General features: G+C 68.8%; 55 protein-coding genes (2 of these 55 running past the window's edge). 30 read left to right on the top strand and 25 right to left on the bottom strand.

The genetic code is table 11. The annotated features are described in order from the left end of the window. Nucleotides 1-961: the 5' portion of an alpha/beta-hydrolase family protein gene (locus AB0I43_RS34315; protein WP_356977811.1), read on the bottom strand. It extends 506 nt beyond the left edge of the window; the window shows 961 of its 1467 coding nt (coding positions 1-961); the start codon lies at nt 959-961; its stop codon lies off the left edge, out of view. Nucleotides 962-1037: 76 nt separating this feature from the next. Then, on the bottom strand, nt 1038-1784 hold the full coding sequence (locus AB0I43_RS34310; RefSeq protein ID WP_356977809.1) for a hypothetical protein: 747 nt from the start codon (nt 1782-1784) through the stop codon (nt 1038-1040). Between the two features lie 168 nt (nt 1785-1952). Here AB0I43_RS34310 and AB0I43_RS34305 point away from each other — a divergent pair, with 168 nt between their 5' ends. After that, on the top strand, nt 1953-3164 hold the full coding sequence (locus AB0I43_RS34305; protein ID WP_356977807.1) for a sensor histidine kinase: 1212 nt from the start codon (nt 1953-1955) through the stop codon (nt 3162-3164). Nucleotides 3165-3226: 62 nt separating this feature from the next. After that, a complete protein-coding gene (locus tag AB0I43_RS34300) occupies nt 3227-3892 on the top strand; it encodes a response regulator transcription factor (RefSeq protein ID WP_356977805.1) in 666 nt (221 codons plus the stop codon). Nucleotides 3893-3895: 3 nt separating this feature from the next. On the opposite strand, the gene AB0I43_RS34295 is transcribed toward AB0I43_RS34300, so the two are convergent. Further along, nucleotides 3896-4795: a hypothetical protein gene (locus AB0I43_RS34295; protein WP_356977803.1), complete on the bottom strand. Its 900-nt coding sequence runs from the start codon at nt 4793-4795 to the stop codon at nt 3896-3898. A 222-nt stretch (nt 4796-5017) separates the two neighbouring features. Here AB0I43_RS34295 and AB0I43_RS34290 point away from each other — a divergent pair, with 222 nt between their 5' ends. After that, the gene (locus AB0I43_RS34290; RefSeq protein ID WP_356977801.1) at nt 5018-6103 is read left to right on the top strand and encodes a serine/threonine-protein kinase; all 1086 of its coding nucleotides are present in this window, start codon (nt 5018-5020) and stop codon (nt 6101-6103) included. 16 nt (nt 6104-6119) lie between these two features. Here the strand turns inward: AB0I43_RS34290 and AB0I43_RS34285 are convergent, their stop codons facing one another. Both AB0I43_RS34285 and AB0I43_RS34280 read right to left on the bottom strand, forming a co-directional pair. Next, on the bottom strand, nt 6120-8609 hold the full coding sequence (locus AB0I43_RS34285; RefSeq protein WP_356977799.1) for an FtsX-like permease family protein: 2490 nt from the start codon (nt 8607-8609) through the stop codon (nt 6120-6122). Beyond that, nucleotides 8609-9334 carry an ABC transporter ATP-binding protein gene (locus tag AB0I43_RS34280; RefSeq protein ID WP_356977797.1) on the bottom strand — a complete coding sequence of 242 codons (726 nt, stop codon included), beginning with the start codon at nt 9332-9334 and terminating at the stop codon, nt 8609-8611. Before AB0I43_RS34280 ends, AB0I43_RS34285 begins: the two co-directional genes overlap by 1 nt. Nucleotides 9335-9563: 229 nt before the next feature. Between AB0I43_RS34280 and AB0I43_RS34275 the strand changes: the two genes are divergently transcribed. The 4 genes from AB0I43_RS34275 (at nt 9564) to AB0I43_RS34260 (ending at nt 15181) form a co-directional block, all read left to right on the top strand. Next, nucleotides 9564-10907 carry a histidine kinase gene (locus AB0I43_RS34275; protein ID WP_356977795.1) on the top strand — a complete coding sequence of 448 codons (1344 nt, stop codon included), beginning with the start codon at nt 9564-9566 and terminating at the stop codon, nt 10905-10907. Nucleotides 10908-10909: 2 nt separating this feature from the next. After that, on the top strand, nt 10910-11611 hold the full coding sequence (locus tag AB0I43_RS34270; protein WP_356977793.1) for a response regulator transcription factor: 702 nt from the start codon (nt 10910-10912) through the stop codon (nt 11609-11611). A gap of 66 nt (nt 11612-11677) precedes the next feature. After that, nucleotides 11678-14692: a protein kinase gene (locus tag AB0I43_RS34265; protein WP_356977791.1), complete on the top strand. Its 3015-nt coding sequence runs from the start codon at nt 11678-11680 to the stop codon at nt 14690-14692. A gap of 63 nt (nt 14693-14755) precedes the next feature. Continuing rightward, a complete protein-coding gene (locus AB0I43_RS34260) occupies nt 14756-15181 on the top strand; it encodes a hypothetical protein (RefSeq protein WP_356977789.1) in 426 nt (141 codons plus the stop codon). A 24-nt stretch (nt 15182-15205) separates the two neighbouring features. Here the strand turns inward: AB0I43_RS34260 and aspT are convergent, their stop codons facing one another. Together aspT and AB0I43_RS34250 are read right to left on the bottom strand one after the other, a co-directional pair. Then, the gene (gene aspT, locus AB0I43_RS34255) at nt 15206-16888 is read right to left on the bottom strand and encodes an aspartate-alanine antiporter (RefSeq protein ID WP_356977787.1); all 1683 of its coding nucleotides are present in this window, start codon (nt 16886-16888) and stop codon (nt 15206-15208) included. A 24-nt stretch (nt 16889-16912) separates the two neighbouring features. After that, entirely contained in the window at nt 16913-18544 is a 1632-nt protein-coding gene (locus AB0I43_RS34250) for a bifunctional aspartate transaminase/aspartate 4-decarboxylase (RefSeq protein ID WP_356977785.1), read from the bottom strand. A 184-nt stretch (nt 18545-18728) separates the two neighbouring features. Here AB0I43_RS34250 and AB0I43_RS34245 point away from each other — a divergent pair, with 184 nt between their 5' ends. Together AB0I43_RS34245 and AB0I43_RS34240 are read left to right on the top strand one after the other, a co-directional pair. Then, complete coding sequence (locus tag AB0I43_RS34245; RefSeq protein WP_356977783.1) at nt 18729-19847, top strand: asparaginase; 1119 nt, start codon at nt 18729-18731, stop codon at nt 19845-19847. Between the two features lie 44 nt (nt 19848-19891). Further along, the gene (locus tag AB0I43_RS34240; protein WP_356977781.1) at nt 19892-20080 is read left to right on the top strand and encodes a hypothetical protein; all 189 of its coding nucleotides are present in this window, start codon (nt 19892-19894) and stop codon (nt 20078-20080) included. Between the two features lie 62 nt (nt 20081-20142). On the opposite strand, the gene AB0I43_RS34235 is transcribed toward AB0I43_RS34240, so the two are convergent. Beyond that, complete coding sequence (locus AB0I43_RS34235) at nt 20143-20565, bottom strand: ATP-binding protein (protein WP_356977779.1); 423 nt, start codon at nt 20563-20565, stop codon at nt 20143-20145. Nucleotides 20566-20745: 180 nt separating this feature from the next. On the opposite strand from AB0I43_RS34235, the gene AB0I43_RS34230 reads away from it, so the two are divergent. After that, entirely contained in the window at nt 20746-21114 is a 369-nt protein-coding gene (locus tag AB0I43_RS34230; protein ID WP_356977778.1) for an STAS domain-containing protein, read from the top strand. A 9-nt stretch (nt 21115-21123) separates the two neighbouring features. On the opposite strand, the gene AB0I43_RS34225 is transcribed toward AB0I43_RS34230, so the two are convergent. Continuing rightward, nucleotides 21124-21807, bottom strand: a complete 684-nt coding sequence (locus AB0I43_RS34225; RefSeq protein WP_356977776.1) for a PAS and ANTAR domain-containing protein — start codon at nt 21805-21807, stop codon at nt 21124-21126. Between the two features lie 195 nt (nt 21808-22002). Between AB0I43_RS34225 and AB0I43_RS34220 the strand changes: the two genes are divergently transcribed. The 7 genes from AB0I43_RS34220 (at nt 22003) to gatB (ending at nt 30149) form a co-directional block, all read left to right on the top strand. Then, a complete protein-coding gene (locus tag AB0I43_RS34220) occupies nt 22003-23211 on the top strand; it encodes a SpoIIE family protein phosphatase (protein WP_356977960.1) in 1209 nt (402 codons plus the stop codon). Beyond that, a complete protein-coding gene (locus AB0I43_RS34215) occupies nt 23208-24218 on the top strand; it encodes a YdcF family protein (protein ID WP_356977774.1) in 1011 nt (336 codons plus the stop codon). The genes AB0I43_RS34220 and AB0I43_RS34215 overlap by 4 nt, the downstream gene beginning before the upstream one ends. 228 nt (nt 24219-24446) lie before the next feature. Beyond that, nucleotides 24447-25325 (top strand): hypothetical protein, encoded by an 879-nt coding sequence (locus AB0I43_RS34210; protein WP_356977772.1) that lies wholly within the window; start codon nt 24447-24449, stop codon nt 25323-25325. Nucleotides 25326-25384: 59 nt separating this feature from the next. Further along, nucleotides 25385-26419, top strand: a complete 1035-nt coding sequence (locus tag AB0I43_RS34205; protein WP_356977770.1) for an ATP-dependent 6-phosphofructokinase — start codon at nt 25385-25387, stop codon at nt 26417-26419. Nucleotides 26420-26537: 118 nt separating this feature from the next. Then, nucleotides 26538-27152, top strand: a complete 615-nt coding sequence (locus tag AB0I43_RS34200; RefSeq protein ID WP_356977768.1) for a Uma2 family endonuclease — start codon at nt 26538-26540, stop codon at nt 27150-27152. A 22-nt stretch (nt 27153-27174) separates the two neighbouring features. Beyond that, nucleotides 27175-28551 carry an alpha/beta fold hydrolase gene (locus AB0I43_RS34195; RefSeq protein WP_356977766.1) on the top strand — a complete coding sequence of 459 codons (1377 nt, stop codon included), beginning with the start codon at nt 27175-27177 and terminating at the stop codon, nt 28549-28551. An 86-nt stretch (nt 28552-28637) separates the two neighbouring features. Continuing rightward, the gene (gatB, locus tag AB0I43_RS34190; RefSeq protein WP_356977764.1) at nt 28638-30149 is read left to right on the top strand and encodes an Asp-tRNA(Asn)/Glu-tRNA(Gln) amidotransferase subunit GatB; all 1512 of its coding nucleotides are present in this window, start codon (nt 28638-28640) and stop codon (nt 30147-30149) included. Between the two features lie 53 nt (nt 30150-30202). On the opposite strand, the gene AB0I43_RS34185 is transcribed toward gatB, so the two are convergent. After that, entirely contained in the window at nt 30203-31288 is a 1086-nt protein-coding gene (locus AB0I43_RS34185; RefSeq protein ID WP_356977762.1) for a PQQ-dependent sugar dehydrogenase, read from the bottom strand. 190 nt (nt 31289-31478) lie between these two features. Here AB0I43_RS34185 and AB0I43_RS34180 point away from each other — a divergent pair, with 190 nt between their 5' ends. After that, a complete protein-coding gene (locus AB0I43_RS34180; RefSeq protein WP_356977760.1) occupies nt 31479-32306 on the top strand; it encodes a DoxX family protein in 828 nt (275 codons plus the stop codon). Nucleotides 32307-32370: 64 nt separating this feature from the next. Here AB0I43_RS34180 and ilvD read toward each other — a convergent pair whose 3' ends face one another. Beyond that, entirely contained in the window at nt 32371-34212 is a 1842-nt protein-coding gene (ilvD, locus tag AB0I43_RS34175) for a dihydroxy-acid dehydratase (RefSeq protein WP_356977758.1), read from the bottom strand. A 308-nt stretch (nt 34213-34520) separates the two neighbouring features. Continuing rightward, a complete protein-coding gene (locus AB0I43_RS34170) occupies nt 34521-34931 on the bottom strand; it encodes a PH domain-containing protein (protein ID WP_356977756.1) in 411 nt (136 codons plus the stop codon). Between the two features lie 460 nt (nt 34932-35391). Here AB0I43_RS34170 and AB0I43_RS34165 point away from each other — a divergent pair, with 460 nt between their 5' ends. From AB0I43_RS34165 to AB0I43_RS34150, 4 genes are all read left to right on the top strand, one after another. Next, nucleotides 35392-37314 carry an acetolactate synthase large subunit gene (locus AB0I43_RS34165; RefSeq protein ID WP_356977754.1) on the top strand — a complete coding sequence of 641 codons (1923 nt, stop codon included), beginning with the start codon at nt 35392-35394 and terminating at the stop codon, nt 37312-37314. Next, nucleotides 37311-37814 (top strand): acetolactate synthase small subunit, encoded by a 504-nt coding sequence (gene ilvN, locus AB0I43_RS34160; RefSeq protein ID WP_040693551.1) that lies wholly within the window; start codon nt 37311-37313, stop codon nt 37812-37814. Before AB0I43_RS34165 ends, ilvN begins: the two co-directional genes overlap by 4 nt. Before the next feature lie 82 nt (nt 37815-37896). Next, nucleotides 37897-38898 (top strand): ketol-acid reductoisomerase, encoded by a 1002-nt coding sequence (gene ilvC / locus AB0I43_RS34155; RefSeq protein ID WP_356977958.1) that lies wholly within the window; start codon nt 37897-37899, stop codon nt 38896-38898. 177 nt (nt 38899-39075) lie between these two features. Beyond that, complete coding sequence (locus AB0I43_RS34150; protein WP_356977753.1) at nt 39076-39969, top strand: alpha/beta fold hydrolase; 894 nt, start codon at nt 39076-39078, stop codon at nt 39967-39969. 48 nt (nt 39970-40017) lie between these two features. Here AB0I43_RS34150 and AB0I43_RS34145 read toward each other — a convergent pair whose 3' ends face one another. The 3 genes from AB0I43_RS34145 to AB0I43_RS34135 form a co-directional block, all read right to left on the bottom strand. Beyond that, the gene (locus AB0I43_RS34145; protein ID WP_356977751.1) at nt 40018-40434 is read right to left on the bottom strand and encodes a VOC family protein; all 417 of its coding nucleotides are present in this window, start codon (nt 40432-40434) and stop codon (nt 40018-40020) included. Nucleotides 40435-40546: 112 nt separating this feature from the next. Continuing rightward, nucleotides 40547-40999: a hypothetical protein gene (locus AB0I43_RS34140; RefSeq protein WP_356977749.1), complete on the bottom strand. Its 453-nt coding sequence runs from the start codon at nt 40997-40999 to the stop codon at nt 40547-40549. Between the two features lie 132 nt (nt 41000-41131). Continuing rightward, complete coding sequence (locus AB0I43_RS34135) at nt 41132-42031, bottom strand: HNH endonuclease (RefSeq protein ID WP_356977747.1); 900 nt, start codon at nt 42029-42031, stop codon at nt 41132-41134. Nucleotides 42032-42253: 222 nt separating this feature from the next. Between AB0I43_RS34135 and AB0I43_RS34130 the strand changes: the two genes are divergently transcribed. Both AB0I43_RS34130 and AB0I43_RS34125 read left to right on the top strand, forming a co-directional pair. Continuing rightward, on the top strand, nt 42254-43432 hold the full coding sequence (locus AB0I43_RS34130) for an AAA family ATPase (protein WP_356977745.1): 1179 nt from the start codon (nt 42254-42256) through the stop codon (nt 43430-43432). Between the two features lie 3 nt (nt 43433-43435). Next, entirely contained in the window at nt 43436-44614 is a 1179-nt protein-coding gene (locus AB0I43_RS34125) for a restriction endonuclease (protein WP_356977743.1), read from the top strand. A 12-nt stretch (nt 44615-44626) separates the two neighbouring features. On the opposite strand, the gene AB0I43_RS34120 is transcribed toward AB0I43_RS34125, so the two are convergent. Then, nucleotides 44627-44926, bottom strand: a complete 300-nt coding sequence (locus AB0I43_RS34120) for a hypothetical protein (protein WP_356977741.1) — start codon at nt 44924-44926, stop codon at nt 44627-44629. Further along, nucleotides 44923-45141 carry a hypothetical protein gene (locus AB0I43_RS34115; RefSeq protein ID WP_357433352.1) on the bottom strand — a complete coding sequence of 73 codons (219 nt, stop codon included), beginning with the start codon at nt 45139-45141 and terminating at the stop codon, nt 44923-44925. Before AB0I43_RS34115 ends, AB0I43_RS34120 begins: the two co-directional genes overlap by 4 nt. Before the next feature lie 168 nt (nt 45142-45309). Here AB0I43_RS34115 and AB0I43_RS34110 point away from each other — a divergent pair, with 168 nt between their 5' ends. After that, nucleotides 45310-46191, top strand: a complete 882-nt coding sequence (locus AB0I43_RS34110; protein ID WP_356977738.1) for a helix-turn-helix transcriptional regulator — start codon at nt 45310-45312, stop codon at nt 46189-46191. Further along, a complete protein-coding gene (locus AB0I43_RS34105) occupies nt 46188-46397 on the top strand; it encodes a DUF397 domain-containing protein (protein WP_356977737.1) in 210 nt (69 codons plus the stop codon). The genes AB0I43_RS34110 and AB0I43_RS34105 overlap by 4 nt, the downstream gene beginning before the upstream one ends. Before the next feature lie 516 nt (nt 46398-46913). Here the strand turns inward: AB0I43_RS34105 and AB0I43_RS34100 are convergent. Further along, entirely contained in the window at nt 46914-47225 is a 312-nt protein-coding gene (locus AB0I43_RS34100; RefSeq protein ID WP_356977736.1) for a hypothetical protein, read from the bottom strand. Between the two features lie 199 nt (nt 47226-47424). Beyond that, nucleotides 47425-47733 (bottom strand): hypothetical protein, encoded by a 309-nt coding sequence (locus tag AB0I43_RS34095; RefSeq protein ID WP_356977735.1) that lies wholly within the window; start codon nt 47731-47733, stop codon nt 47425-47427. 246 nt (nt 47734-47979) lie between these two features. On the opposite strand from AB0I43_RS34095, the gene AB0I43_RS34090 reads away from it, so the two are divergent. The 3 genes from AB0I43_RS34090 to AB0I43_RS34080 are packed head-to-tail and all read left to right on the top strand — an operon-like array spanning nt 47980 to nt 51627. Beyond that, the gene (locus AB0I43_RS34090) at nt 47980-49341 is read left to right on the top strand and encodes a DUF2252 domain-containing protein (protein ID WP_356977733.1); all 1362 of its coding nucleotides are present in this window, start codon (nt 47980-47982) and stop codon (nt 49339-49341) included. Nucleotides 49342-49363: 22 nt separating this feature from the next. After that, nucleotides 49364-50242 carry a MoxR family ATPase gene (locus AB0I43_RS34085; protein WP_356977732.1) on the top strand — a complete coding sequence of 293 codons (879 nt, stop codon included), beginning with the start codon at nt 49364-49366 and terminating at the stop codon, nt 50240-50242. Then, nucleotides 50239-51627 carry a VWA domain-containing protein gene (locus tag AB0I43_RS34080; RefSeq protein WP_356977730.1) on the top strand — a complete coding sequence of 463 codons (1389 nt, stop codon included), beginning with the start codon at nt 50239-50241 and terminating at the stop codon, nt 51625-51627. The genes AB0I43_RS34085 and AB0I43_RS34080 overlap by 4 nt, the downstream gene beginning before the upstream one ends. On the opposite strand, the gene AB0I43_RS34075 is transcribed toward AB0I43_RS34080, so the two are convergent. From AB0I43_RS34075 to AB0I43_RS34050, 6 genes are all read right to left on the bottom strand, one after another. Beyond that, nucleotides 51622-52062: a GNAT family N-acetyltransferase gene (locus AB0I43_RS34075; protein WP_356977728.1), complete on the bottom strand. Its 441-nt coding sequence runs from the start codon at nt 52060-52062 to the stop codon at nt 51622-51624. The two genes, AB0I43_RS34080 and AB0I43_RS34075, sit on opposite strands and share 6 nt — an antisense overlap. After that, nucleotides 52059-52373, bottom strand: coding sequence for a hypothetical protein (locus AB0I43_RS34070; protein WP_356977726.1), 315 nt, complete (start codon nt 52371-52373; stop codon nt 52059-52061). The genes AB0I43_RS34075 and AB0I43_RS34070 overlap by 4 nt, the downstream gene beginning before the upstream one ends. A 48-nt stretch (nt 52374-52421) precedes the next feature. Beyond that, complete coding sequence (locus AB0I43_RS34065; protein ID WP_356977724.1) at nt 52422-52712, bottom strand: hypothetical protein; 291 nt, start codon at nt 52710-52712, stop codon at nt 52422-52424. 115 nt (nt 52713-52827) lie between these two features. Continuing rightward, entirely contained in the window at nt 52828-53529 is a 702-nt protein-coding gene (locus tag AB0I43_RS34060; protein ID WP_356977722.1) for an endonuclease/exonuclease/phosphatase family protein, read from the bottom strand. A 10-nt stretch (nt 53530-53539) separates the two neighbouring features. After that, complete coding sequence (locus tag AB0I43_RS34055; RefSeq protein WP_356977720.1) at nt 53540-54556, bottom strand: Gfo/Idh/MocA family oxidoreductase; 1017 nt, start codon at nt 54554-54556, stop codon at nt 53540-53542. Between the two features lie 26 nt (nt 54557-54582). Then, entirely contained in the window at nt 54583-55584 is a 1002-nt protein-coding gene (locus tag AB0I43_RS34050; RefSeq protein ID WP_356977718.1) for a LacI family DNA-binding transcriptional regulator, read from the bottom strand. Between the two features lie 264 nt (nt 55585-55848). Between AB0I43_RS34050 and AB0I43_RS34045 the strand changes: the two genes are divergently transcribed. Further along, nucleotides 55849-56246, top strand: the 5' end (the start) of a protein-coding gene (locus tag AB0I43_RS34045) for a TIM barrel protein (RefSeq protein ID WP_356977716.1). The gene runs 511 nt beyond the window's last position; 398 of the gene's 909 nt are visible here — the first part of the coding sequence; the start codon lies at nt 55849-55851; the stop codon falls past the right edge of the window.

Genomic DNA, 56246 nt, shown 5'->3' with positions numbered 1-56246 from the left:
CGCCGAAGCGCTGGGCGAAGCCGGTCATGGCGTTGGCATCGATCCAGCCCGACCCGGTCGGCACCGCGATCACGATATTGGACCGGCCGAAGCCGCCGGCGCGCTCCAGCTCCCGAATGGCCAGCGCCACCCGGGAATCGAGATCCGGCGCGGACTCCACGCCGACATAGACGCGCGCCGGGCCCGCGGCGTCGCCGGAGACGAACTTGCGGCCCTCGGCGCCGAGGGAATTCCAGCTGACCGCCGACTCGCCGCTGCCCGACCAGGTCAGCGAAACCGGCTGTACCAGAGCCGGATCGAGGGTGTGGTTGGCCGCCGCGTAGGTGCTCTGCCGCCACCCGACGAAACTCGGCACCAGCACCAGGTATCCGGCGATCGCGGCGACCACGGTCAGCGCCGCACCGCGAATCAGGCCCAATCGCCGGAGCGCCCAGCGGAATCCGCGTGCGATCCCCGTGCACACGAGCACCAGCAGACCCGCGCCGACCGCGCATCGCAACCAGTAGTCCGCCCCGATCGGCGGCGTCCCCATCGCGGCGCGCAGCGAGTTCTGCCAGTGCCCGGCCTGCGCGGCCGCCGCGGCCACGAACACCGCGCCCAGCGCGAACAGCGGGCGGCGCACACCGGCGAAGCGCACGTTCGGATCAATTCCACAGCGGCGCAGCCCCATTCGGGTCAGGCCCGCCACCCCGAGCGCCAGCCCGATCAGCAGCGCCGTCAAGATCGCCTGTGCTCCGGCGGTTCTCGGCAAGAGTCCCGGTGCCAGCGACACGAGGGCCGCACCGCTGATCGCCAGCGTGGTGCCGATCCGCGGCGAGGCCGAGAGCATCCGTCGCGCCGCCGAACGCACCCGCCCGCCCTGGCCCGGCGCGACTGTTACGGACTCGGACGCACCCTCCGGCCTCCGTTCCCGCCCGTCGTCCGCCCCGGCCGCGCGTGGTCGTTCGAGTGTTGTGGTCATCGCGAAACCTCCAGCGTGTAGTCGTTATCGGGCGTCGCGCCGAGCTCTCCCATCGAGCCGATCCACTGGCCCCCGCTCATGCGAGGGCCGGTTCCGCGAGGCGGATACGGGGCGCGGCGGCGCGGGTGCCGAAAAGGCTGCGGGCCAGGGTGAGCAGCGCGGTCAGTCCGAGGCCCGCGAGGGCGAGGACGCCCAGATGCCAGCTGTTGACGCCGGTTTCGACGACGGGCGAGCCGTAGTCCTGGCGGCGCGAATTCAGGTCGACGAAGATGTCGGCGACATCGGCCATCGTGAAGCACTCCGCGCGGGCCAGGGCGGTGCCGCGGCCGGCGCAGGCCTCCTGCATGCGGCGATCCAGCATGGTGTCGACGGCCTGGCGGGCCCACGGACCCAGCGGCGCACCGCCGCGATCGGCGTAGCGCAGCAGGTCGTAGCCGAGATCGTGGGCCTTGCAGGCGAGTTCGAACTCCGCGGGCAGCGGGACGGGGGAGGAGCAGTCGCCACTCGGATTCACCAGCAGCCCGCGCTCGGTGCCCGGCTGGTAGCCCAGGACCGCCGCGAAATCCGCGGGCAGCAGCGCGGCCGAGCCGGGCCCGCCCGCCGTGAGATCCACGACCGCCGCGGCCGCCGCGGCGTTCTCGGTCCGGTCCGGGCCGACGGCGGCCGCGTGGCCGACGGGGGCGAAGGCCACGGTGGCCGACAGGGTGGTCAGTGCGACGGCGATCGCCGCCGCGCAGCGCCGCAGGGCGGTGGCCGAAGCCGGGGTGATCTCATCGGCCGCTGTCGCGGTGCCGGCCTGCCGTGCGGTGGTCGGGAAGCTCATGGTCAGGAACGGTAGAAATCGGCACTGCCCGCCCACGTCACGCCGAAGTGCGGTTTCGGGTGCCGTGCTCGCGAGGGAGCGGGCGGGCGGTCTCCCACCGGGGTACGGGGTCGCGGTTCACCCGCCGGTATGACGCAGTCCGGGCCGCGAGTTCCTAGTGTCTTGGGTATGAAGCAGCAAAGCCGTGTCCGGAAGGCACTCAAGAGCCCGCGCCTGCTGGTCGATGTCGGCAGCGTGTTCGTGGCCCTGACCTTCTTCACCATCGCGTGGCCGACCCTGCACCTCACCCACGTCGTCCCGGTGGCGGTGCAGCCCGGCGTCGCCGCGCTGGCCGCGTTCCCGGTGCTGCTGGTCCGGGTGAACCCGGCGCTGGGCTGGGCGATCTCCGCGGGCTCGGCACTGCTGATCGCGCTGGCGATCCCGCACCAGCCCGGCAACGACATGCCGTTCCAGGTGATCCACGTGCTCTCGCTGCTGATCCTGCTGTTCGCGGTCGGGCTGCGGGCCCCGGTGCAGGTGGTCGCGGTGAGCTGGGCGGGCACCGCCCTGCTCTTCGCCACCACCATGCCGGGATCCGGTTCGGGCGCGGCCTGGGGCTGGCCGATCGGCCTGGCGGCCGTGGTGCTGGTCGCCATGCTGGTCCGCTGGCTGGTCGCCTCGCGCGTGCAGTTGGTGCAGCAGGAGGAGGCGAACGAGCTGGAGCGGGCCCGGCGCGCGATCCTGGAGGAGAAGGCGCGCATCGCCCGGGACCTGCACGACGTGGTGGCGCACCACATGTCGCTGGTGGTGGTGCAAGCGCAGACCGCGCCGTACCGGGTCGAGGGCGTGACCCCGGCCGCCCGGGCGGAATTCGACTCCATCGGTGCGACCGCGCGCGAGGCGCTGAACGAGATCCGCGGCATGCTCGGGGTCCTGCGCAGTGACGGCCAGCTGCCCGAGACCACGCCGCAGCCCAAGGCCGGCGATCTGCTCGGCCTGTTCGAAGGCGCGCGCCGGGCCGGCGTCGAGATCGACTGGACGGTGACGGGCGAGCTGTCGGCGATCCCGGAGACCACGGGTCTGGCGCTGTACCGGATCGCGCAGGAGTCGCTGTCGAACGCCTCCCGGCACGCGCCGGGCGCATCGGTGCGGGTCGAGGTCATCAGCGCCCCGGAGGTGGTGCTGCGGGTGGTCAACGGCCCGGGCACCAGCGCGGCGCGGCCGTCGAGCAACGGCGGGCACGGGATCGCGGGTATGCAGGCCCGGGCGCTGGCGGCCGGCGGCGAGCTGATCGCGGGCCCGTGTCCGGACGGCGGCTACCAGGTCGAGGCCCGGCTGCCGCTCGCCCCGATCGGGCTGGGCACGCCCGATCTCGCCGTCGGCGCACCGCCGGTCGGCTAGCCCGTCGCCGCCCCCGAATCCGCAGGCGGCGACCGGGGCGTCCGCGCCGCTAAGGTGATCGGGTGGCTATAACGGTTTTGATCGCCGACGACCAGGCGATGGTGCGCCAGGGCTTCGGCGCACTGCTCGCCGCGCAACCCGATATCAGCGTGATCGGCGACGCGCCGGACGGGAAGGCGGCGGTCGCGGAGGCCAAGCGCCTGCGCCCGGACGTGGTGCTGATGGATGTGCGCATGCCCGAGATGAACGGCCTGGACGCCGCGCGCGCGATCCTGGCCGCCGGGTTCGATCCGCCGGTGCGGGTGCTGATGCTCACCACCTTCGACATCGACGACTACGTCTACGAGGCGCTGAGCCTGGGGGCCAGCGGGTTCCTGCTCAAGGACGCGCCCGCCGAGGAGCTGGTGCGCGCGGTGCGGGTGGTCGCCGAGGGGCAGGCGCTGCTGGCGCCCACCGTCACCCGCCGCCTGATCGCCGATGTCACCAGCCGCCGCAATCACGCGCGCGCCAAACCCGCTCCGGCGCTGGCGTCCTTGACGCCCCGGGAGCGCGAGGTGCTGGAGCTGATCGCCAAGGGCATGTCCAACACCGAGATCGCCGAGGCCCTGTTCGTCGCCGAGCAGACCGTGAAAACCCATGTCTCCAAGGTGTTCTCGAAGCTGGATCTGCGCGACCGGGCGCAGGCGGTGGTGCTGGCCTACGAGTCGGGGCTGGTCACGCCGGGCTGAGGCTCAGCGCGCGCACTTGCCGCCGCGCAGCTCGTTCAGGTGCCGGTCCACCAGATCGGCGAGGTCGTCCAGCAGCGCGGTCGAATCCTCGTAGGTGCCCGAGTCGGCCTGCGCGGCCAGGGCGATCGCCACCCGGCCGGACTTGGTGGGCACCAGGCCGAACTGGCGCACGGTGTAGATGCCGGTCTCGTCGTCCGGGCCCCAGCCGCCCTTGAACTCCGCGTCGTCGAGTTTGCCCAGCCCCCAACCCTGTTCGGGGCTGATCTCGCCCATCAGTTCGGTGACGGTGTCGGACTGGTCCAGGCAGGGCAGCTTCGAGGCGAACTTGACCTGATCGGTCAGCGTCCACTCGGTGGCGCCGAAGGCGAACAGGTCCAGCTGCGGATGCGGTGCGGCCACGTCGGTGTCGTCCGCACCGGCCTCGTCGAGCACCTCCTGGACGGCGGCGGCCGCTTGCGCGCCCGCGCCCAGCGAAGCCCAGAGCGCGTCCGCCGCACCGTTGTCCGACCAGGTGATGGCGGCTTCGACATCGCTGAGCACACCCTCGGGATCGTGCCGCAGCGCCGCGATGGCGAGCGGGACCTTGATGGTGGACCAGGCGATGCCGGTGGTCCAATCGCCCAGCACCGTCATCTTGCCGCCGCCGACCGGCATGATCGCCAAGCCGACGCGACCCGCCAAACTCGTTTGCAGCAGCGCGAATTCGGCGGTGAGCGACTCCGAGCGGGCGGCCGACCAGGCCGAACGCCACATGCCGTCGGTGGGAAGCACGATTTTCGGCGCCGCGGCGTCCATCCGGTGTTCGGGGACGAGCCCGCAGGAGGTGAGCGCCAGTGCCGCGACGGCGACGGCCACACCACGCCGCGCCACCCGACTCGCGGGAATCGTTAGAGCAGACTTCACTACCGCGTCCTCCCCATCACCACGGCATGATCAATTACCTGGTGATGCAACCTACTCCGCACACCGGCCGGTTGCCACCGGCCGAGGAGAACATCATGACTCCCCTGACGGAGTGGTGATGTCCCTCTCTCAGTTTCCCTGATGTTCGGGCGGAATTCGAAATCCGGAGCTGGGCGGTCGCCTTGTAGGCTGACCTCCTGTCTTCACCGGAAGGGGGTCGCGTTGCTGAACAGCGGTGACGTGTTCGCCGGCTACACCGTGGAACGGCTGCTCGGACAGGGTGGCATGGGTTCGGTGTACCTGGCCATGCATCCGCGCCTGACCCGGCAGACCGCGTTGAAGTTGCTGAACCGAGATCTGTTCACCGACGCCGAGGTTCGGGCCCGTTTCGAACGTGAGGCCGATTTGGCGGCCCACCTGGATCATCCGAACATCGTGGCGGTCTACGACCGCGGCTCCGAGAACGAGCAACTGTGGATCGCCATGCAGTACGTCGACGGGGTGGACGCGGCCACCGTGAATCCGATGACGCTGCCGCCCGAGCGCGCCGTGCAGATCATCGAAGGTGTCGCGGGCGCACTGGATTACGCGCACGGCCGGGGCGTGCTGCACCGCGACGTGAAACCGGCCAACATCATGCTGGCCAAGGCGGGCGGCGGCCACGGTGAACGGGTCTTCCTCACCGACTTCGGAATCGCGCGGCTGCGTGAGGATTCCACGCACCTGACCCAGGCGGGCATGTTCACCGCCACCCTCGCCTACGCCTCGCCCGAGCAGATGACGGGCCGTCCGCTGGACCACCGTTCCGACCAGTATTCCCTTGGCTGCGCGCTGTATTGGCTGCTCACGGGCATCGGCCCGTTCGACGCCGACAACCCGGCCGACATCATTCGCGGCCATCTGCAACTCGCGCCGGTCCCGGTGTGCGTGCGTCGGCCCGGCCTGAATCCGGCGCTGGACCAGGTGCTGGCCGTGGCGATGGCGAAGCTGCCCGACCAGCGGTTCGGGTCCTGCGCCGAGTTCGCGGCCGCGGCGAAGAAGGCGCTCACCGTGCCCGTGCCGGCGAATTCGCCCTACCCCGCGCCGTTTCCGGCTTACCAGAGCGCGCCGCCGTCGGCGCCGATGCCCGCGATCGCGCCGCCGGTCGCCGCCCCGCGCCCGGTGTATCCGGTGCCGCCGCCGATGGCGCGACCCGTCCGGCGTGGTGGCACCGCGATCGGCTGGGTCGCGCTGGCGATCACGGTGCTGCTGATTCTGCTGATCCTGGTTCTCGCGGTCGCCTCCTACGGCCCCCTCGGCGGTCCCTGACCGCCGAGGGGCCGAGTCAGTCGACGGCCAGCGCCTCCACGATCGGCAGCCGCGCCGCGCGCAACGCCGGCGGGATCGAACCCAGCAGCGCCAGGCCCAGCGCCGCCACGCCGTAGACCACGATCAGCACACTCGGTTCGTAGACCGCGTCGATGGTCAGGGCGTGTCCGATGGCGGTGATCGCCAGGTACTGGATGGCGGCGCCCACGACGAGACCGATAGTCGCGCCGATACCGCCGATGCCCGCCGCCTCGGCCAGCACCGAACGCAGCAGGAACTTGCGGTTGGTGCCCATGGCGCGCAACACCCCGAGTTCGCGCCGGCGCTCCAGCACGGAGAGCATCAGCGTATTCAGCAGCGCCACGGTGGCGACCAGGACCACGATCCAGAGGATGGCCGAACTCATGGCCGTGCCCTGGCGCAGGCTCGCCGAGGCGCCGTCGACCTGCTCCTGCCCGGTGGCCACGCGCAGATCGGCGGGCAGCGCCGCGCGCACCGCGGCCCGCACGGCTTCGCGGTCCGCGCCGTCGGCGACATCGACCGCGAGGATCGTCTCGCCGGGTCGTTCGTACCAGGCGCGCAGGTGCTCGATGTCCATGATCACCACGCCGGCCACGGCGCTGAAGTACGGAATCACCTGGAGCACTCGCACACTGTGATCGCCGGTCGGCGTCGGCAGCGTCACCTGGGAACCGACCGCGACATCGAGTTCCCGGGCGACATCGCGCGAGATGATGACCCCTTCGCCGGAGGTGATCCGCGGCAGCAGCGTCCGGTCCACGGCCGCGATATTGATGTCGCCGCCCCCGGTTTCGAAGCCCTGCAACATGACTCGCCCGCTGCCCAGCGTGGCGAACGCCATCTGCGTCGAACTCACCTCCGCGACACCGGGAATCCGCGCGATCGTGTCCTTGACGCCGGCGGGCAGCAGCGGCCCGGTCGGGAACTGCCCGGCGTCGGTGGAACTCACGTTCAGATCGATCCGGCCCAGCTCCTGGAAGGTCGCGCCCGCCGAGTCGACCATGTTGCGGGAGGCCCCGCCCATCGCGACGGTGGCGGCGACGCCGATCATCACCGTCATCGCCGTGGCCCACACCCGGCGCGGCGCGCGTTCGAGCGTGGTGGCGCCGAGCGCGCCCGCGGGGCCGAAGCGCCGGGCGATCGCGGCGGCGCCGCGCACGATCGGCCCCGTCGCGACGAAGCAGAGCACCACCGCCGCGACATAGGACAGCGAGATCGCGACCAGCGAGAGCCGCCCGAGGTCCGCCTTCGCGAGGACGATCGCGACCACGGCCAGGCCGAGCCCCAGCACCGCGGCGACCACGCGCAGCGTGGGACCGGTCCGGTCGGTGTGCGCCACCCCGACCGGCACCAGCGCCTCGATCGGTTCCACCTTGTAGACCTGGCGTGCCGCGATCGCCGCGGCGACCACGGAGGCCGCCACGCATGCCGCCACCGCCGCCGGAATCGCGTACCCGGGCACCAGGTATTCGGTGCGCGCCTCCACCGACTGCACGATCCCGACCGGGATCCGGTCGATGCTGATGCGGCCCATCAGGATGCCGATGCCCGCGCCGATCGCGCCGCCGATCAACCCGAGCAGCGCGGCCTCGGCGAGCAGGTCGCGTACCATCGGCCGGCGTTTGCCGCCGATCGCGCGCAGCAGCGAGAGCATCGGACGCCGTTGCGCCACCGCCATGCTCATCGCGTTGTAGATCAGGAACGCGGACACGATCAGCGCCGCGAACGCGGACATGAGCGTGGAATACCGCACGATCTGGATGGCGCCGCCGGCCTGGGCGGTGCGCAGACTCGGGTCGGCGACCACCGCGCGTCCGCCCACGGCCGCGGTCAGATCCGCCCGCAGCTTGCCGAGGTCGGCCCCCGGCGTCGCGATGATCTGCACGGAATCCAGCCGCCCGGGGCGGCCGGTCAGCTGCTGCGCCAGCCGCAGCTGGGTGGCGACGAGGTGACCACCGTTGAGCTGCTTGGACGATTCGTGGTCCAGCACCCCGGCGACCGTGACGGTTTCGGTGCCGAGGCGGAAGGTGTCGCCCTCCTTGTGGCCGAGCGCCGCCCCCACCAGCACGCCGTTGCGGGTCGTGGCGAGTTTGAGGCCCTGGCCCATCATCGGCCCGGTCAGCTGACTGCCCAGCGCCGCGATGGACTGATCGGCGCCGATCAGCATCAGGCGCTGCTCGTCCGCGCCGAGCTGGGCGCGCAGCATCGGCACCGCAGTCTTGACACCGGCGGTGGACGAAATCGGGCCCAGCAGTTGCTGATCGAAGCCCGCGTCGGTGATGCCGCTGACCTCCAGCACCGCGGCGCCGCCGAGCGCGCGGGTCAGCTTGTCCACCGATCCGGTCACCGAGCCGGAAATGCTCAGCACCGCGACCAGCAGCGACGCCGAGATGCTCATCACCGCCACGGACATGACGGTCCGGCCGCGATGCGCCAGCAGCTCCCCGATGTTGAACAGCCGCAGCCGATCCCAGAAGGCCGCCATCAGGCGCGCACCGCGCCGGTGCCGCGGATCTTGCGGTCGACCGCGTCGTTGGACCCGATGACGCCGTCGCGCAGCGTGATCACGCGGTCGCAGTACTCCACCGCGCCCATGTCGTGGGTCACCATGACCACCGAATTGCCTTCGCCCGCGATGTCGCCCAGCAGTCGCAGAATGGCGGCGCCGGTCTTGGAGTCGAGGTTGCCGGTGGGTTCGTCGGCCAGGATCAACGGCGGATCCATGATCAGCGCCCGGGCCACCGCGACCCGCTGCATCTGCCCGCCGGACAGCTCCGAGGGGCGGTGCCCGGCCCGGTCGCCCAGGCCGACCCGGTCCAGCAACTCCAGCGCCCGCGGCTTGGCCTTGCGTAACCCGGTGCCGTCCAGCAGCTTCGGGATGGCGACGTTCTCCCACGCGGTCAGCGTCGGCAGCAGATTGAAGAACTGGAAGATGAAACCCACCTGATGCCTGCGGAACTCGGACTGGCGCTCGTCGTCCAGCGCGCCGATCTCCTCGCCCCGGAACTGGATCGACCCCGCGGTGGGGCTGTCCAGCGCACCGAGCAGGTGCAGCAGTGTGCTCTTACCGGAACCGGACGGGCCGATGATCGAGGTGAATTCCCCCGGTTCGATGCGCAGGCTGATCTCGTCCAGCGCGCGCACCGTCTGGCCGCCGATCCGGTACTCCTTGATGATGTCCTGCAGTTCCAGCATGGCCGGCTCCGGCATCTGCCGTCCCCCGTTTCTCTTGTCGTCGTTGTGGTCGGCTCAGCCCGCGCGTGTGCCGATCTTCCCAGGACCGAGACGTCGGCCTTCCGTGATTCGATGAATTCACGGTATTGCCTCCACTACATCGTGTCGTCGTGCCGGAGCAGCGGATTCGGCTCCTACCGGGGTAGGAGAGAACAACCTTTCCCGGCATGATGTGGCGGCGGCCGTGGGCCGTTAGCCTGGCGAGATGGAGGTGACGCGTGCCATCGGGTCGCCGGCGTCCGCCCTGCCGGCGATCGTGCTCCCGCACGACGGCGGAATCCGGGAGCGGTTCGACGCGCTGCGCCGCCACCCGATCGCGGTGCTGCGCGCGAATCTGGAGGAGTTGTCCTTCGACTATCCGCCGACGGTGATGATGTGGGCCGAGGCGGTGTGCTTCCTGCTCTGCGCCGCCGCGACGGTGCAGCGCTGCCTGACCGTCGAGGTGACACTGCCCTGGGTGGCGCTGTGGACCGCGGCCGCGCTGTGGTCGTTGCTCACCCTGCCCGCGCTGTACCTGATCGGGCGGGAACCGAGCCCGCTGCTGCTCGCGCCCACCGCGATGATCGCCGTGGCGATATTCCTGGTCAAGCCGGTCTCGGCCGATTTCGCGCCGTTCATCCTGGTGCTGGCGGTCGGCGAATTCGCGGCCATCATGCCGAAACGATGGAGCACGCTGTACGCCGTGGTGGCCGTCGCGGAACTGGTCGCCTTCGACCTGGCCGGGCACATCGCCTGGAGCGGGTCCGGGGAGCGGCTCGAGGGTCTGCAGATGTACAGCCTCGGCATCGGCCTCGGGCTGATGTGCGGAATGATGCTGCAATACCAGCGCAAATTCCTCTACCAGGAGCGCGAGAGCCAGCAGATCCGCACGATCCAGGCCGCCGACGAGGAACGCCGCCGGATCGCGCGCGAGGTGCACGATGTCATCGCGCACTCGCTGAGCGTCACGCTGCTGCATCTCACCGCGGCGCGGCACGCCCTGCAGACCGATCGCGACGTGGACGAGGCGGTCGATTCGCTGGTCGACGCCGAGCGGCTCGGCCGGCAGGCCATGGCCGATATCCGCCGGACCATCGGGTTGCTGGACCGGTCGCCGGTGAAGCCCGCGCCGGAGCCGGGGGTCGGCGATATCGCGGGCCTGGTCGGGGATTTCGCCGGGGCGGGCCTGGACGTGCACGCGACGAGCACCGGAGATCTGGACGCGGTGACCGCGGCGGTGGGTCTCGCGCTCTACCGGATCGGGCAGGAATCGCTGGCCAACGTGTGCAAACACGCGCCGACCGCGACGGTGACCGTGCGGCTCGAGGTCGACGCCACCGCCGCCCGGCTGTCGATCGGCAACACGCTACCGGCGGGCCTGCCGCTGAAACGCGGCGCGGGCATGGGGCTCTCCGGCATGCGGCAGCGCGCCGAATTGCTCGGCGGTCAGTTGGCCGCGGGCCCCTATGATGACGGCTGGATGGTCCGCGCGGAATTCCCCCTCGGCGTACCGCGGCACTGTCCGGTGGTGTGGACGGGCGCGAAATCCGTTCCGCGGGAGGGGATGTGAGCATGGTGGTGCCGAACGGCGCGGGGCCGACGCCGGACGAGGTGATCGCGGTGCTGGTGGCCGACGATCAGGAGCTGGTGCGCGGCGGTCTGCGCCGGATCCTGCGCCGCCGCGACGGGTTCGTGGTCAGCGAATGCGCCGACGGCGACGAGGTGCTCGCCGCCGTGAACGCGGAGCGACCCGACGTGGTCCTGATGGACCTGCGGATGAAACGCGTCGGCGGAATCGACGCCACCCGGTTGCTGCGCGCCAAGGAGGGCGCGCCGCCGGTGCTGGTGCTCACCACCTTCGACGACGACCAACTGCTGTCGGGCGCGTTGCGCGCCGGCGCGGCGGGCTTCCTGCTGAAGGACTCGCCCGCCGAGGACCTGATCCGCGCCGTGCGCACCGTCGCGAACGGTGGTGCCTGGCTGGATCCGTCGGTCACCGGCCGCGTGCTCGCCGCCTACCGGACCGTGCGGCCGGTGGTCACCGCCGCGCGCAGCCGGCTCTCGGAACTGACCGCGCGCGAGTACGAAGTGCTCGAACTGATCGCCCGCGGGCGGGTGAACGGAGAAATTGCCAGGGACCTAGGCATCTCCGAGGTGACGGTGAAAAGCCATGTCGGACACATATTCGGGAAACTGGACCTGCGAGATCGGGCCGCCGCGATCGTCTTTGCGTTTGACCACGGGGTGGTCACCCCAGGAGAATCGTCTCTTTGACGGAACGTCCCGCTTGGCAGGGATCGCAATCTCGCGCGGGCGTCCGGGATGTGGAGGTTGTACGGCGTGGACGGACCTGGCTGGAGGGTCGGCAGTCGATTCGGGCCGTACGAGCTGCGTGCGCTGCTGGGCAAGGGCGGCATGGGCGAGGTCTACGAGGCCTACGACACCGTGAAAGAGCGGGTGGTGGCGGTCAAGCTGCTGCCCGAGGAACTCGCCAAGGATCCGGTCTACCAGGTGCGGTTCCGGCGTGAATCGCAGGCCGCGGCGCGCCTGGCCGAGCCGCACATCATCCCGATCCACGATTGGGGCGTCATCGACGGCGTCCTGTTCATCGACATGCGCCTGGTGCCCGGCGCCGATCTGCGCACCCTGCTGCGCGGGCAGGGGCCGCTGCAGCCCGAGCGCGCGATCGCCATCATCGAGCAGATCGCTGCGGCGCTCGACGCCGCGCACGCCGACGGGCTCGTGCACCGCGACGTCAAACCGGCGAACATCCTGGTCACCGAGGCGGATTTCGCGTACCTGGCCGATTTCGGCATCGCGCACACCGAGGGCGACGCGGCGGTCACCCAGGTGGGCATGGCCGTCGGATCCTATGTGTACATGGCGCCGGAGCGGTTCGACGCCGGGCAGGTCACCGGCCGCGCCGATATCTACTCGCTGGCCTGTGTGCTGCACGAGTCGCTCACCGGCGCGACGCCGTTCCCGCAGGCCAGCATGAGCGTGCTGATCCGGTCGCACCTGACCGAGACGCCGCCGCGGCCCAGCGTCGCCCGGCCCGGCGTGCCGCCCGCCCTGGACGAGGTCATCGCCCGCGGCATGGCCAAGGATCCGGCCGACCGGTATCCGACCGCCGCCGCGTTCGCGCAGGCCGCGCGCGCGGCCGTGGGCGCGCCCGCCGCACCCGCGCCGCGTTTCGTCGTGCACGCCCCCGACCCGTCCCGCTTCGCCAAGGGCGAGGCCGCCCGCAATGTGGTGGTTCCGCCGGAGGCGACGGGCGAATTCTCCGTGGTGCAGCCGCAAGCGGCCACCGAGGTGAGCCTGGTCGACTTCCAGTTCACCCCCTTCCTGCCCGCACAGCCGGTAGAACCGGAAGCCGCCACCGGCGTCCCGGTCCGCCCCTTCCCGGACGCGCACCTCTACGGCGAGACCGAGCAGTACCCCAGCGGCCAGTTCGCCGCCGTCCCCGCCGCCGACCCGATCACCCAGAAGTACACGGCCCCCTACGGCTCCGAGCCCCAGCCCTACACCCCGCCGGACGGCTACACCGAGCCGCACACCCCCCGCTTCGCGGACCCGTCCGAGGGATTCCCGGACGCGGAGAACGACGCCCAGCCCAGTGCTTTCGGCGAATCCCAGCGCTACCCGGAGCCCTCCCGCGGCTTCACCCCGCCGGATTCCCCGGCATTCCACGGCCCGCCGTCCCGCGGCTTCGACGACCCCGAAGATCCGGAGTCTGCCGACACGCCCGATTTCGACGAGCCCGCGCCGCACACCGGGTCGCAGTACTTCGCACAGCCGCGCGGCTTCGAGGGCCATCGCTCGTCTCCGGATTCGGAAGACCGATTCCAAGGCGCGACGCCGGGCCGTCCCCGGGGATTCGGCGACCTGCCGGGTGCCGACGAGCCGCAGAGCTCGCCGCAGTCGCGAGGTTTCGACGCCCCACACACCGCCGCCGACGCACAAGCCTCTTCGAAACCGCGTGGTTTCGAGGGTCGGCCGGGCTACGACGAATCGCTCGAGTACGGCCGATCCGCTGCTGGCGCAGCTGGGCGGGGCTTCGAAGCGGCGCAGACGTATTCGGCGTCGGCCGGGTATGAGCAGCCGGAGACCGGCGGGCGACCCCGGGACGTCGGTGAGCGGCCGGGCTACGGGGAGCCGCGGGGTTATGACGAGCCGCGGTCGTACTCGCCGGGCATGGGCCGCGAAGAGCGGGACCTCCCGGGCGATCCGGTGGACTACTCGCAGACGCGTGGTTTCGGTGACCCGCCGGGATACGACAAATTCCAGCCCGGTGAGCATCCGGCTCCTGGCTTCGAAGCGACGCAGGCTTACTCGGCCTCGAAGGGCTACGCGGAGCCGCGAGGTTTCGGCGAGCCGCAGGAGTCGCGGGACTTCGGGGGACGGCCGCGCGACGACGCGGCGTACTCGCAGCCTCGTGGATTCGGTGACCGCGAGTATTCGGAGGGGCGTGGGTTCGAGGACCCGGAGTCGCGCAATGAACCTGCGGGGCAGGCATATTCGGAGTATGCGACCCAGCGGGGGAGTGCGGCGGAGCCCGAGCTGACCGCGGCGGCCCGCGCCTACCCGGTCGATCCCTACGGGGAGCAGGCCGAGGATCACTACGCGGCCGAGACCCGGCACTATCCGCAGTACGGCGGGGAACCGGCGGCGCAGGCCTACTCCGAGGATCCGTATCGCCCTGAGGCGCAGGCTTATTCGGAGTACCAGCCGTCCGCACCCGGCTACGGTCCGGACTACGACGACGACCGGTACTCGCCGCGCGGCGGGTACGGCCGGGGCGAGGACGGTCCGGACTACGGGCCCGAGTACGACGACGACTACCAGCAGCCCTCGTCGAACCGCTCGATCGTGATGCCGATCCTGATCGGTGTGCTGAGCGTCGTGGTGGTGGCGGTCGCGGGCGCGGTCGGCTGGCAGATGTTCGGTGCGGGCAACTCCCAGCCCGTCGCCGACGTGGCCTCCGCCAGCACCTCCGTCGCGGCGACCCCGGACGCGGCGGCGCCGGGAACCCCGGTGCCGCAATCGAGTTCGAAGGCGCCCGGCACCACGACCAGCGGCACCGCCGTGAAGCTGCCCGACGGCGCGAAGGCGTGCTCGACGGGTTCCTCGACCGGCGCCAACGCCCGCGCGGCCACCGGCAGCGAGGTCACCAGCTGCCAGTTCGCCGAGGCGGTGCGCAAGGCGTACGCCGAATCCGCTTCCGGCACGCGCGCTCCCGGCTCGGTCACCGCGACCAGCCCGGTCACCGGACGCACGTACACGATGAACTGTGTCCCGCAGGGTCAGGTGGTGATGTGCAGCGGTGGTGAGAACGCGGTGGTCTACGTGTACTGACGCCGGTTCCGCAGCGGTGTGTCCACGCGCCGAGCGCGCGCCGATCCGGCAGAATCCCACGCCATGAAATGGCCCTCCTGGATTCGCGATGCGCAGGCGAATCGGCAGCAGCATGAACAGCGGACGCGGCGGGCGGCAGCCCTGCGCGGCGTGAAGCTGGTGTGTGCGCGAAACCTGTGGGACACCTTGGATTTATGGCAGATCAGCAGCGGGCATCGCCCGTCGGAGTGGGTGCGTCCCGAGTCGGTGCTGCGCAGCGGGCACGATCTGGTCGAGGTGCCGCTGTCGGGCGCCAACGTGGCGGCGCTGTTGCAGCTGACCCGCCGCCGGATCGCCGACACCCGGCAGCCGGAGCAGCAGGCGATGGCGAACCGGGTCTACGACCAGATCGCGCAGGCGGTCGACGCCGTCGACGCGGACGCGGATCCCGATGCCGTGCTCCCGCCGATCGTGCTGGACGACGAGCTCAGCGGCGCGGCCGTCGGTTGAGCGGGCCGGCCTGGGGCCGGCCGGTCAGGACAGGGCTTCGGTCATGGCCACGGCGATCGGCCCCAGCAGCGGCAGTGCGACATTGGAGAGCGCGTAGACGATCGTGTACGACATCAGCGGGGTGGCGTTGCCCGCCACCTGCTGCACCGCGGTGATACCGGGTGTCGAGCACTGCTGACCGGTGATGGCGCCCAGGGCCAGCGGCGCGGGCAGTTTCATGATCTTCCAGGCGACCACGAGCGAAATGCACGCGGGCACAGCGGTCATGAGCACCCCGGCGATCGGCAAGCCCCAGCCGAACTTCTCGACCAGCTTCACCGCCTGCGGACCCGAGGTCAAGCCGACGACGGCGATGAACACCGACAGCCCCAGGGTCTTGATGACATCGGCGGCCGCCGGCGCGTATTGGCCGATCTCCGGATTCCGGGAGCGGAACCAGCCGAACAGCAACCCGGTCAGCAGACAGCCGCCGCCGGTGCCGAGCGTCAGCGGAATGCTGCCCACCGGGATGACGATCTTGCCGATCATGAAGCCCAGCGCCACCCCGAGCGCGATGTAGACGATGTCGGCCTTGACGCTGGGGTCCAACCGGCGGCCGAGGGCGGGAACGGCTTCGGCGAGATCGCTTTTCGCGCCGGTGAGCCGCAGCGTGTCACCGCGCTGCACGGGCATGTTCGCCCGCAGCGGCAGCTCCTTGTCCTCGCGGACCACGTTGGTGACATACAGCCGATTGCCCAGCTGCCGTTCCAGATCGCCCAGGGTCGTCGACGCGCGCTGCCGGTGATCGAGTACCACCTGGTCGATCTCCAGCGTGGTCTCGAGGTCCTTGCCCGGCACGATCTCGGGCCCGATCGCGTCTTCGGCGGGCACCATCGCCGTGCGCGGCCCGACCACCAGCACCTGGTCGCCCGCCCGCAGGACGACGTCGTCGGCCACGCCGATCACCTTGCCGCCGCGCAGGATTCGCTCGATGGTCAGATGCCCGCCGAGGTCGCTGGTGACCGTCGCCACGGTGCGCCCGGCCACCTGCCGGACCTGGAAGGCCCGGCCGACCAGATCGGGAGCGGCGGGCACCTCGCCTTCCTCGTCGGCGCTGCTGCCGCCGAGTTGCTTCCACAGCTTCTCCGCCTCGTCGCGCAGGTTGACGCGCATGACCAGCGGGAAGATCTGGCTGGACAGCAGCACCACCACGATCAGCCCGCAGATGTAGGAGATCGAGTACGCCGTACCGACATTGGCCTGCAAGGCGCTGATCTCCTCGGCCGGCCGGTCCAGGCGCGCGATCGCGTCGGTCGCGGTGCCGACGGCCGCGGATTCGGTGGCCCCACCCGCCAGCAGCCCGGCCGCCGTGCCCGGGTCGAGCTTCATCACCAGCGTCGCGATCGCGGTGATCGCCAGCACGCTGGCCACTTCGATCACGGTGAAGGTGCCGTACTTCAGGCTCTTGCGGTTCAGGCTGGCGAAGAAGGTCGGCCCGGAGATGTAGCCGAGGGTGAAGATGAACAGCGCGAAGGCGATGTTCTTCACCTGGTCGTTCACCGTGATGTGGCCCGCCATGCCGACGAAGATCGCCACGATCAGGGTGCCCGCCACACCGCCCAGCGACAGCTTCCAGATCCGGATCTTGCCGATCGCGTACCCCAGCGCCAGGCACAGGAACAGCGCGGCCTCGGGGGTGTCCTGCAGGAATGACTTGATCGCGTGCATGCGGTCGTCCTCCGTGCCAGCGGGTCAGTGGGTGGTGCGGCTCTGGAATTCGCGGTGGTATTCGTCCATCACGTCGCGCAGCCGCCGGCCGATCTCGGTGTAGCTGTCCTGGCGCAGGTTGGCCAGCGAGACGCGCACCGACCACTGCGGCCCGTCGAAGCCGCCGCCGTTGAGCAGCACGATCGAACCCTCTTCGGCCAGGCGGAACACCGGATCGACCGGTTCGTGCTCGGATTCCAGCCACTGTGCGAACTCGGGGCTCCAGTGCTGCTTCACCCACATCATCAGGTCGAGTTCGACGTAGTAGTTGGCGGCGTTGGGATCCTGCGGGATCGGCACCCCGAGGCTCTCGGCCAGCGCGTGCAGCCGGCGCGCGATGATCGCCTCGCAGTTCTTGCGGTGCCGCGCGTCCTTGTCGAGCAGGTCGCCGAGCGCGAACAGCGCCATCTGGACCTGCTGCGGGGTGGACAGCCCGGCGGTGTGGTTGAGGGCGACATCGCGCGAGTCGGCCACCATGCGGTCGATGAACTCGAGCCCCGCCGGATCCAGGCTGATCGAGGAATAGCGTGCGGTCAGCCGATCGCGTTCGGCCGCGGGCAGGTTCGCGATCCGGGTGTCGAAGATATTGTCCTTGGCCACCGCGATAACGCCCAGGCGCCAGCCCGTGCAGCCGAAATACTTGCTGAAGGAATAGACGCCGATGGTATTCGCCGGCGCCGCGGACATGAGCGACCGGAAACCCTCGACGAATGTCCCGTAGACGTCGTCGGTGATGATCGTCAGATTCGGGTTCTCGTTCGCCGCGATCTGCGCGATCCGTTCCAGGGTGGCCGAATCCAGCATGACCGAAGGCGGATTGGACGGGTTCACCAGGAACAGCGCCTTGACGCTCGGATCGGTCAGCTTCTCGATTTCCTCGGCCGGATACTGCCAGGTGTGCATTCCGTCGGGTGCGGTTTTCAGCGCCTGTATTTCGACCACGTCGAAATGGAAGCGATCCAGGTGCGGGATCTCGAGGTACGGCGTGAAGATCGGGGTCATGATCGCGATGCGGTCCCCGGGCGCGAGCATGCCGTTGACCACACAGCTGTCGAACAGATAGCACATGGCGGCGGTGCCGCCCTCGGTGGCGAACAGTTTCCAGCCGCTCTCGGGTGCGCCGCCCATGGCCAGGTCGAGGTAGGCGTGCACGACCTGCTCGATGTGGGTGAGCATGCGGTCCGGGACCGGATAGTGGTCGCCGTGGATCGCGTCGGCCAGCTCGCCGACCCACGCGTCCGCGTCGAACTTCAGTGTGGCGGTGCCGTATTCGACGGCCCCGCGCAGCAGGCGGACCGCGTCGGTCTCGGTCTCGGCGGTGAGGAATTCGTCGAAGCGCCCCGCGATGCCGCTGGGCTGTGGCATGCCGGCCAGGCCGGGAAACTCGTCCCAATCCCGTTTCGCCTCCGCGACGGCGAATCGGCCGAGGAGATAAAAGGCCTCGCGCGCGGTGATGGAAGTCCAGTTCGGATTGCCGCGGCCCGCGTTGATCATCGCGTGCGCGGACTTCTTCATGTGGTGGTCGGCCAGCTCGATGAGCTCGTCTTTCAGCTCGAACGGGCTGAGTTGCTCGTATTTCTTCTCGGTTGCGCGATCGACCCCGTGGTCAATACTCATCGTCCAACCCTCCGCATGTCGAAGTCCGGTCGATCCCGTATCCGGCGGTAACGGTGCCACGGCGCGGTCACGATGCGTGCCATTTCAGGATTAATTGTGAAGATCGAGACCGCGTTGTCATAGGATCGCCACCGCTACCGAATGCGATTCCATGCTTGCCGTAACCCACCAAAAGGGGCTCACGATGGCGCGTAAATCCATTCTCCGGCTCGCCGGATGGGCGGCCTGCTCGCTCGTTCTCCTCACCGGCTGCGGCAGCGACTCCGGCGACGCGGCCCCGGCTCCCGCCGCGCCCGCGGCGGCGCCCGCGCCCGGCGCGCTGCCCCGCATCACGATCCTGGCGACCGGCGGCACCATCGCGGGCAAGGCCAACGCCAACTCCGCGGTCGGCTACACCGCGGGTCAGGCCACCGCGCAGGACCTCATCGACGCCGTGCCCGGGATCGACAAGGTCGCGAAGCTGGACGCCGTCCAGGTGTCCAACATCGGCAGCCAGGACATGAACGACGAGGTGTGGCTGGACCTGGCCACCAAGATCAACGAGATCTTCGCCGGCGATCAGGCCGACGGGGTCGTGGTCACGCACGGCACCGACACCATCGAGGAGACCGCCTTCTTCCTCGACCACGTGGTCCCCGGTGACAAACCGGTGGTGCTGGTCGGTTCGATGCGCCCGTCCACCGCGCTGAGCGCGGACGGCCCGGCCAACCTGCGCTCGGCCGTGCAGGTCGCCGCCGATCCGCGGGCCCGCGGCCGCGGCACCATGGTCGTGCTCAACGACACCATCCACGGCGCCAAGGACGTGACCAAGACCAACACGACCAGCGTGCAGACCTTTGCCTCCCCGAATTCCGGGCCCATCGGTCACGTCGACGCCGCCGCCGTCCAGTTCGCCACCCCGGCGTCCACGCAGCCGCGCCTGATCTTCCCGGTTCCGGGCGGTGCGCCGCTGCCGCGGGTCGACATCGTCTACTCGCACGCGGGCATGGACGCGACACAGGTCAACGATTCGCTCGGCCACGGCGCACGCGGCCTCGTGCTCGCGGGCGTCGGCGACGGCAATACCGCCAAGCCGGTCGTCGACGCGCTCAGCGCCGGCGCCGGGCGGGGCGTGCTCGTGGTGCGCTCCAGCCGTACCGGTTCCGGCAGTGTCGTGCGCAACGCCGAACTCAACGACGATCAACTCGGCACCATCTCGGCGCTCGGGCTCAATCCGGCCAAGTCCCGAATCCTGTTGCAGCTGTTGCTGTCCGACGGCGTGACCGATCGGGGCGAGGTGCAGCGGGCATTCGCCGCCTCCTGAGCCCGGGGCCGATTAGCCTCCCGATAGCGGGGTATCGCGCAGCCATGGCAGTCATTCATCCTCGACCCAAGCACCGCGCCGAAGCGGAGTTCGGCGCGGCGCTGGCTCCCATCTCCGAAGCCCTGCTCGCCGGACTCGCGGTATGTCTGCGCTACATCGGGGCATCGCTGACCTCGGGCAGCACCATGCTCATCGGTTTCCTAGTGGTGCTGTACATCTGGCCCCCCAGCTGACCCCTATCCGCACGAGTGGCCCGGACGCCTCGCGTCCGGGCCACTGTCGTCTCGAATGCCGGTTACCGGGCGGCGGAATCCTGGACGGCGCCCGCGTGGGCGCGCTCGTAGCCGGGGAGTTCGGCGCGCAGCTCGACCGTGGTGCCCGCCGCGCCGGACTCGACCTCCACCTGATCCATCAGCGATCGCATGAGGGGCAGCCCGCGCCCGCGATAGTCGCCGGGGTCGGCGGCCGGCGGCAGCCAGCGGCCGTTGTCGGAGACGCTGAGGTGCAGGGAGCCGTCGACGACGGTGGCGCACAGCCGGACCCGGCCGTCGGCCCGGTCCCGGCACCCGTGCTCGATGGCGTTGGCGCACGCTTCGTCGGCGGCGACGAGGATGCCGTAGGCCTGGTCTTCGGCGACGGCGCTGTCGGTCAGCCACTGGCGCAACGCCGCCCGGGCATCGCTCAGCCGCGCCGGTTCGGCCGGGAATGTCAGGTCCAACGGCTGGGGTGGGTCCGGATTCGTGATGTCTCACCTCCCTGCTCGACGAGGGCATACCCGATTCCATCGCCGCCAAGCATTAGCTGACGCCGTGAAAATTCGCCGCCCGAATCAGGATTGAACCGCACGCGAACGGGTAAGAGGAGGACCGCGGAGTTACGCGTCACAGGAGGTGGACAGGTGAGTGCTGAGAGTGCCCCGGGCACACTGGAGATCAGTGCGCGCACGGAAGGGGCCGCGGTGGTCGCGGCCGTGCGCGGCGAGATCGACATGGCTTCGGCGCCGGAGCTGGAGGCCGGGCTGGTCGCGGCCCTGCGCCCGGCTCCGGCCACGTTGATCGTCGACCTCTCCGGCGTCGGTTTCCTCGGATCCGCGGGGTTGAGCGTGTTGCTCGGCGTCTCGCGCGCGCACCCGGAGCTGGATCTGCGGATCGTCGCGACGGCGGTCGCCCGCCGCCCCATGGAGCTGACCGGACTGGACCAGCTGCTCGCGGTCTTCGATTCGCTCTCGGCCGCGCTCGCGGCGCCCGCGCGCGCCCGCATCGCCTGAGTTCGCCGCTCAGCCGCGCACGACGCGTTCGTGGGCGGTCAGCACGATGTGATCGGTGCGGCGACGCAGCTCGGGGGTGTGCCGGGTGAGACCGCGGAACTCCAGCACCATCTGGGAGGCCAGCTCCCGCACCTTGGTATTGGTCTCCTGGGAACGCCATTTCAGCACCCGATACGCCTGGTCCGGGCTGATGCCGTAGACCAGGCTCAGACCGCCCTTGGCCTGTTCGATGGTGGCGCGGGCCGCGATGATCTCCGGCAGGGCCTCCGACAGCGCGTCGCTGCGCTCCTCCTCCAGCGTCTCGGTCACGTCGAGGTAGTAGCCGGAGACGCCGACCACCCGGCCGTCGTCGTCGAGGAGTTGATCGCCGACGACCATCACCTCGCGCAGCGCGCCGCCGGTATCGAGGAGGCGGTGGTGGCCGCAGATCGGGTCGCCGTTCTCGACGGCGGTGGAGATGCTGGACTCCACCGGCTGCTGGTCCTCGGGGTGCTTGTGCGACAGCAGCAGCTCGGTGGTGGGTTCCACTTCGCCGGGCGCGTAGCCGTACATGGCAGCCACCTCGTCGGACCACTCCCAGCGGTGATCGGCGAACCAGAACCGGAACCAGCCCACACCCTCGCAGGGGCCGGCCGCGAGCACGCTGTCGACGATGTCTGCCGGTGTCGCGGTGGGCGTTTGTTCGGAACTCATCGGCACAGTATCGGCTGGTCGTCCGCTTCTGGGTAGTATCGGGTCGCCTCACGGTCCAAAAACTCGCCGTTGAGCCGAGTTCGGCGTGCCTCGAGCACGTCACCTGACTGATCGGAGGCCGTGTTGTCCGAACGTGCCCTTGTCGGTGCGTTGCCCGGTGACGACGGCCTCGCCGCTGCCCTCGCCGCGCCCCGGATACCACCGAATCCGCGACCGGACCTGCCGGTCGTGCTGCTCGTCGAAGACGATCCCGGTGACGCGCTGCTGGTGGAGGAGCTGTTCGCCGATGGTGCGCCCGGGCTGCGGCTGGAGTGGGTGCGCTCGCTGGCGGAGGCGGATGCGTGGCTGGCCCGGGGTGTGCCCGACTGCGTCCTGCTGGATCTGAACCTGCCCGACTCACACGGGCTGGACGCGCTGGCGCGGGTCCGGCGCCACACCGACCAGGTGGCGGTGGTCGTGCTGACCGGGCTCGACGAGGAACACACCGGACTGGCGGCGGTGGCCGCCGGCGCCCAGGACTACCTGGTCAAGGGCCGGGTGGAAGCCGAATTGTTCGGCCGCGCCGTCCGTTACGCGATCCAGCGCAAGCAGGCCGAACGCACGGCCGCGGAACTCCGGCTGAGTCATCTGCGCGCGGAGGAGAACGCGCGCCTCGAACGCGGCCTGCTGCCCACGCCGCTGCTGCGCGGCGAGCAGGTGGTGGAGGTGGTGTCGCGCTACCGGCCCGGCCGCGACGACGCCCTGATCGGCGGCGATTTCTACGATGTCGTGCAGGAGGCCGACGGCACCCTGCACGCGTTGATCGGCGACGTGTCCGGGCACGGCCCGGACGAGGCCGCGATCGGGGTGGGGCTCCGATTGGCCTGGCGCACACTGGTGCTCGCCGGGATCACCGGGGTGCCGCAGCTGCGGCTGCTGGAGCAGGTCCTGGTGGCCGAGCGCACCGGGAACCACTCCTTCGCGACGGTGATCACCCTGCGGGTGCGGCCCGGCGGGCGGGTCGAGGTGCTCCGGGCCGGGCACCCCGGCATGCTGCTGCGCCGCGCGCGCGGCACCGAATGGGTCTATCCGCCGGGCGGTCCCGCGCTCGGCTTCCTCCCGGGGCGGGCCGAATGGCCCCTGACGGAACTGACTCTGACGCCGGAGTCCGGTTTGCTGCTGCTGACCGACGGCTTGTTCGAGGCGCGCATCGACGAGCACGGCCGCCGCCTGGGCGAAGACGGTCTGCTGGCGCTGGCCAACAGCGTGGTGGCCGACGCGCCCGCGGACTATGTCGACGAGCTGATCGACCGGGTCGAAACCGCCGCGGCCTCGGCCGGCGGGCTCGACGACGATGTCGCGGTCGTGCTGTTGCGGGGGTTCCGCTCCGCCGGTGCGGGGTTCGGCTCTACTGTGTCGTCGTGATTTTCCTGACGGTCGGCCTCGTCCTGCTGGGGATCTTCGCGCTGCGCTTCCATGTGGAGCGCAGACGCATCAGCAATGGCGTCTTTCTCTTGCTAGGCATCACGGTGACGGGTGTCTGGGCCGCCGGCGCGGGCGGCCAGACCGATCCACTGCGCACCCTCACCGGCGTGCTGGTCATCCTGTCGCCGATCGCGGTGCTGGCGCTCGCGGGCCTGCTGCTGGGCAACGGCCTGCAGATGGTGCGCAACGAGGGTTTACGCATCGCCAACCTGTTGTCGATCGGCCCCGGTCTGATGCTGCTGGTGCCCTACGTGCTGCTCGGCGTCGCCGTGGTCACCGGGAATCTGCGCTCGGTCGTGCTGTCGATGCTCGCGATGGCGCTGTGCTACTTCGGTTTCGTGTTCGCGAGCTTCGTACTGTATTCGCTGGTCTACGGCTTCCTGCCGTACCGGCCCGGCATGGACGCGATCGTGGTGCACGGTTCCGGTCTGGTCGGGGCGCGGGTCTCGCCGCTGCTGGCCGGCCGGCTCGATCGCGCGGTCTACATCTTCGCCGCCGAGGCCGCGGAGGGGCGGCGGCCGGTGATCATCGCCAGCGGCGGCAAGGGGCCGGACGAGGCGGTGCCGGAGGCGGCGGCGATGGCGGAGTACCTGATCGCGCGCGGCGTGCCGGAAGAGTGCGTGGCCACCGAGCAGCGGTCCACCACGACCCGGGAGAATCTGCTGTTCGTCAAGCGCCTGCTCGGAGATCGCGGCACCAAGATTCGAATGGTGCTGGTCACCAGTAATTTTCATGCGCTGCGGACGGCCATCCTGGCCCGGCGGCTGAAATTGGACGCCGAGGTGACGGGGGCGCGCACCGCGTTCTACTACCTGCCCAGCGCGATGTTCCGGGAGTTCGTGGCGCTGCTGGTCGCCTACCGGTGGACCAATGTGGTGACCTGTCTGGCGCTGGTGGCGCTGCCCCTGGTGCTCGCCCTGTCGACCGGCGGGGTGCTGCACGGATGACGGGTGTGTGGTGAAACGCCAAGGTTTTTGATTACGACGAGGTCGGCGGCGAGCAGTTAATCTAGTACGTTCTCTGGGATAGCGAGAAGAAAGTTCTCGGGCGAGGTGGTGGCGTGCAGTGTCCGTCGTCGCCGCCGCGCCCGGCCGTCCGGCGATATTCGGGCGGGTATGTGGAGGTGACCATGCTTGTTGACCACGCCATCGGAATCTGGCTGGGAGACAAGGATCATGCTTAGTCGTCGCCTGCGGAAGACGCTGGGCGGCACGGCGTTCACCCTGCTGCTGCTCACCTCCTGCGCCCAGAACAGCGCCGATCCGGCCGCGGTGGAACCCACCACGATCACCCAGGCCGCCGCGCGCTCCGAGCAGCAGAACCTGTCGATGACGCGGCCGGGCACGCTCGCGCACAGCTTCCAGCAGTTGCAGGGCAGCTGGCGCGGTCACCTGGGGCTGGCCGTGATGCCGGTCGGCAGCACCAAGATGGTCAGCTTCGGCGACTGGTCCACCGGCCCGGCCTGGTCGACCATGAAAGTGCCCTTGACGATCGCCGCGCTGCGCAAGAACGCGAGCAACAACACCTACAACGCCACCACCGCGATCACGCAGTCCGACAACACGGCGGCCGACGCGCTGTGGCAGGCGCTGGGCGGCGCGCAGGAGGCGGCCAAGGCCGTCGAGGCGGTGCTGCGCGAGGGCGGCGACGCCACGACCGTCGTGCCGCCGACCCGCACCCGCGCCGAGCACTCCGCGTTCGGGCAGGCGGAGTGGTCGCTGAGCGAGCAGGTCCGATTCGCGTCCGAATTGCCGTGTCTGCCGCAGTCGTCCACGGTGCTGAACATGATGACGCAGATCATTCCGGCGCATCGCTGGGGTCTGGGCGCGTTCAGCGGCGCCGAATTCAAGGGCGGCTGGGGTCCGGACCCGGCCGGCAACTACCTGGTCCGGCAGTTCGGGCTGATCGACACCGCCGGTGGCCAGATCGCGGTCGCCTTTGCCGCGCAACCGGATTCGGGCGCGTTCAACGACGGCATGACCGCCGTGGACAAGATGACGACGCTGTTGAGTCAGCATATGGACGAGCTCGCCGGCGGTAAGTGCGCCGCCTGATTCCCACCGGGGGAGGGCGTGGCGAACGCGGACGGCCGAACGCTGGCATGATGGCGGCCATGCGCATCGGAGTCTTGACCGGAGGCGGAGACTGTCCAGGACTGAACGCGGTGATCCGCGCGGTCGTTCGCACCGCGAACGGCCGCTACGGTGACGCGGTCGTCGGCTTTCAAGACGGCTGGCGCGGCCTATTGGAGGATCGCAAGATCACCATCGCCAACGACGACCGCACCGACCGGCTGCTCACCAAGGGCGGCACCATGCTCGGCACCGCCCGCACCAACCCCGACGTGCTCCGCGAAGGGCTCGGCCGGATCAAGCGCACCCTCGACGACAACGGGGTGGAGGCGCTGATCCCGATCGGCGGCGAAGGCACCCTCACCGCCGCCAGCTGGCTCTCCGACGAGGGCGTGCCGGTGGTCGGCGTGCCCAAGACCATCGACAACGACATCGACTGCACCGACGTCACTTTCGGCCACGACACCGCGTTGAGCATCGCCACCGACGCCATCGACCGCCTGCACACCACCGCCGAATCGCACCAGCGCGTCATGCTGGTCGAGGTGATGGGCCGGCACGCGGGCTGGATCGCCATGCACGCCGGCATGGCCGCGGGCGCGCATCTCACCCTGGTGCCCGAGGTGCCCTTCGAGGTCGACGAGGTCTGCGCCATGATCAAGCGCCGCTTCCAGCGCGGCGACAAGCACTTCATCTGCGTGGTCGCCGAAGGCTCCGCGCCCGCACCGGATTCCGGTTTCACCCTGCGCCAGGGCGGCGTCGACGAGTTCGGCCACGAGCGCTTCACCGGCGTCGCCCAGCAGCTCGGCGCCGAGATCGAGCGCCGCATCGGCAAGGAAGTCCGCACCACCGTCCTCGGCCACATCCAGCGCGGCGGCAGCCCCACCCCCTACGACCGCGTCCTGGCCACCCGCTTCGGCCTGCACGCCGCCGAGGCCGTGCACGCCGGCCACTTCGGCCAGATGGTCGCCCTGCGCGGCACCGACATCGACCTCGTCCCCCTGTCCGAAGCCACCAAACAGCTCAAGCGCGTCCCCGACGACCGCTACCGGGAAGCGGAAGCCTTCTTCGGCTGAGGGTTCGACGAAAGTCCGGCGAGGTTATAGCTATTGGCTATAGCCTTTGCCGGTGGACAAACGACTTTGCGGGATGAGTGCACGGGAATCAGGACCTTCGGCCAGTAGGGTAGGCGCTATGCCGATGCCACCGAACGAGCCGGAGCGGCTTGTGACCGTGGAGGAATTTCTGGCGGGCAGTCCGGACCAATTCGGTGAGATCCACGATGGTGTGTTGATCACCGCGCAGGCGCAGTCGGCAGCGCATCACCTTGTTCTCCGTCGGCTGGAATACGCACTCGAGTACGCCATCGACCCGGACGGTCCCTGCCTGGAGGTGCACGGCGACACTCCAATGCGCCTGACCGACAACGATTGCACCGATGTGAAACGGCGGGCTCGGTTCCGCTACCCGGACATTCTTCTCCGCGATTGCAGCAACGGGCCGTACGACGTTCAGACGGTGGCCAGCGAAACTCTGCTTGTTGTCGAGGTCACCTCCGAGGACACTGCGGACACCGATCTGGGCCTCAAGCGTGTGCTCTACGCCCGCGAGGGAATCCCGATCTATCTCATCGTGCATTTCGACAAAGGCTGGCAGGAAATTACCGAGATCGAGGAGTACAGACTCGATTGGTCGGGGCGCCGCTATGTGTCGCGGCAAACCCATACGGGTGGTTTGCTTCTCACCGAACCGGTCAAACTCGCAGTGACATTCGAGGATCTGCAGAGTCGACTCCCGCCTCGCCGCTGAGTCCCTCGGTAGGGTGGATTTCATGCGGAGTGGGCGACTGGTCGCGTTGGTGCTGTTGGTGGTTGCCGCGGTGGTGGCGGGGTGCTCGGAGGAGTCGAATCCGCCGGAGCCGACGATCGGGGATTGGCACGGGGCGATCCAGACACCCGGGGCGCCACTCGAAGTCGGGGTGACGTTCAAGGCGGATGGCGCGACCATCGACATTCCGGCGCAGGGAATCGCGGGTGCGGCGCTGAAGGATGTGCAGACCAGCCGGGACGCGGTGACGTGGACCATCGCGGATATTCCGGGGGATCCGAAGTTCAAGGGGCGCTACGACTCCGCGGGCGACAAGATCACCGGCGATTTCACGCAGTCGGGGCAGACCTTCGCGCTGACCATGGAGCGGGGCAAGGTGGTGCCGCCGGCCCGCCCGCAGGAACCGAAGCCGCCGTTCCCGTACCAGTCCGAGGATGTCAGCTACCGCAGCGGTGACCTGACCATCGCGGCCACGCTGACCAAACCGCAAGGCCCCGGCCCGTTCCCGGCGGTGCTGCTGATCACCGGCAGCGGCCCGCAGGACCGCAACGAAGAACTCATGGGGCACAAGCCGTTCCTGCTGCTTGCCGACACCCTGACCCGCGCGGGTTACGCGGTGCTGCGCGCCGACGACCGCGGCGTCGGCGGCACCGGCGGCGATCTCGATGACGCGAACTACGACGATCTGAGCGCCGACGCCGCCGCCGGCGTGAGTTTTCTGCGCGCCCGCGCCGACATCGACAAGAACCGGGTCGGCCTGCTCGGCCACAGCGAGGGCGGCTATCTCGCGCCCAAGGTCGCCGCGCGGCCCGACAGTGGCGTCGCCTTCCTGATCTCGATGGCGGGCCCGTCGGTGCCCGGCCGGGACGTGCTGATCGAGCAGAACCGGGTGATCCTCGGCGCGGGCGGCGCGAGCCCGGAGGAGATTGACAAGCAGGTCCGGTTCGTCACGGAGTGGTCCGAGGCGCTGGTTCGCGGTGACCTGGCCGCGGCCAAGCAGGTGCAGGTGCGCCAGAACGAGACGGTGCCCGTCGAGCAGCGCCAGAGCGAAGCCGCCATGAACGCGATGAACAGCAAGTACATGGCCGCGTTCCTCGCCTACGATCCGGGCCCGGACCTGGCCGCGCTGCGCATCCCGGTCTTCTCCTTCTTCGGCGACAAGGATCTGCAGGTGCCGCCCGCGCAGAGCGCGCAGCGGATGCGCGAGGTGCTGGCCGCCAACCCTGATCAGACGGTGCGCGTCTACCCCGGCCTCAACCACCTCATGCAGCCCGCGCCGACCGGTCAGCTCAGCGAATACACCACCATCGAAACGACCATCGCCCCCGAGGTGCTGACCGACATCACCGCCTGGCTGACCCAGCGCTTCCCGCCGAAGTAACCCGGCCCCGCCTCGTCACCCGTCATCCCGGCGAACGCCGGGATCCAGCTGCATTCCCCCCGACCGCTTTACCTAGGATGGTCGCCATGAGTGCAGCCACGGTCGAGTTGATGGATTACGCCGACGTCCTCACCCGCTACGAGCCGGTGCTGGGCATGGAGGTCCACGTCGAGCTGTCCACCGCGACCAAGATGTTCTGCGGTTGCCCCACCGAATTCGGCGCGGAACCCAATACCCAGGTGTGCCCGGTGTGCCTGGGCCTGCCGGGCTCGCTGCCGGTGGTGAACGAGAAGGCCGTCGAGTCCGCCATCCGGATCGGGCTCGCGCTGAACTGTTCCATCACCCCGTGGGGCCGGTTCGCGCGCAAGAACTACTTCTACCCGGACCAGCCGAAGAACTACCAGATCAGCCAGTACGACGAGCCGATCTGCGGCAACGGCCACCTGGACGTGCTGCTCGACGACGGGAGCACCTTCCGCGTCGAGATCGAGCGCGCGCACATGGAAGAGGACACCGGCAAGTCGCTGCACGTCGGCGGCGCGACCGGTCGCATCCACGGCGCCAGCCACTCGCTGCTGGACTACAACCGCGCGGGTGTGCCGCTGATCGAGATCGTCACCAAGCCGATCACCGGCGCCGGCGAGCGCGCGCCCGAGGTGGCCCGCGCCTACGTGACGGCGCTGCGTGAGGTGCTGAAGTCGCTCGGCGTCTCCGACGTTAAGATGGAGCAGGGCTCGCTGCGCTGCGACGCCAACGTCTCGCTGATGCCGGTGGGCGCGAAGGAATTCGGCACTCGCACCGAGACCAAGAACGTGAACTCGCTGCGCAGCGTCGAGGTCGCGGTGCGCTACGAGATGCGCCGCCAGGCCGCGGTGCTCGCCGCCGGCGGCACGATCCTGCAGGAGACCCGCCACTTCCACGAGACCGACGGCTCCACCTCGCCCGGTCGGGTGAAGGAGACCTCCGAGGACTACCGCTACTTCCCGGAACCGGATCTGGAGCCCGTCGCGCCGGACGCGGCGTGGATCGAGCAGCTGCGCGGCACCATCCCGGAGTACCCGTGGCTGCGCCGCGCCCGGCTGCAGGCCGACTGGAACCTCTCCGACGAGGTCTTCCGCGACCTGGTCAACGTGGGCGCCCTGGATCTCATCATCGCCACGGTCGACGCCGGCGCCTCGGTCGACACCGCCCGCGCCTGGTGGGGCAACTCGCTGGCCGCCACCGCCAAGGAGCGCGAGGTCGCCCTGGCCGATCTGCCCATCACCCCGGCGCAGGTGGCCGAGGTGATCAAGCTGGTCGAGGCCAAGACGATCAACAGCAAGGTCGCCAAGCAGGTCGTCGACGCCGTGCTCGCGGGCGAGGGCGATCCGGCCCAGATCGTCGAGGCCAAGGGCCTCGGCATGGTCTCCGACGATTCGGCCCTGCAGGCCGAGGTGGAGAAGGCCCTGGCCGCCAGCCCCGACATCGCCGACAAGATCCGCTCCGGCAAGGTGCAGGCCGCGGGCAAGATCGTCGGCGACGTCATGAAGGCGACCCGCGGCCAGGCCGACGCCGCCCGCGTGCGCGAGCTGGTGCTCGCGGCCTGCGGCGCCAGCTGACCTGACATACGGAGAACGGCGTCCCACCGATCGTGGGACGCCGTTTCGCATGCCTAGTCCGGCGTGCCGCCGCCACCGGACGGCGGCGGAATCTTCACGACCCGATCGTCGAACGGCCCGTGATTGTCGTCGTTGTTGACCGTGGCCACCCAGATGGCCCCGTCGCTGGCCGCCGCGGCGCCACCGAGCCGCCCGTACTTGTCCTGGTTGGTGAGCGCGGGCTGGGTGGTGATCGTGTGCGACTGCGCGTCGACCTCCGCGATGGCCAGCGCTTTCCCGTTCGTCAGCGCGATCGCCACCATCTGCGGCCCGGCCGCGCAGCCCGCGACGCCGGGCCGGTCCGGCCAGGTCCAGCCGGTGCTGACCGCGCCGTCCTTGCCGATGCGCTGCAAGCGGTCTTCGGTGCCGGTGCGGTCGGTGACCCAGGTGCTGTCGGCGCCGTCCCAGCACAGATCGCCGCCCATGCCGAGGCCGGAGAGCACCTCCTCCGAGGCCGCCCCCGGGGCCGGCGATTTGATCCGCAGCACCTTGCCCTGCCCGGGCCGCCCGGCGTCACCGGTCAGCACCAGCAGTTCGGTCGGCGAGACGAATTCGAGCGCGCCGTGATTGCCGGTGGCGCCCTTGGGGATTCCGGTCAGGATGTCCTTGGGCTGGCCGCCCTCGGAGATGCGCACGACGCGGTTGTCCGAACCCGTGGTGATGTAGGCGTAGATCAGCCCGTCCTCCCGGTAGGTGGGGGACAGCGCCAGATCGGTGATGCCGCCGTCGCCGGAGGCGTCGACATCCAGTTTCGCGATCTCCATCGGCGGCACCTGCGGATCGCTCTCGCCGACCGGCACGGTTTTCAGGATCCGGCCGGTGCGCCGCTCGGCGACCAATGCGCTGTCGCCGAGCCCCACCAGGCCGCCGGTGGAATCCAGGCAGGTGCTGATCACGGCGGGATCCGGGTCGATGCACGGGCCCTCCGGCCGCGGCGGCGCCTTCTGGGTCGATTTCGGCGCCTTCGGATTCGCGGGCGCGAACGTGGGTTCGGGTGTGAAGGGACTGGCGGCGGAATCGTCGAAACGCGCACAGCCGACCAGCAGGACCGAGCCGAGCGCCAGACTCAGGGCGACGCGGCCCGCGACAACCAAACTCATGGTAGAGACGTTACGGAAATACCGGCGGCCCCGCTTCTTCCGGGTACGTGTTGCCGCGATCGGGTCGCGAATCCGCCGCGCGGCCAGGGTGTCTCGCGCGCGTAGCAGCACTGGCCAGGGTATGCCGGGATCGACGTGCCGTAGCGTCTAAGTCTCCCGCCGATCGATCGAGCGGCATAGGGTATTGCCCGTGACGGACAAGCCCAAGGACCCCCCCGGCGATCCCGACGCGGCCACCGGCCGCGGTGTGACCAGCCCGTACGATTCGCCGACCGGGCAGTTCCCGCGCGTCGGCGGCGGCCCCGAACTGCGCAAGGACGTGCCACGCACCGAGGAGGAATTGGGCCTCGATCCCGACGTCCCCACGGTGGGGGAGCAGAACGCCACGACGGCCCCCTACTCCTACGCCAGCATCCCGCCGGCGGCCAACGCCCCGGGCGAGCCGAGCGCCGCCATGCGCCGCCGTGTCGCCGAAAGCCGCCGCGGCACGCTGGATCTCGGCCTGCTGGTGCTGCGCCTGGTGGTCGGCGGCACCTTCATCTACCACGGCCTGCAGAAGCTGACGGGCTGGTTCCACGGCCCCGGCCTGGACGGCACCCGCGACATGATGACCGGCGGCGGCTGGGATCACGCCACCCTGGCCGCGATCCTCGTCACGACCGGTGAGCTGCTCGGCGGCGTGCTGCTGGTGCTGGGTCTGGCCACGCCGCTGGCCGCGGGCGCGGTGCTGGCCGTGATCATCAACGCCTGGCTGTGGAAGCAGGGCATGATCCCGGGCTTCCAGTACAACGCGGGCACCAAGACCGGCGTCGAAATGGACAGCATCCTGGTGGGCGCGGCGGCCGCGCTCATCCTGACCGGCCCGGGCCGGTTGTCGCTGGATCGCAACCGCGGCTGGGCGCTGCGCCCGGCCTGGGGTTCGTTCGTGGTGCTGCTGCTGGCGGTGGCCGTCGCGATCCTGACCTACTGGTTCCTGCACGGCGGCAACCCGCTGACGGGCATCGGCCCGTTCGACTGAGCCGAACGAGAAACGGCGTCCCTTCCGCTGGAGGGGACGCCGTTTTCGTTGTGTCACAGGCCGCTTACGGCACGTAGCGCACCGCGCCCTTGTCGGCGGAGGTGGCCAGCGCGGCGTAGGCGCGCAGCGCGGTGGTGACCGGGCGGACCCGGTCGACCGGCTGCCACGGCCGCTCGGAGGCTTCCATCTTGGCCCGCCGCTCGGCCAGCACCGCATCCTCGACCAGCACCTCGAGCGTGCGGGAGGCGACGTCGATGCGGATCTGGTCGCCGTCCTCGATCAGGCCGATCGCGCCGCCCGCGCCCGCCTCGGGCGACATGTGCCCGATCGAGAGGCCGGAGGTGCCGCCGGAGAAGCGGCCGTCGGTGATCAGCGCGCACTGCTTGCCCAGGCCCGAGCCCTTGAGGAAAGCGGTGGGGTGCAGCATCTCCTGCATGCCCGGCCCGCCCTTGGGGCCCTCGTAGCGCACGACGATCACGTCGCCGGGCTTGATCTTCTTGCCGAGGATCGCCGAGACCGCTTCCTCCTGCGACTCGACCACCACGGCCGGGCCCTGGAAGGAGAAGAGGTCTTCGTCGATGCCCGCGGTCTTGAGGATCGCGCCGTCGGGAGCGATGTTGCCGCGCAGCACGACCAGGCCGCCCTCGACGGTGTACGCGTGCTCCTTGTCCCGGATGCAGCCGCCCGCGGCGTCGGTGTCCAGCGAGGACCAGCGGTTGTCGGTGGAGAACGGCTCGGTGGTGCGCACACCGCCCGGCGCGGCGTGGAACAGCTCGAGGGCTTCGGCGGAAGCCTTGCCGGAGCGGATGTCCCAGGTGTCGAGCCACTCGTCGAAGCTCTCGGTGTGCACGGTGGACACGTCCTCGTGCAGCAGGCCGGCGCGGCGCAGTTCGCCCAGGATGGCGGGGATGCCGCCGGCGCGGTGCACGTCTTCCATGTGGTAATCGGAGTTCGGCGAGACCTTCGACAGGCACGGCACCCGGCGGCTGATCTCGTCGATGGTGCTCAGATCGAAATCGATCTCACCCTCCTGGGCGGCGGCCAGGGTGTGCAGCACCGTGTTGGTGGAGCCGCCCATCGCCACGTCCAGGGCCATCGCGTTGCGGAAAGCCTTCTCGTTGGCGACGTTCCGCGGCAGCACGGAGGCGTCGTCCTCGCGGTACCACTTGTTGGCGATGTCGACGATGACCGTGCCCGCGCGCTGGAACAGCGCCCGGCGCGCGGCGTGGGTGGCCAGGGTGGAGCCGTTGCCCGGCAGCGCCAGGCCCAGCGCCTCGGTGAGGCAGTTCATCGAGTTGGCGGTGAACATGCCCGAGCAGGAACCGCAGGTCGGGCAGGCGCTGCGCTCGACCTCGTCCAGGCCCTCGTCGGAGACCGCCTGGTTCGCGCTCGCGGAGATCGCGACCACCAGGTCGGTCGGCGCCTGCGCGACGCCGTCGACGACCACGGCCTTGCCGGCCTCCATCGGACCGCCGGAGACGAAGACGGCCGGGATGTTGAGCCGCATGGCGGCATTGAGCATGCCGGGGGTGATCTTGTCGCAGTTGGAGATGCACACCAGCGCGTCGGCGGTGTGCGCGTTGGCCATGTATTCGACGGAGTCGGCGATGATCTCGCGCGAGGGCAGCGAGTACAGCATGCCGCCGTGGCCCATGGCGATGCCGTCGTCGACGGCGATGGTGTGGAACTCACGCGGGACGCCGCCGGCGGCGCGCACGGCCTCGGCCACGATCTCGCCGACATCCTTGAGGTGGACGTGGCCGGGCACGAACTGGGTGTAGGAGTTCGCGATGGCGATGATCGGCTTACCGAAATCGGAGTCGGTCATGCCGGTGGCGCGCCAGAGCGAGCGGGCGCCGGCGGCATTGCGGCCGATGGTGGTGGTGCGTGAGCGAAGGGGTGGCATTGGCTGGATCCTCGATGGTCGCGGGGGCTGATGTGCGACGGCGCGCAGCGCAGGGGCTGCGGCCGTTCCACGGTACTCCCCGGTCGATCGGGGTAAACGTGGTGGGCCGCGCGGCTACGCGCCGCATTTCGGGGGATCGCCGCGAGGGGGTGTCGCCGGCGCCGGCGGTGTCGTCCGGGGAGTGCCCGCACCGTCTCGGCCGCGCCCCGGGCCGGGGTGTCACCGTGCCCGAGACGCTGTGTCGTCAGTCTATCGGCGCGGGGCGCGCGAATATTCCGTGGTGCAATCCGTCACACGATCGCGTCTCACTATTCGGGACGCTCCTCGGCGGCTCGTTCGGCGGCCTGCTCGGCCTTGCGCCGCTCGTACTCGGCCTGCTCGGCGTCGGCGGCCGCGGCGAAGAGATCCGGGATCCGGCCCTGCGACGCCGTGATCAGCGCCCGCAGCTTGTCGTAGCCGACGGCGGGCAGCTTGACGGTGGTCTCGTCGCTCAGGTGCGCCCGCACGTAGCCGCGCTTGGGGATCGAAACACCCTTGATCTCGGCCCAATCCAGGTGCCGGCCGCCGAAGACGGTGCGCAGGTCCAGCCCCTCGTCGGTGACCGTGGTCCGGGTGCGCTCGATCCACACCACGACGGCCACCGGCAGTAGCAGCAGCCACCACAGGCCCAGCGGCCAGCCCGCGAAGAAGAAGAACACGCAGAAGAACAGGACGACCACGGCGATATAGGCCGTCTGCGGAATGCGAATAACCTTCGCTTCTGACCTACCCGTAGCAGGCTCCGCCTCGGAGGTGTGGGACGATTTAGCCGGTGGCACGGACTGATGCGGTGATGACACACCACCATCCTCGCATCCTGGTGAATGGACACAAGCAACCGCACTGTCTCACATAATGAGACGCAAGAGTCAGAAGTTTGACTGAGCGGTTCACGCCCGCATAACGTCTAGCGCGTGAATCGTATCGAGCTTCTCGTAATCAGCCGGCGCGTCCAGCGTTGAGCTTGGCTCCCTGAGTCGACTACGAAGCTCGCGTTGCGACGCGCCACCCTCGAACAGCCGCTGCTGTCGAGGGTTTTTTTGTGTCCAGGACTGATGTCCGACACGGGGCGTACGTAAGGCACCACGTGTCAAAGCAAGGTTTGTCCGGGGTCTAGAACGAAAGTTAGGAACGAAGACGGTGAGTGCACCAACCGCACGGCCCGGGCCCTCGGCCCGCAGGCCCGCGCCTTCGGCGAATCAGCAGGCCGCTGCTGCCAGCCCGACCGCCGCGGCCAACCGCCGCCAGGTCCCGCCCGAGAAGGTGACCGGCGCGCAGTCGGTCGTCCGCTCGCTCGAGGAGCTCGGCGTCGACACCGTCTTCGGCATTCCCGGCGGCGCGATTCTCCCGGTCTACGACCCGCTCTTCGACTCCACCAAGGTGCGCCACGTCCTGGTGCGGCACGAGCAGGGCGCCGGCCACGCCGCGACCGGCTACGCGCAGGCAACCGGCAAGGTCGGCGTCTGCATGGCCACCTCCGGCCCCGGCGCGACCAACCTGGTCACCCCGATCGCCGACGCCCAGATGGACTCGGTGCCGATCGTCGCCATCACCGGACAGGTCGGCCGCAGCCTCATCGGCACAGACGCCTTCCAGGAGGCGGACATCTCCGGCATCACCATGCCGATCACCAAGCACAACTTCCTCATCACCGACGGCATCGACATCCCGCGGATGATCGCCGAGGCGTTCTACCTGGCCGCCTCCGGCCGTCCGGGCGCGGTGCTCGTCGACATCCCGAAGGACGTCCTGGTCAACCAGACCACCTTCAGCTGGCCGCCGGAGATGCGGCTGCCCGGCTACCGTCCGGTCACCAAGCCGCACGGCAAGCAGGTGCGCGAGGCAGCCCGGATGATCCTGGAGGCCAAGGCCCCCGTGCTCTACGTCGGCGGCGGCGTCATCAAGGCCGACGCGTCGGCCGAGCTGCTGGAGCTGGCCGAGCTGACCGGCATCCCCGTCGTCACCACGCTGATGGCGCGCGGCGCGTTCCCGGATTCGCACGACCTGAACATGGGCATGCCCGGCATGCACGGCACCGTCGGCGCCGTGGCCGCCCTGCAGCGCTCGGACCTGCTGATCACCCTCGGCGCGCGCTTCGACGACCGCGTCACCGGCCAGCTCGATTCGTTCGCGCCCAACGCCAAGGTGATCCACGCCGACATCGACCCGGCCGAGATCGGCAAGAACCGGCACGCGGACGTGCCGATCGTGGGCGACTGCCGCGAGGTCATCGCCGAACTGATCGAGACCCTCAAGGCCGACCCGGCCGCCACCGGCACGCCGCTGCTGGCCCTGGGCGACTGGTGGAAGTACCTGGAGGGCGTGCGCAAGTCCTACCCGCTGGGTTACGCCCCGCAGGCCGACGGTTCGCTCTCGCCCGAGTTCGTCATCGAGAAGCTCGGCGAACTCGCCGGTCCCGACGCCATCTACTGCGCCGGCGTCGGCCAGCACCAGATGTGGGCCGCGCAGTTCATCAAGTACGAGAAGCCGCGCACCTGGCTGAACTCCGGCGGCCTGGGCACCATGGGCTACGCCGTGCCCGCCGCCATGGGCGCCAAGATGGGCGCGCCGGACCGCGAGGTCTGGGCGGTCGACGGCGACGGCTGCTTCCAGATGACCAATCAGGAGCTGGCCACCTGTGCCGTCGAGGGCGTGCCGATCAAGGTCGCGCTGATCAACAACGGCAACCTCGGCATGGTCCGCCAGTGGCAGACCCTGTTCTATCAGGAGCGCTACTCCAACACCGATCTCGGCACCCACACCCTGCGCATCCCCGACTTCGTCAAGCTCGCCGAGGCCCTGGGCTGCCACGGCATCCGGGTCGAGCGCGAGGAGGACGTGGAGGCCGCGATCCGCGAGGCGCAGTCCATCAACGACCGCCCCGTGGTGATCGATTTCATCGTCGGCAAGGACGCGCAGGTGTGGCCGATGGTCGCCGCCGGCACCGGCAACGACGAGATCATGGCCGCCCGCGGCATCCGCCCGCTGTTCGACGAGGACGAGGCCGCCGCCGAGCCGGCCGTCATCCACGAGGCCATGACGCAGAGCGAGGGACAGAAATGAGCACGACCCACACCCTGTCCGTCCTGGTGGAGGACAAGCCCGGCGTGCTCGCGCGCGTCGCCGCGCTGTTCTCCCGCCGCGGCTTCAACATCGAGTCGCTGGCGGTCGGCGGCACCGAGATCCCCGAGATCTCGCGCATGACCATCGTCGTCACCGTCGAGGACCTGCCGCTCGAGCAGGTCACCAAGCAGCTCAACAAGCTGGTGAACGTCATCAAGATCGTCGAGCAGGACGCCGACACCTCGGTCGCTCGCGAACTGATCCTGGTCAAGGTGCGCGCCGACGCCAGCGTGCGCACCCAGGTCATCGAGGCCGTCACCCTGTTCCGGGCGAAGGTCATCGACGTGTCCCCGGACGCGCTGACCGTCGAGGCGACCGGAACCCGGTCCAAGCTCGACGCCCTGCTGCGGATGCTGGAACCGTACGGTATCCGCGAGATCGTGCAGTCCGGTGTCGTGGCCGTCGGCCGCGGTCCGAAGTCGATCACCGCGACTCGCTAGTAACCCCGTGCTCCCGGCATGCTTTGCGCCGGGACTAATACCTAAGAAGAAATCAGAAGGAGATACCCAAGTGGCAGTCGAGATGTTCTACGACGACGATGCCGATCTGTCGATCATCCAGGGCCGCAAGGTCGCTGTCATCGGCTACGGCAGCCAGGGCCACGCGCACTCGCTGAGCCTGCGCGACTCCGGCGTCGACGTCCGCGTCGGTCTCGCCGAGGGCTCCAAGTCCCGCCCGAAGGCCGAAGAGGCCGGTCTCACCGTCGGCACCCCCGCCGAGGTTTCGGAGTGGGCCGACGTGATCATGGTGCTCGCGCCCGACACCGCGCAGGCCTCCATCTTCACCAACGACATCGAGCCCAACCTGAAGGACGGCGACGCGCTGTTCTTCGGCCACGGCCTCAACATCCACTTCGGCCTGATCAAGGCTCCGGAGTTCATCACCGTCGCCATGGTCGCCCCCAAGGGCCCCGGCCACCTGGTGCGCCGCCAGTTCGTCGACGGCAAGGGTGTTCCCGCCCTGATCGCCGTCGACCAGGACCCGAAGGGCGAGGGCCAGGCCCTGGCGCTGTCCTACGCCAAGGCGATCGGCGGCGCGCGCGCCGGCGTCATCAAGACCACCTTCAAGGAAGAGACCGAGACCGACCTCTTCGGCGAGCAGGCCGTGCTCTGCGGCGGCACCGAGGAACTGGTCAAGACCGGTTTCGAGGTCATGGTCGAGGCCGGCTACGCCCCCGAGATGGCCTACTTCGAGGTGCTGCACGAGCTCAAGCTGATCGTCGACCTCATGTACGAGGGCGGCATCGCCCGCATGAACTACTCGGTCTCCGACACCGCCGAGTTCGGCGGCTACCTCTCGGGCCCGCGCGTCATCGACGCCGACACCAAGAAGCGCATGCAGGACATCCTCAAGGACATCCAGGACGGCACCTTCGTCAAGCGCCTCGTCGCCAACGTCGAGGGCGGCAACAAGGAGCTCGAGGGTCTGCGCAAGGCGAACGCCGAGCACCCCATCGAGGTCACCGGCGCCAAGCTGCGTGGGCTGATGAGCTGGGTCGATCGCCCGATCACCGAAACCGCGTAATTTCCTACGCCTGAAAAGGCCCGGCACCCGCTTGGGGTGCCGGGCCTTTTTCGTGTCGCTGGCCGGGGACGCCCGTTTCGCTGGTTATGGTGACAGCTAATTCTCGGCTACTAGCGGTGTGCTTCTACTCGCGGAGGTATCGAGTTGCGTCGGTTCTGGATTCGTCTCGGATTCGCTGTGGCCGCCTCGCTGTTGGTCCCTGCGGGCCAGGCCGCCGCTGAGCAACTCCCCGTCGACTATTCGGTCGCGGCGTTCGTCACCGGAGCGTTGAACGCGAAAGCCCCCTTCGACTCACCAGGCAGCAACGACTGGTCCTGCGTGCCCACCGCCGAACACCCGCAGCCCGTCGTGCTCGTGCACGGTGTGCTCGGCAACGGCGCGGGCTGGCCCGCCATGGCGCCCCTCCTGCACAACAACGGATACTGCGTCTTCTCGGTCACCTACGGCGTCTACCCGTGGCAGACCGGCGCCCTCGCCGGCACCGGCGGCATGGCCCCGATCGCCGACTCCAGCAAGGAATTACGCGACTTCGTCGCCCGCGTCCTGGCCGCCACCGGGGCCGAGAAGGTCGATCTCCTACCGTGGTCCGAGGGCACCCTGGTGGCCGCCCGCTACCTCGTCACCGACGGCGGAGCCGAGGTCGTGGACCAGGTCTTCAACCTCGCCCCCATCTACGCGGGCACCAACGTCGCCGACCCGATCGTCAACGCCGCCTTCGCCCTCGGCATCCAGGACCCGATCTTCGCCACCCTGCACGACACCTGCCAGGGCTGCGTCGACATGCTCCCGATCTCCGACAACATCCGCGAACTGCAAGCGGCCGGCGTCTACGCCCCCGGTGTCCAGTACACCAACCTGCTGACCCGCGCCGACACCGAAGTCGTCCCGTACACCAACGGCTACCGCGAGGCCCCCAACGCCACCAACATCGTCCTCCAGGACGTCTGCCCCGTGAACCTCGCCGGCCACAACTCCATCTCGGTCGACCCCACCGTCGCCGCCCTCATGCTCAACACCTTCGGCACCCCCACCGAAATCCCCTGCGCCCCTTCACCAACTCCGTACATCTGAGCCCCGAAACAGAAGGGCCCGGCACTCCCCAGTGCCGGGCCTCTTTGATCAGCTGTTCTTCGGCTGACTGAACCGAATCATGTTCCCGGACGGATCCCGGAACGCACAGTCCCGCACCCCATAGAACTGATCCGTCGGCTCCTGCAACACCTCGGCCCCCGCAGCACTGATCTTCTCGAACGTCGCGTCGACATCATCGGTCCCGAAGATCACCCCCCGCAGCAGCCCCTTCGACAGCAACTCCGCCGCCGCCTTCTTGTCCTCCTCCGACGCATTGGGATCCCCGACCGCCGGCTCGATCACGATCGTCACTTCGGGCTGTGACTTCGGGCCTACGGAGATCCAGAACAGCCCCTCGGCCTGCACATCGTTCCGCAGTTCGAGGCCGAGAACCTCGGTGTAGAATTTGAGCGCCTCGTCGTGGTCGGCGGCGGCGATGAACGTTTGCGATAGTTTGAGTTCCATGAGCCAAACGCTAGGCCCGCACGCCTGACCAGCGCTTCTTGATTCCTGATCGGTGTGTCGAAACGTCGACGGCCCGTCCGGCACGCTGCCGGACGGGCCGTTCGCGGGCTGTTCAGCCCTGATAGGGCTCTACGGTGAACTCCACCTCGCCGGACGAACCCAGGCTCGGCGCATTCACGGTGACTGTCCCGACGAACTTCCCGAACCCCGGCTGGAAGATCGACGACTTCGGATCACTGATCCAGAACCCGGGCCCGGTCGGCTTCGCCGCCCGCGTCCCGGTCTCCCCGGTATCGACATTCCGCCAGTGCAGGGTGACCTCCAACCCACACGTACCGACCCCGGTCATGTTCGTACTGACCGTGAACGCGGCCGAGTTCGGGTACCCGGGGCCGGTGACCGACGAGTCGACCACGGCGATGCAGAGGCCGTTGGTGAGGGAGTAGATCGTTTGGAACTTGCCGCCGTTGGCTGCCGATGCGGGTGCCGCTGTCAGCGTCAATATCGCGGCGGTAGCGATAGCTCCCGCCGCAGGAAGTGTGAATCCCTTGTTGACCGACTTCATCTGAAACCTCATAGAGTGGGATGAATCTTCGGGCGATGCGCAGCGAACCATACCGATGTCCCGGTGCAGCGGGGCTGATTTCGGAACTTTTGACATAGTGTGCGGGTCGGCGTATCACTGTCGTCTGACGCATCAACTAGCTGCTTGGAATTCCTCGAACCGCTCGATGATCCGCTCCTGCGAAGGTCGATCTTTGCGAGAGCTGGGCAGTGCCAAGTACTCGCCGCGCAATCCCTGCAAACCGTGGCGCAGCATCGGGGCGTCACCCTGATCTTCCTGCAGCTTCGGACTGAGATGGATCTGATGGTCTGGCGAGATTCCAAGGAGGTTAGCGTCGTAGGCCGCATGGTGAATCTTGCACAGACACAAACCGTTGGCGACTTCAGCTGCCCCATGGTCGGCGCTATCAGCGATGATGTGCGCAGCATCGAGCAATTGGGCGTAGCTGATCCGGCACATTGTGCAGCGGTTGCCGTAGGCGAGGAGTACCCGGGCCCGAAATTCGGGCTGATGTAGTCGCTGTTTAGTCAGCTTTCGGCTGTAGCGACGCTCGATCGGGGTCAGGTTGTCAGGGTCGGCAACGTCTCGCATGCTTTCGTCCAGCGCAAGCATGAAGCGTTGCCGATCCGGGTCGTCTTGGATGACGTAAACCGGGAAGATCGGAACATAGATACCCGCACGAATCCAGCGGAGGAGGATGATCGGCATCTTCAACTCGAAAGCACGTCGCAGCTTAGTGTTGTCGCCGTTCTTGTTGCCTTCTCGGTACGCATACGCGTACATCGAGTCGCCGATCGCCTCATCATCGTACTGACTGTCCGGTTTAGACATGATCGACAAGGTGGCTTGGAGATCCTGGGGATTCCAGATGCCCTTGTTACGGTCTATGAGTTTGGCGGGCTTTCCGTTGACTTCGAAATCGGTAAGTTCTTGGCGAGTTAGCGACGGCTTTCGGGTAACGAGTTTGTCCAGGTGCTCGAAGATGGCTTCACGGAGAGCAAGTTCGGCCGGGTCAGGCTGCGCGGGATCCACGTGTGCAGTGTGACATCTCCAGCCGACAAGCTCGAGTTGCAGCCGACATGTCAGCGTGCCACGACGCCCGGGTAACGATGTTGTCCCAGCAATCAGCCTTTCGCGTTGTGCGACTGGACATCTCGATCGCTGTGATTACCCTGATCATGGTCGAGGAGCCGTCGGCGCCAGCTACACGCTGGCGTTGGCGGATAGAGGCAGTGGAGCAGGGGAGATCTGACTATGGCTCGTATTCGGGAGATTGTTCCGAGCACGCAGAATGTACGAGCGCACAAGCTCGAGGATGCAGTCAGCTGTCAGTACAAGATTATCGATGATCCGGACGGCAACACGCTGGTACACCTATCGACGTTCGGGTCGGACCAGCGGCAGTCGTCGCCGAAGAGTAGCCAGTCCATCCAGCTCAACCGGCAGAACGCGGCAGAGTTGATCGCGATCCTGAGCGACACGTTCGGATTCGCTTGGCGTCAGCAGTATGCGGCTCCCCCGGAGGATCTGTTGACTCCGGCTGACGCCGAGCCGGAATTCGCTGATGCCACAGAGGAGTTCGCGGTCAGCTTGCATATGCCGCAGGAGTGGCTGCAGGAGTGCATCGATCTGCTGCGGGACCGCCCGCAGCTGATCTTCTATGGGCCGCCCGGCACCGGGAAGACGTACTTGGCGAAAGCGCTGGCGCGGTATCTCTGCGGCGAGGAGCGGGTCAAGACGATTCAGTTCCACCCGACGTATTCCTACGAGGATTTCTTCGAGGGAATTCGCCCGGTGCACACCGAGAACGGGCAGATCGCGTACGACCTTCATCGGGGTCCGCTTCGGCAGGTCGCGGAGGATGCGCGGCGGGATCCGGGGCACCTGTACGCACTGGTGATCGACGAGATCAATCGCGGGAACCTGTCGAAGATCTTCGGCGAGCTGTATTACCTGCTCGAGTATCGGGAGGAGAGCATCAATCTGCTCTACTCCGACAAGAAGGAGTTGTTCAAGCTGCCGGAGAACGTGCTGATCATCGGCACGATGAACCGGGCGGACCGCTCGGTCGCGCTGGTGGACTCCGCGATGCGCCGGCGATTCGCCTTCCGGCATCTGGATCCGTCGAAAGAGCCCACGCGAGGCGTGCTCCGCGGATGGCTTGCGGACAAGGATCCGAGTGAGCCGATCGCCGAGATCGTCGACAAGTTGAACGAGAAGATCGGGGACGAAGACTTCAAGGTCGGTCCGTCCTACTTCATGCGCGAATCCGCTCTTACGACGCGAGGCATGGATATCGCCTGGAACACCACGGTCATGCCGCTGATGGAGGAGTACCACTACCACGACCCACATGTCAGGGTGCACGAGCTGTATTCGCTGGACGCCATCAAGCGGGAGTTGGGCGCGGAGCCCGTCGAAGCCGGGGAGTAGGCCGTGACATCTCACGATCTGGTCGAGCACGGTCCGGCGGTGAAGATCCCTCTGACCGAACCGCAATTCCAGCTGCTCCGTGATCTGAAGGTCGCGCACAGTTCGAGCCGTTCCGCCTCCGGACTGTGCACCATCAAGCCCGGCAGGAAAGTGGGTTCGATTCGGCTGGGCGGCGTACAGATCAACATCCGACCGAAGATCACCGAGTTGAACCGGCTGCTGTTCTTCATCGGTTACCACAAGAACCCGGCGATCTGGCGCGACGAGTTCGTCCGCCTGGACAAGGCGCCGGGATTGTACCCCGCAGTGGCAGAATCTTTTGTGCGCCTTGCCTTCGCGGCGCTCGAACATGGACTGCTGCGCGGATATCGCACCACTGCCGAGTCCGCCGCGGTGATGCGCGGACGGATCCGCTTCCGCGAACAGCTCAGCAGAAACTATGGTGCGCCGCTGCCGATGGCTGTCGAGTACGACGACTTCACTGTGGATACCGCGGAGAACCGGCTGCTTCTGCTGGCGACGTTGCGACTCTTGAATCTTCCGGACATCGGTAGCGACGCTCGACAGCAACTCATCCGTTTGCGGGCCGTGCTCGACGAGATCACCGTCGTTCCCAGACGTGAAGGACGACCTGCCGTCCGGCCTAATCGTCTGAACGCTCGCTATCGGGACGTGTTGGAGCTCTCCGAGGTGATCCTCGACAACAGTTCGTTCGATCAACACGGTGGACCGCTTGCTGCCTCCGGCTTCCTGTTCGACATGTGGAAGATCTACGAAGATTTCGTCACGCGAGCGATGGCCGAGGCGATGCGGCCATATGGCGGCCGGCCGGAGTTTCAGGCGAACGAATACATGGACGTGGCGTCGAAGCTGAAGTTCATCCCCGATCTGATCTGGTATGACAACAGGAATAAGCCGGTAGCTGTCGTCGACGCCAAGTACAAGGCGGAGCGGCCCAGAGGATTTCCGGAGGCCGACATCTATCAGGTCCTGGCGTACTGTGCCGTGCTGGGGCTGAAGGAAGGTCATCTCATCTACGCCAGGGGGAACGAGCCGGAGACTCTGCATTCCATCAAGACGTGCAATATCGCGATCCACTGTCACGCGCTCGATCTCGCCAAACCCCCGAACGACCTGTTGAAAGATGTCGATTCCCTCGCTCGTCGGATTCTTCATAAATAGCGGTCCGGTCGGCTAGAGAACGCCGTCCAGCCACCCGGCGTCGCCGCGGTCCCACAAGTACCGCCCGCCGGGTGGCAAGCGGTAGAGGTCGAGCAGCGCGTCTCTGGCTGCGGGAGAAGCGGCATTGAGGTTGACGTCACGCGCATCCTTCCAGTCGCTCCACGTCCATCCGGCTCCGGCGTCGATATCGAATTGGACGGCGGGGCAGCGGATGCCGTCGACGAGGACCACGGCGACATTCGGCCCGTCGGGATCACGGACGACCACGACTTCGACAAGCGCCGGGGTCGGGGTGGTCGGTCGCCTGATCACTGTCGGTCCCCGGAATGGGTGCTGAAAGCGTCCAGAGCGGCGCCTCCGAGTCGGAGCATCTCTCGGAGTGTGTCGACATCGACGGACAGTTCGAAATCGCGGTCGGTGGTGCCGAAGATGAACGTCACGTGGTTCTCCTCGCGGTCGACGAGGCTGCGGACCGAGCAGCCGTTCGTGCTGAGCCAACCGCCGATCGTCAACTGTTCGAACATCATTGGTCTCCCCTCCAGGGCGAGTAGTCGCTGGAATCAGCTAACGCCTCGGGGTGTGGCGGCGTAGGTTGAAGTGGGTAACCCAGTTGAACTGAGCCGAAAGGCCAGCACTGCCACCAGTTCGGTTGTTTGCTTCACCCAGTACGGGCGACATCGCGAGGAGGCGGCCCGATGCAGGAGAGCGGTTCGACGTTGCCGAGGCGACAGCTCGGGAGGTATGTGCGGGAGGCCAGGACCGCACTCAATCTGTCGCAGGAGAAGCTGGCGGAGATGGCCGATGTCAGCTCCTCCGTGTTGCAGCGCTTGGAGAACGGGGTAGCGACGCGGCTGAAAGTGCGGGATCTCCAGGCGATTTGCGAGGTTCTTGAAGTTCCGGATGATCTGACCACGGCGATGATCGGATTGCTGAAGGCTTCGGCCGAGAAGAGTTGGTGGCACGAGTACGGCGATCTCATCCAGGCTGCGCTGGACATCTACGTGGGATTGGAGACCGCTGCCAGGCGGTTGACTACTTATCAGCCTGCACTGGTGCCTGGTCTCCTACAGACCTCTGATTACGCTCGCGCGTTGATTGTCGCGGTCAAGCCGATGGCGACGGCTGCGGAACATGAACGACGCGTGGAACTTCGGACGCGGCGTCAAACGATCATCACCCGACGGTATCAACCGGTGCAGTTGGAGGTCGTCCTGCATGAAACCGCGCTGCGCAGCATGGTCGGCGGGGCGCGGGTGATGGCGGCGCAGCTTCGGCATCTCGCGGAGTTGGGGAAGTCGGACAATATCGCTGTCCGGGTGCTTCCGTTCGCGGCGGGTGCGCCGGTCGGAGATCCGGTGGGGCAGTTCGCCGTTCTGGAGTTCGACGAGGACGCCAAGGGCAATGCAGTCTGGCCGCCCGTGGTCTACCTGGAGACCTTCACCGGGTGCATGTATCTGGAAAAGCCGGAGGACGTGCAGCGGTACTATCGCGTGTACGACGAGCTCCGGCGCGTTTCGCTGGATCCGACGACCAGTAGAAGCCTGATCCGGCAGGTGGCGAAGGAGTTTGCGACGTGAGTGCCGATCTATCCGGTGAGCGGTGGTTCAAGGCCAGCTACAGCGGGGACAAAGCCGATTGCGTCGAGGTCGCTTTTCTCGACGCAGGGGCTGTGGGCGTGCGGGATTCGAAGAACCCGTCGGGGGACCGCCTCGTATTCACCACGGCAGAGTGGGCGGCTTTCACCGCAGGCGTCGCTGCCGGACGTTTCGGCGGCGTGGACTAACTTAGCTGCCGCTACCACTACTGCTGTCACTACTGGACTTCCCCAACCCACCCCGCAAGATCTTCCCCCCAGCTGCGGGCACTCCACCCTCCTGTAGTCGCCCCACGGTAGGCCGAACGAACGTCCCCGCCCCGAGGACGATCGCAGCCCCGATCGCCGGGTACAGCAGCTCCGGCGTATGCGAATACCAGTACTGACGGTGAGTGGTGGAGTTCTTGCACCGCTCGTCGGCGACGCGCACCGACGTCGCAGTATCGACGCAGACCGCCACATCCGTGGGATCGTCCGAACTCACGGCGCTAACGGTGGGAGCGGCCGGACGGTCCGGGCTTCCGCAGGCTGCGGAGAGTAAGGAGACCGCGACGGCCGCCGGCAGTGTGTAGGACACGCGGCGGGATCTGAGTGCGCTGCGGTTCGGCCGATTCCCCATGGATGCGCTGGGCATCTCCACCCCCTGAAGTCAAAACGTCGAGCCGCCCGAGGCTAGCAAAGAGACCCGTTCGGCGACAAAGGAGTTCAGATCGTCGGCTGGAGCTGGTACGGGTGCATGGGGTTGGCCGGGTTGAGGGGGCTGAGGGGGCTCAGCGCGCTCGAGGGGCTGGCCGGGTTGTTGAGGTTCAGCGGGCTGGCGGGGTTGGCGGGGTTGTTCAGGCTGGTGTCCCAGCACGGCTGGTTGGGCTCGCAGTCGTCGAAGGCGCCGATGGGGGTGGCCTGCGGGGCGGCGGAGGCGGTGGCGGGGAGGGCCACCAGGGAGAGGGTGGCGGCGGCGAAGGCGCTGGCGATGGCGAGGCGGGCGTAGCGGCGGCGGGCGTTGGCGAGCGAGGTCATCGTGGGCCTTTCGGTTGAGCGGTGGTGCGGTGTTCGCACTCTTCAACCATGGCGCACAAAAGCGCGAAAAACGCTGTTACCAGCCACTTCCCAGGGAAAGTTCATTCTTGTGAATGATGATGCGCCTCCGGGGTGCTAGGGGTGTTCCCTGAAAAGAAAAATGGCCCGGCACCTTCGAAGGTGCCGGGCCACTCGCGATCTACCAGCTGCTGCCGGAGTGGAAGGGCGGGCGATGGTGGCCGGGGCCGGGGTGGTGCGGCTTGCGGGGGCGATCGCACTTATCCCAGAAGTTGTCCCAGGGGTCGTTCCTGCGGTTGTCCCAGAAGTCCTCCCACGGCTGCTTGTTGCGGCAGTCGTCGCGGCGATGCGCTTCGGTGACGCCGGGGACGGCCGAGCCGGGGGTGGCCGAGGCCGGAATCGCAAGGGCGGTCAGCGGAATCGCGGTGAGGACGCCGGCGACGGCCACGCGGGCCAGGGTGCGGCGGCTGGACTTTCTCGTCGTATGCAACGTAAATCCTTTCGACTCTTCGGCGAACATCCACGTTCGCGGCGTTCGCACACCTGACACTGTGCCGCACTCGGGCTGAAACGTCACTGGTGGGAAGGTATTACAGCGTGGATCTCACTCTCGGGTATGAGGGGAGGTCGGGGTGCACCCTGAGGCCGCAGTGGGGCCGGCACCACGGACCGGCATGCACTCGCCAGTGGTAGCTGAATCCTTGCCGACCCGGTGCGCCGCCGTCAGACTGGGCGGATGACGAGCGCGACGAGCATCCGGGCCGAACGCACCGCCGCCGTGGACGGCCGCGCGCTCCGCAAACAGGTTCCCCGCTCCGCGCACGGGGAGTGGCATCCGCCCAAGCAGCGCAAGAATCCGGTCACGGTCTTGCAGAAGCAGGCCAAGACCAGGGTGCCGGACCTGGTGCCCATCCGCTACGCGCGCATGGCGACCGGCCCGTTCCCGTTCTATCGCGGTGCGCCGGCGATCATGGCGGCCGACCTGGCCGAATGCCCCCGCACCGAGCTCACCGTGCAACTGTGCGGCGACGCGCACCTGTCGAATTTCGGTCTGTTCGCCTCCCCGGAGCGCGAGCTGGTCTTCGACGTCAACGACTTCGACGAGACGCTGCCCGGCCCGTTCGAGTGGGATGTGAAGCGGCTGGCCGCGAGTGTGACCGTCGCGGTGCGCGCGAACGGCGGCACCGACGCGCAAGCGCAGACCGCGGTGCTCGCAGGCGTGCGGGGCTACCGCGAAACCATGCATCGGATGGCGGGGCTGGATGCGATGAGCGTCTGGTACGAGCGCACCGACGCCCAGGCGGTCGAGGATCTGATGCACAAGGTGCGATTCCGCAAGGGCGTCAAGAAGATCATCGCCGACGCCCGGGCCCGCACCAGTGCCCAGGCGTTGCAGAAACTCACCGATCCGGGTCCGGACGGGCCGCGCATCCGCAACAACGAACCCTTCGTGGTGGAGACGACGGACGCCGAGAAGAGCGTCATCGACATCGCCTATCTCGACTACCGGCGCACCCTCGCCGAGGAGCGCCGCCCGCTGCTGGACCGGTATCGCCTGGTGGACAGCGCGCGCAAGGTGGTGGGCGTCGGCAGTGTCGGCACCCGCTGCTACATCGTGCTGCTCGAGGACCTGCACACCGGCGACCCGCTGTTCCTGCAGGCCAAGCAGGCCGAGGAGTCGGTGCTCACGCCGTACCTGAAGCCGAGCCGGTTCCGGCACCAAGGCCACCGGGTGGTCTATGGGCAGCGGCTCATGCAGGCCAGCAGCGATGTCCTGCTCGGCTGGGCCGCGGGGGTGCAGGACCGCTACTACTACCTGCGGCAGCTGCGCGATATGAAGGGCTCGGTCGTGCTCGAGGAGATGTCCGCGCCGGTGCTCGCGGCCTACGCCGAACTGTGCGGCGGGACGCTGGCCTGCGCGCACGCCCGCTCCGGCGACCGGGTGCAGATCGCGGCGTATCTGGGGCACGGTGAGACCTTCGACAAGGCGATCGCGGAGTTCGCCCACGCCTACGCCGACCAGACGCTCACCGACTACGCCACCATGCTCGGCGCCATCGACTCCGGCCGGATCCAGGCCGCGGCCGAGGCGTACTGAACCAGCTCTACACTGGTTACCGATGAGTAAGTTCTTTGCGTCGGTGGACCAGGTGACCGAGCGGTTGAGCGTCGCCGGGTACCTGCCGTCCACCGATATCGCCACGGCCGTGTTCCTCGCCGGGCACCTGGGCAGGCCGCTGCTGATCGAGGGCCCGGCCGGCGTCGGCAAGACCGAGCTGGCCAGGGCGGTGGCCACCGCGACCGGTTCGGAGCTGGTGCGCCTGCAGTGCTACGAGGGCATCGACGAGGCCCGCGCGCTGTACGAGTGGAACCACGCCAAGCAGTTGCTGCGCATCACCGCCGAGCGCGAGAACTGGGACAGCACCCGCGATCATGTCTTCACCGACGAGTTCCTGCTGCAACGCCCGCTGCTGGCCGCCATCCGCAACCCGCACCCGACGGTGCTGCTCATCGACGAACTCGACAAGGCCGACGTCGAACTCGAGGGACTGCTGCTCGAGGTGCTCGGCGATTTCCAGGTCAGCATTCCCGAACTCGGGACGATCACCGCGGTGCGCAAGCCGTTCGTGGTGCTCACCTCCAACGCCAACCGCGACCTCTCCGAGGCGCTCAAGCGGCGCTGCCTGTATCTGCACATCGACTATCCGACAGCGGAATTGGAGCGTGCGATCGTCCGGTTGCAGGTGCCGGAGCTGGACGAGGTGGTGGCCGCCTCGGCGGTGCAGGTGGTGGGGGCGCTGCGCCAGCTCGGGCTGCGCAAGTCACCCTCGATCGCCGAAACCGTGGACTGGGCAAAGACTTTGGTCGCTCTGGGGGCGCGAAGTCTGACCGGCGGCGTGGTGCGCTCCACGCTGGGCGTGCTGCTGAAGTACCAGTCCGACCACCGGACCGCGATCGAGCGGCTGGCGCTCGATCCGGACGCGGACGCCCCGCGGTGACGACCGGCGCGCAGCCGCGCACGATGACCGACCGCCTGGTGGACTTCGTCGGGATCCTGCGCGAACACGGCATCACCGCCGGGCCGAGCGAGACCGTCGACGCCGCCCAGGCGATCCTCGCCCTCGGGCTCGCCGACCCGAACCGCCTCCGCTCCGGCCTCGCCGCCACGCTGCTGCGGCGCAACGGGCAGCGCTCGGTCTTCGACCAGCTCTTCGATCTGTATTTCCTGGGCTCCGAGCTGCCGCGGCCGCAGACCGATCTCTCCGTCGACGAGCTGCGTGACCGCCTGGCGCGGGCCCTCGCCGAGGACGATCCCGCCGCCGTCACCGAGCTGGCCCGGCAGGCGCTGACCATGCTCGGCGGCTACGGCGGCGTCGGCACCGGCCGGCCCGATCAGCCGGTGAGCACGGCGTCCGGCCAGGGCTGGTCGTCCTACCTGACGATGAAGAACCTGCGCCCGGAGGACCTCGAAGACCGGATCGTCCAATCCATGGGCGGCGCGGGCGAACTCGACACCGCCGTGCACACCATCGAAGCCCGGCGCCGGCTCGCGGATTTCCGGACCCGGGTGCAGACCGAGGCCCGGCTGCGTTCGGCCGAGCTGCGCGGCACCGACTACATCGCGCGCCGCGGTGTCGAAGCCGCCGCCGACCAGATCGATTTTCTCGGCGCGCGCGAGCAGGATCTCGCCGAAATGCGCCGCTTGGTCAGCCCTTTGGCGCGCAAGCTGGCCACCCGGCTGGCCGCGCGCCGGAAGAAGGCCGTGCGCGGGCAGATCGATATGCGCCGCACCCTGCGCCGGTCGATGGCGACGGGCGGTGTTCCGGTCGATCCGGTGTGGCGCGCCCGCAAGCACGGCCGGCCGGATCTCGTCGTGCTCGCCGATATCTCGGGGTCGGTCACCGGGTTCGCCGAGTTCACGCTGCAACTCGTGCAGGCCCTGCAAGACCAGTTCAGCCGGGTGCGCAGCTTCGGATTCGTCGACACCTGCGACGAGATCACCGGGTTCTTCACGCCCGGCGAGCCACCGGAACCGGGCCTTTCCGCGCGGATCGTGCGCGAATCCCGGGTCTCCCGGTTCGGCAGCAGCAACTACGGTGAAGCGCTGCGCGGCTTCACCGAGCACTACCTCGACGCGCTCGGCCCGCGCACCTCGCTGCTCATCCTCGGCGACGCGCGTACCAACCGCACCGACCCGAATATTGAAGCCCTGCAACAGATGTGCGATCGGGCCAAGCACGTCTACTGGCTCAACCCGGAACCGGCGCGCTCCTGGCCGACCGGCGATTCCGCCGCCCAACGCTATGCCGAGCACGTCACGATGCACGAATGCCGCAACGTCGAGCAGCTCGCCGAGGTCGTCTCGCGGCTGCTGCCCTCATGACTCGAGCCGCCGGATCATCCACTCGCCCGGCTTCTCCAGGCCGTGGAAGCCGATCTTCTCGTAGACGCCGTGCGCGTCGCCGGTGGCGAGCAGGATGCGCTTGACCCCGAAGGTGTCCAGGTGCGCGCAGGCCAGCGCGACCATCGTCGTGCCGATCGCCTTGCCGCGCACCGAGCGGTCGACGTAGACATCGCACAGCCAGGCGAAGGACGCGTAATCGGTGACCACGCGCGCGTATCCGACCTGCTCGCCCGTCGCCGTCGCGTAGACGCCGAAGTTGAGCGACCCGGCGACCGCCGCGTCGTGCGCCGCCCGGGGGCGGTCCATCGCCCAGTAGGCGTCGGTGGACAGCCAGTGGTGCACGCGGGCCGCATCGAGCCGCCCGGGATCGGTGGAGAGTTCGTAACCGTCCGGCAGAGAAGGGGATTCGCTCATGATCGGGCCTCCCGGGCGCTGCGCACCGACAACTTCCATGCCACGTACTCGCCCAGCGGCGTGTCCGCTCTCTTCCGGAAGATCCGGCGGCGGTGGGTGCGCACCCGCTGCTCTGTGTGATCGGCGCCCTCGGCGTCGACCGGGCCGACCGAGCGCGTCAGCGCCTGCGCGTCGAAGTGGCGGTTGGCGCGATGGGCGAGCGCCCGGCTGCGCGGGATATTCTTCCGCGAGGACTTGTCGTTCTCGCCGTAGTCGTTGCGCCGATCCTTGGCGTAGCTGAGTCTCTTCTTCTCCTGAGGTGTCTTCCGCACCCATCCACGCTAAGGCCGCCCGAGCGCGGAAGCACCTCGATTTTCGCGTCAGTGCGCGCCGCGGGTGTACAGCCAGGTGGCCCAGCCCGACAACGCGATGCCCACCGGCAGCAGGACGACGCCGCAGGCCAGCAGCCGCAGCGCGAGCTTTTCGTAGCGGGCCGAGCGGCTGGAATTGACGAAGTAGTCGTCGGTGGGCAGATCGCCGTTGATGAAACAGGATTCGGCGGCCCGGGTGGCGCGGCCCGCGCGGGCGTCGACGACGGCGGATGCCAGCAGCGCGGTGAGCGCGATGGTGATGGAGACGACCGACACGACGGTGGGCAGGACGTGCGACATGAGAACCCCCCCAAGGCTATTCGAGGCTGACCAGCGCTGATGCGCGGTCCGTCCTCAGTGTCGCACCGCCCTGTGACATGTCGGCCCCACGCGAGCGGTCGGTACGGAACAGGTGTCAGAAGCGCAGCGGCGCGGACAGCAGGTTGTGATCGGACCAGGCCGGAGTCGGCAGCACGGTGGCCGGGCCGACGTTCGCACCCCGGGCGACGATGTGGTCGATGACCTGGGATTTGCTGCCCGACCTGCGCGGCCGGGTCGGCGGCGAGCCGGGCGGGAGTTCGGCGGCGGCGAACTCCGCGCCGAGCGCGCTCAGCACCGTCTCGCGATCGGTGTTGAAGTCTCCGAGCAGCACGACCGGCGAGCTGTCGGCGAACTTGGTCAACTGGGCGAGCTGCTCGGTGCGGCGCCGGTCGCCGGTGACGTGCGTGGCGATCACGAGCAGCGCGCCGACCTGCACGGCCAGGGCCCCGTTGCCCGGGTCGTTGTCGAAGCTCTCGGCGCGCACCAGCCGGCTCGACGCGTCCGCCACCACCACGAGATGCTCGGCGACATCGGACAATTCGGCCCGGCCGCGTCGCAGCCGGGGAATGCGCGGATACCGCAGCACGTGCACGGACCGGCCGGGCAGCGCCGCCCGGAGCGCGGCGAGCTGATCACCGCTGACCTCCTGGAGCGCGATCACCTCCTCCGGGCGGGCCGCCACGAGCGCGGCGATGCCCGCGATCCGCCGCGGCTCCTCCGGCCAGTCGTCCGCGGCGTCCCGCCAGTTCTCGGCATGGACGCGATGCAGGACATTCCAGGTGGCAACCGTGAGCACCGCCCCGATGTTAGAGACGTACCTCGGCCACGGCGACCGGGCGGCTGTCGCGGCGCGAGAGTTCGCAGGCTTCGGCGATGTAGAAGGCCTCCAGGGCGTCGGCGGGATGGCAGGGGGTGGGGATGTCGCCGGTCACGACGCCGAGGAAGGCGCGCAGTTCGGCGGTGTAGGCCTGGTGGAAGCGTTCCATGAAGTTGGGATAGGCGGGCGCGGTCGACGGCGGGAAACCGGGTTCGACCGAGCGCAGCGGGACGCGTTCGTCCAGGCCGACGACGGCGTTGCCGCGCGAGCCGAGGGCCTCCAGGCGCACGTCGTAGCCCGCGCCGTTGTAGCGCGAGAGCGAGACCGTCGCCAGGGTGCCGTCGTCGAGGGTGAGGAAGACGGCCGCGGTGTCGACATCACCTGCGGTACTGAAGAATTCGTCGCCCCGATTGCCGCCGGTGGCGTAGACCTGCACCACCTCGCGCCCGGTGACCCAGCGGATGATGTCGAAATCGTGCACCCCGCAGTCCCGGAACAGGCCGCCCGAGCGCGCGACGTACTCGGCGGGCGGCGGCGCCGGGTCGAGGGTGGTGGCGCGCAGGGTGTGCAGCCAGCCGAGTTCGCCGCTGGTGATGGCGGCGCGGGCGGCGCGGTACCCGGCGTCGAAGCGGCGCTGGAAGCCGATCTGCACCGGCACCGTCGAGTGCTCGAGGTGGGCGAGCACCGCGCGGGTGCCGCCGATGTCGGCGGCCACCGGCTTCTCGCAGAACACCGGAATTCCCAGATCGACCGCGCGGATGATCAATTCGGGGTGCGAATCGGTGGCGGTGGCGATGACGAGGCCGGAAAGCCCGGCGGTGAGCAGGGTTTCGACGTCCGGGGCGAACTCCACGCCGAGCTTGCTCGCGGTCGCCTGCGCGCGGGCGGCGTCGGCGTCGGCTACGACGACCGCACCGACGCCGGGCAGGGATTTCAGGGTTTCGGCGTGGGCGGCGCCGATGCGGCCGGTGCCGGCGAGGCCGATGCGGAGGTCGGTCGTGGTCATCGAATCTCCTTGGTTGCGTGCGCGGCTCAGGGGAGGGCGGCGGTGGTGGCGCGGACGACGAGGGACGGTTCGACCCGGCGGCGGACCGGAGTTGTGCGTCCGTCGCGCAGGCGTTCGGCGAGGGCCTCGAGCGCGAGCCGGCCCATCTGGATGCGCGGTTGATCGATGGTGGTGAGCGAGAGGTGGCGCAGCGCGGCGAGCGAGGTGTTGTCGTAGCCGACGATCGAGACGTCCTCGGGGACCCGCAGCCCGGCCTCCTCCAGCCCGGACATCGCGCCGACGGCGTTGAAGTCGTTGCCGCACACCAGTGCGGTGGGAAAGTCGCTGCCCGAGAACAGGTTTCGCAGCTGCTGCACGGCGGCCAGGCCGGCCGAGTCGGTGTGCTCGCTGGGCACGACCATCGGTTCCAGGCCGTGGCGGCGCATGGCGGCGACATAGCCGCGGCGGCGGGCGGCCGAGGCGAAGGCCGCGCCGCCGTCGAGGTGCACGATGCGCCGGTGGCCCAGCCCCACCAGGTGGTCCACCGCCAGTGCGGACCCGGCCTCGCCGTCGTCGTTGACGGTGTCGACCTCGGCGACGGTGGAGCCGCGCGAGACCAGCACCACCGGGCCCCGGTGTGCCGCCTGCCGGATGGCCGCGGCGGGCAGGACGGGGGAGAGCAGGACGATGCCGCCGGGGCGGAAGGCCAGCAGGCTCTCCACGGCGGTGCGCTCCCGGGCGGCGCTGCGGCGGCCGGTGTTGAGGATGAGTTCGAAGCCGAGTTCCTGTGCGGCGGCGTCCATGCCCTCGACGACGTCGGCGAAGAAGGCGTTGCGCAGGTCCGAGACGAGCACGCCGACGATATTGGAGGTCCGGCTGGCCAGCGAGCGCGCCATGATGTCGGGCTGGTAGCCGAGATCCTTGGCGGCCGCGAGCACGGCGCGGCGGCGGTGCTCGCTGACCTTGGGGGAGTTGCGCATGACCAGTGAGACCAGGGCGCGGGAGACTCCGGCCCGCGCGGCGACATCCTCCATGGTCGGTCGCGCCATCTCGCCTCCGGTCCCGCACGTCGCCCCGTGTGGCGCAGCGCCCCGGTGTCCGTGCCGCTCGCACGTTACAACGTCGGCTCACGGCAGGCAATAGAGCGCTCTAACCGACCCGCGGGTCCGTCGCGCTTGCCCTGACCGGCAACGTCTTCCGAGGTGAGCGGGACATTCCCGGCCGAGCGCACACCCCTTGACACGGTGTGGCCTGCGTTACATAGTTGGAGCGCTCCAATCCGCGAGCGCTCGTGCACAGGTCGGAGAGTCCTGATGGCCGAACCCACCCATCCGCCGCGTATCGCGGGCGCGCCGATCTCCTGGGGCGTCTGCGAGGTCCCCGGCTGGGGGCGGGTCCTCGACGCCCGCACCGTGCTCGCGGAGATGGCCGCGCTCGGCCTCACCGCCCTCGAACTCGGGCCGCCCGGCTATCTGCCGGCCGACCCGGCCGAGCTGCGCGCGCTGCTGGACGAATTCGGCCTGCGCGCCCTCGGCGGCTTCCTCGCCGTCCCCCTGCACCGGGAGCCCGAGCAGGCCCACGCCGCCGTCCGCCGCACCGCCGAACTGTTCGCCGCGACGGGGGCCGAGGTCCTGGTCCTGGCGGCCGCCACCGGCCTGGAAGGCTACGACAGTCGCCCGACGCTCACCGGCGCCGAATGGCAGACCCTGAT

The sequence above is a fragment of the Nocardia sp. NPDC050435 genome (assembly GCF_040655395.1).
Taxonomy (GTDB): domain Bacteria; phylum Actinomycetota; class Actinomycetes; order Mycobacteriales; family Mycobacteriaceae; genus Nocardia.
Note: the sequence above shows the minus strand (reverse complement) of the source record. Positions and strands in the feature narration are given on the sequence as shown.

Excerpts from the sequence above, each read along its gene's own strand:
- AB0I43_RS34145 (WP_356977751.1), bottom strand. The coding sequence starts at position 40,434 with ATGGAACTCAAACTATCGCAAACGTTCATCGCCGCCGCCGACCACGAC.
- AB0I43_RS34310 (WP_356977809.1), bottom strand. The coding sequence starts at position 1,784 with ATGAGCTTCCCGACCACCGCACGGCAGGCCGGCACCGCGACAGCGGCC.
- AB0I43_RS34100 (WP_356977736.1), bottom strand. The coding sequence starts at position 47,225 with ATGACCTCGCTCGCCAACGCCCGCCGCCGCTACGCCCGCCTCGCCATC.
- ilvD (WP_356977758.1), bottom strand. The coding sequence starts at position 34,212 with ATGCCACCCCTTCGCTCACGCACCACCACCATCGGCCGCAATGCCGCC.
- AB0I43_RS34305 (WP_356977807.1), top strand. The coding sequence starts at position 1,953 with ATGAAGCAGCAAAGCCGTGTCCGGAAGGCACTCAAGAGCCCGCGCCTG.
- AB0I43_RS34065 (WP_356977724.1), bottom strand. The coding sequence starts at position 52,712 with ATGTCGCACGTCCTGCCCACCGTCGTGTCGGTCGTCTCCATCACCATC.
- AB0I43_RS34185 (WP_356977762.1), bottom strand. The coding sequence starts at position 31,288 with ATGAGTTTGGTTGTCGCGGGCCGCGTCGCCCTGAGTCTGGCGCTCGGC.
- AB0I43_RS34055 (WP_356977720.1), bottom strand. The coding sequence starts at position 54,556 with ATGACCACGACCGACCTCCGCATCGGCCTCGCCGGCACCGGCCGCATC.
- AB0I43_RS34090 (WP_356977733.1), top strand. The coding sequence starts at position 47,980 with ATGACGAGCGCGACGAGCATCCGGGCCGAACGCACCGCCGCCGTGGAC.
- AB0I43_RS34240 (WP_356977781.1), top strand. The coding sequence starts at position 19,892 with ATGGCAGTCATTCATCCTCGACCCAAGCACCGCGCCGAAGCGGAGTTC.
- AB0I43_RS34075 (WP_356977728.1), bottom strand. The coding sequence starts at position 52,062 with ATGAGCGAATCCCCTTCTCTGCCGGACGGTTACGAACTCTCCACCGAT.
- AB0I43_RS34260 (WP_356977789.1), top strand. The coding sequence starts at position 14,756 with ATGAAATGGCCCTCCTGGATTCGCGATGCGCAGGCGAATCGGCAGCAG.
- aspT (WP_356977787.1), bottom strand. The coding sequence starts at position 16,888 with ATGCACGCGATCAAGTCATTCCTGCAGGACACCCCCGAGGCCGCGCTG.
- AB0I43_RS34225 (WP_356977776.1), bottom strand. The coding sequence starts at position 21,807 with ATGAGTTCCGAACAAACGCCCACCGCGACACCGGCAGACATCGTCGAC.
- AB0I43_RS34210 (WP_356977772.1), top strand. The coding sequence starts at position 24,447 with ATGCTTAGTCGTCGCCTGCGGAAGACGCTGGGCGGCACGGCGTTCACC.
- AB0I43_RS34205 (WP_356977770.1), top strand. The coding sequence starts at position 25,385 with ATGCGCATCGGAGTCTTGACCGGAGGCGGAGACTGTCCAGGACTGAAC.
- AB0I43_RS34280 (WP_356977797.1), bottom strand. The coding sequence starts at position 9,334 with ATGCCGGAGCCGGCCATGCTGGAACTGCAGGACATCATCAAGGAGTAC.
- AB0I43_RS34140 (WP_356977749.1), bottom strand. The coding sequence starts at position 40,999 with ATGAAGTCGGTCAACAAGGGATTCACACTTCCTGCGGCGGGAGCTATC.
- AB0I43_RS34285 (WP_356977799.1), bottom strand. The coding sequence starts at position 8,609 with ATGGCGGCCTTCTGGGATCGGCTGCGGCTGTTCAACATCGGGGAGCTG.
- ilvN (WP_040693551.1), top strand. The coding sequence starts at position 37,311 with ATGAGCACGACCCACACCCTGTCCGTCCTGGTGGAGGACAAGCCCGGC.
- AB0I43_RS34245 (WP_356977783.1), top strand. The coding sequence starts at position 18,729 with ATGGCGCGTAAATCCATTCTCCGGCTCGCCGGATGGGCGGCCTGCTCG.
- AB0I43_RS34130 (WP_356977745.1), top strand. The coding sequence starts at position 42,254 with ATGGCTCGTATTCGGGAGATTGTTCCGAGCACGCAGAATGTACGAGCG.
- AB0I43_RS34195 (WP_356977766.1), top strand. The coding sequence starts at position 27,175 with ATGCGGAGTGGGCGACTGGTCGCGTTGGTGCTGTTGGTGGTTGCCGCG.
- gatB (WP_356977764.1), top strand. The coding sequence starts at position 28,638 with ATGAGTGCAGCCACGGTCGAGTTGATGGATTACGCCGACGTCCTCACC.
- AB0I43_RS34050 (WP_356977718.1), bottom strand. The coding sequence starts at position 55,584 with ATGGCGCGACCGACCATGGAGGATGTCGCCGCGCGGGCCGGAGTCTCC.
- AB0I43_RS34110 (WP_356977738.1), top strand. The coding sequence starts at position 45,310 with ATGCAGGAGAGCGGTTCGACGTTGCCGAGGCGACAGCTCGGGAGGTAT.
- AB0I43_RS34115 (WP_357433352.1), bottom strand. The coding sequence starts at position 45,141 with ATGATGTTCGAACAGTTGACGATCGGCGGTTGGCTCAGCACGAACGGC.
- AB0I43_RS34270 (WP_356977793.1), top strand. The coding sequence starts at position 10,910 with ATGGTGGTGCCGAACGGCGCGGGGCCGACGCCGGACGAGGTGATCGCG.
- AB0I43_RS34275 (WP_356977795.1), top strand. The coding sequence starts at position 9,564 with ATGGAGGTGACGCGTGCCATCGGGTCGCCGGCGTCCGCCCTGCCGGCG.
- AB0I43_RS34200 (WP_356977768.1), top strand. The coding sequence starts at position 26,538 with ATGCCGATGCCACCGAACGAGCCGGAGCGGCTTGTGACCGTGGAGGAA.
- AB0I43_RS34250 (WP_356977785.1), bottom strand. The coding sequence starts at position 18,544 with ATGAGTATTGACCACGGGGTCGATCGCGCAACCGAGAAGAAATACGAG.
- ilvC (WP_356977958.1), top strand. The coding sequence starts at position 37,897 with ATGTTCTACGACGACGATGCCGATCTGTCGATCATCCAGGGCCGCAAG.
- AB0I43_RS34085 (WP_356977732.1), top strand. The coding sequence starts at position 49,364 with ATGAGTAAGTTCTTTGCGTCGGTGGACCAGGTGACCGAGCGGTTGAGC.